Raw genomic sequence first — 57,671 nt, 5'->3', positions numbered from 1 at the left:
GGTTTGTCGAACGGGTGCAAGCCGGTCTGCAGCGGATCCTCGAAAGCGCCGACAACACTCAGAAAATCGCCGTGTTCACTTCCGGCGGCACCATCACGGCCCTGCTCCACCTCATTACACAAATGCCAGCAAAGCAGGCGTTTGAACTGAACTGGCAAATCGTCAACACCTCGCTCAACCTGCTGAAGTTTCGTGGTCGCGAGGTAGCTCTGTCTTCTTTCAACAGTCATGCGCACCTGCAACTGTTGAAGACCCCGGAACTCATCACGTTTCGCTGAGTCCGGACTATTGTGACCCTGGCTGTAATCACCCAGCTCTAATTACCCAAGAAAGGATCGAACCATGACCTCCGTAGCTGATGCCGTACAAGCAATGAAAGCCAAGTTCAACCCAGCCGCTGCTGCCGGTCTGGACCTGGTATTCGGTTTTCGCATCGACGACACCAAGAACTTCTCGCTGATCGTCAAAGACAGCACCTGCGAGCTCCAGGAAGGCGAAAACCCGGACGCCCAGGTGACTCTGGTCATGGACGGCGAAACCCTGGAAGGCATCGTCAGCGGCGAAACCGACGGCATGCAAGCCTTCATGGGCGGCAAACTGCGCGCTGAAGGCGACATGATGCTGGCCATGAAACTGTCCGAGCTGTTCCCGGCCTAAGCGCGCCGCTCCCGACCTCGGGGGCACGCCTGGCTGCAAACGAATCCCGCCCCTTGAGGCGGGATTCGTCGTTTTTCGGCCTCGGAAGACGGCTACTTGTGGATTTGCCGTCTATATTCCTTCTGGCCGCATGCGTCAGACATCGGCTGTTTGCCCTCGCTTTTTTTGTGAAGAGCCTTTGCGCGGAGCACTGCCCATGAGCCCACCTGACGACCACGACGGATTAAATCGCCGACGTGTATTGCAAGGCCTTTCGGCAGGTGCCGTCGGTACCTGGATCAGTCCGCTATTCGCAGGGAGTAAAACCATGCCCGACGCCCCAGCCGACCTTATCCTGTACAACGGACGCCTGCACACCGTCGACCGCAAAAAACCTCAGGCCAGTGCCGTCGCGATCAAGGACGGACGCTTCGTGGTGGTCGGCAGCGATGCCCAGGCCATGGCCCTGCAGGGCCCCGGCACGCAAATCATTGACCTGCACGGTCGCACGGTGATTCCCGGCCTTAACGACTCGCACCTGCACCTGATCCGTGGTGGCCTCAACTACAACCTCGAACTGCGCTGGGAAGGCGTCCCCTCACTGGTCGACGCGCTGCGCATGCTCAAGGATCAGGCAGACCGCACACCCACACCGCAATGGGTGCGGGTGGTCGGTGGCTGGAATGAATTCCAGTTTGCCGAGAAGCGCCTGCCGACCCTCGACGAACTGAACAAGGCTGCGCCGGATACCCCGGTGTTCGTCCTGCACCTCTACGACCGTGCCCTGCTCAACCGTGCGGCGTTGAAAGTGGTCGGTTATACCCGCGACACGCCGAACCCGCCGGGTGGCGAAATCCAGCGCGATGCCAATGGCGACCCGACGGGCATGCTGATCGCCCGCCCTAACGCGATGATTCTCTACTCGACCCTGGCCAAAGGGCCGAAACTGCCGCTGGAATATCAGGTCAACTCGACCCGCCAATTCATGCGTGAACTCAATCGCCTCGGCGTCACCAGCGCCATCGATGCCGGCGGCGGATATCAGAATTATCCGGACGACTATCAAGTCATCCAGCAACTGGCCAAAGACCAACAGCTCACGGTGCGCATTGCCTACAACCTGTTCACCCAGAAACCCAAGGAAGAGCTGACCGACTTCAAGAACTGGACCAGCACCTCCCACTACGGTCAGGGCGATGACTTTCTACGGCACAACGGTGCAGGGGAAATGCTGGTGTTCTCGGCGGCAGACTTCGAGGACTTCCTCGAGCCACGCCCCGACCTGCCGCAAACCATGGAGCAGGAACTGGAACCGGTGGTCCGCCATCTGGTGGAACAGCGCTGGCCGTTCCGCTTGCACGCCACGTACAACGAATCCATCAGCCGCATGCTCGACGTGTTCGAGAAGGTTAACCGCGACATTCCGTTCGATGGTTTGCCGTGGTTCTTCGACCACGCCGAAACCATCACCCCACAGAACATCGAACGGGTGAAAGCCCTCGGCGGCGGCATCGCGATACAGGATCGCATGGCATTTCAGGGCGAATACTTCGTCGACCGTTACGGCGCCAAGGCTGCCGAAGCCACACCGCCCATCGCTCGTATGCTGGCCGAAGGCATTCCGGTCGGCGCCGGCACCGATGCCACGCGCGTCTCCAGTTACAACCCCTGGACCTCGATGTACTGGCTGGTCAGCGGTCGCACCGTCGGTGGTCTGGCGCTGTACCCGCAAGGCTTGAGCCGCGATACCGCGCTGGAACTCTTCACCCACGGCAGCGCCTGGTTTTCCTCTGAGCAAGGCAAAAAAGGCCAGATCAAGGTCGGACAACTGGCGGACCTGATTGCGTTGTCGGCGGACTACTTCCACATCGAGGATGAAGCCGTCAAATGGATCGAATCGGTGCTGACCATCGTCGACGGCAAGATCGTCTACGGCAGCGTCGAGTTTGAAAAACTCGGGCCGCCTCCGATCCCGGTGGTGCCTGAGTGGTCGCCAGTCGCCAAAGTACCCGGCCATTGGAAACCCCTCGCGCCGCTGACGGCGCAGGTTCACCAATGTGTCGGGGCTTGCGCGGTGCATGCCCATAGCCATGAACGGGCGCGGTTGTCGTCGGCGCCGGTCAGTGACTTTCAGGGATTCTGGGGAGCGTTTGGTTGTTCGTGTTTTGCATTTTGAAGGCAGAATCGAGTTGGTGTTCGGCCCTGTAGGAGCCCGGCTTGCCGGCGAAGGCGCACTTAAGGACGCCTTCGCCGGCAAGCCTGGCGCCTACGAAAAGCAGTTCACTCGCCACCGGTAGCGAGTGCTCTTACAATGCCTGCACTTTCCCCTCCGGCTGCCCCATGGACATCGACCTCGCCCGCACCTTTCTGGAAATCGTCCGCCACGGCAGCCTTGCCGCCGCCGCCGAAAAACTCCACGTCACCCAGACCGCGATCACGGCGCGCGTGCAGAAACTCGAGAGTCAACTGGGCAGCACCCTGTTCGTGCGTAATCGCGCCGGTGCCCGTCTGACGCCTAACGGTGAAGCCTTCGTGGTCTACGCCAATCAACTGGTCGAAACCTGGGAAGCGGCGCGACGGGATTTGCCGTTGCCCGAGGGCTACCGCGACGTGTTGCACATCGGTGGCGAGGTCAGTCTGTGCAACCCGCTGATGCTCAGTTGGGCCGGCGAGTTGCGCGAGAAGATTCCCAGCCACGCACTACGGATGGAAATCCGTGACGGTGAAAACCTGCTGCGCCAACTGGAGCTGGGGGTTCTGGATGCGGCGCTGGTCTACCAGCCCGAGTATTGGCCGCGCCTGCAAGTCGAGCAGGTGCTGGAAGAAAAACTCGTCCTCGTCCGGCTGGCCGCAAGTCCCGATCCCTACGTGTACATCGACTGGGGCCCGGACTTCCGCCGCCAGCACGATGCGGCCCTGCCGGAAAAAGCCAGAGCTGCGTTGAGCTTCAACCTCGGCCCACTGGGCTTGCAGTACATTCTGGAAAACGGCGGCAGTGGCTACTTCCGCACCCGGGTGGTCCAGAGTTATCTGCAAAGCGGTGTGCTGGAGCAAGTACCCAAAGCCCCGGAATTCAGCTACCCGACCTATCTGGTTTACTCCCGCGACCGCGATTCGGCGACTCTGCAACGAGCCTTCGACTTGCTGCGCGAAGTGATCAAATCCGACGATGACTGGTCGCAACGCTGGAACCCGCTGACCTGAGTCCGGTTTGCACCGGATCATGGCGTTTGTGTCCTCTTGCTTCGGCCCGCCTGAAACGCCGGGATCGTCTAATCTGCTGGAGATAACAATAACCACAGGTGAATGCAGTGAGGCAGACCACCGAAGCATTCCGCGCTCGCTACCGCGCAGACATTCATCCGCTTTACAACCCACGGCTACACGGCGCCTTTGTGCTGCTGTTCGGGTTGCTGGCCATTGGTGGATTCTGGAGCACCGTGCATCAAGTTCAGCCACTGCAATGGCTGGCAATGCCGCTGACCCTGCTGTTCTTCAACTTTGGCGTTTACAGCGTGCATCGGCACCTTGGGCATCACAAAAAAAGTTTCGCGCGAATGTTCTACGCCCGCCACGCGGGCGACCACCACAGTTTTTTCGCCCCCGGCCACATGACCTACGACAACGCCAGGGACTGGCGGGTAATTCTGTTTCCGGCCTGGCTGATCGTATTGCACACGGTTGTCATTACCCTGCCCATCTGGTGGCTGCTTAAGCAGTTCGATGCCAACGTCGCCGGAATGTTCGGCGGCTGCCTGGTCCTCGGCTACCTGACCTATGAAGTATTCCATGCCTGCGAGCACCTGCCACCGGAGAACCCCGTCACCCGTTTGCCGTGGATCCGCCAGATGCGCCGCCTGCATGAACTGCATCACCGTCGTGAGCTGATGCAGGAACGCAATTTCAACATCGTTTTTCCGCTGATGGACTACCTGTTCGGCACCCTCTATTGGGAATCGGAGCCGACCGACCTGCACCTGACGAGAACGCCCATGACGCGCATGCAGCATCAGATCGACATCGCTGGAAACCCGATTGACGTGCTCGCCTACGCCAGCACCGTGACCCGTTGGCCGGAGTGGCATCCATCGTCGCTCAAGGTTGATGGCCAGAACGGTCCGCTGCATGCCGGGGCGCGGTTTGAGGAAGACATCAAGGCCGGCGGGCGTGAGGGACACTTGATCTGGGAGGTTAACGAATACCTGCCAGGACGCCGCTGGAGTGCCTGGGCCCGTGGCGATCACGGGTTGTCTTTAGTGGTGACTTACGAGTGCGAAGCCTTGGGCGACAGCACACGTTTTGTCCGCACCCTGGAGTATCAGTTCAGCGGCCTGGTGATGCGCATTGCCAATCGACTGCTGCTAAAGCGGCGCATCGATCGTGAGTCGGCAGCGTCAATACTGGCGTTGCGCGAGATGGCGCAAAAACAGTTGGCCCCGGCAGGAGTCAGCGCGTGAGTCGAACCGTCAAGTTTCGCCATGTGGTGTTGCTGGTGATCGTTGCCATCGGTGCCTTTCTGCTGCTGATGCCGACCAAGGTTCAACCGGTGGCCTGGGCCCCGCCGCCGGCGCCCTCCCTCACCAGCGGAATCTACGCCGACAATCAGCGCCTTAAAGGTGTGGAGCGCGTCGGCGCCGGGGATATCGACGGGCCGGAAGCGTTGCTGCTGGAGGAAGACGTCCTCATCACGGGTTTGCATGACGGCCGACTGCTACGCACCAGCCTCGACGGCAAGGTCACCAAGGTCTTGGCCGATACTGGCGGCAGACCCTTGGGCCTGGCCCGTCACCCCAACGGTCTGCTGGTGATTGCAGATGGGGTCAAGGGCTTGCTGTCACTGGACGCTCAGGGCCGATTGATTCCATTGACCACTGCGGCCAATGGTGTGCCTTTCGGTTTCACCGACGACGTGGTCATCGACAAGTCCGGGCACTATGCCTATTTCAGTGATGCCTCCAGCCGCTTTGGCTATGGCAGGGACGGCGAAGCGATCATCGAGCACGGCGGTGACGGCCGCTTGCTGCGTTATGACTTCCAGACCGGCAAGACGGCGGTCTTGCTGGATAAACTGGAGTTCGCCAACGGCGTGACTCTGGGACCGGACGATGCCTATGTGCTGGTTAACGAAACGGGTGCCTATCGCATCAGTCGTTACTGGTTGAGCGGGCCGAAAACCGGCACCCACGATCTGTTCATCGACAACCTGCCAGGGTTGCCGGACAACCTCGCGTTCAATGGCCGCGACCGCTTCTGGGTGGCGCTTTATGCACCACGCAACGCACTGCTCGATGCCACCGCGCCGCATCCATTCGTGCGCAAGATGATCGTGCGAGCAATGACTGTCCTGCCTCAACCGGTGGAGAAACGCGCCTTCGCGTTGGGCCTGGATCTGGACGGCAAAGTGATCGCCAACTTGCAGGACGGTAGCCGCGACAATTACTCGCCGATCACTACCGTTCGCGAGTATGGGGATTGGTTGTATTTCGGGTCGTTGAAGGCGAAAAACATGGCGCGGTTGCCGTTGAGTACCGCGCTCCAGCAGTAACGCAAATCAAACCGGACCCATGGCGGTGGAGTCATCCTCGTCCATCGGGATGGCACCTTCGTTATTCGGCAGTTCGTCGATGCCCGGCTCATCTTCGGGATTGATGGTGGTGCGTCCTGGGCTCAACGGTTCGGGATGTGTCGGGATGGGGTCGTAGCCACCCTGTTCTTCGCTCGGGAATTTTTCATCGGTCATGGGGCACCTCGCATGGAGCCGTAAATTCGGACTCTGAACATTCGAGGTGCCGGTATTTATCGCCGTTCCAATTTTTCAGTCACCGATCGTCGGTGACCAGACAGGGCGCGTCAGGACGGCGTCTGGAGCCGATCAACGATCTTTTGCTTAACCTGCACGCGCTTCTCCTTGAGTTTCTTCAGTGCGTCATCGCTGGGCGCATCGGATTTGGCGGTTTCAGCCTTGACCACCTCGGCGTCCGCCTGTGAATACTTGTTGATCAGTGAATCCAGTAACGGATCCTTGGTGCGTTTTTGCTGGATATCTTCCTTTGAAAGTTTGAGATCCTGATAAAGGTCGTGTGGCACCGGCATGGAACACCTCCGTTTGTTGATCGGAGGCAAACGCGATCAATGGCGTTCACCAACTATCAGAATGGCCTTGGTTAGCGGGTTCTGTCGACCGCCTATCAGACCAGCGGTGCCCGTTCGTCGCCCTGCCGCAAACGCAACAAAACCTTTGCCCACTCGTCGGCCTCCACAGATTAACGATCACTCGATCGCCCATGAAAACCTGTGTGGAGAATAACCAATGGACGGACTTACCCTGTGCCACCTCACGTTGGCCGTTGCCTTGAGTACCAGCATGGGCACGGCTTTCGCTGCCACTTCCAATGACTTCGTCGACAGCGCGGCCGCGAGCAGTATCGCGGAAATCGAAACGAGCCGATTGGCCCTTGAAAAAAGTTCATCGGCGGACATCAAGAAATTCGCCAACATGATGATCACCGACCATTCCAAGGCCAACGATGAACTGACGGCGCTGGCGAAAAAAAATGACATCGAGGTGCCGGACAACACCATGTTGGTCAAGCAGGCGAAAGAGAAAATCCTCGACATGCGCGATGAATCTTTCGATGCGGCGTACGCCAACAATCAGGTGAAGGCTCACGAAGACACCATCGAGCTATTCAAGAAAGAAGCCAATACGGTGACAGACGACAAAGTCAAAGGCGCCACGGCGCTGAAAGGTTTCGCGCAAAAAATGCTGCCGGCGCTGGAGAAGCATCTGGATATGGCGAAAAAGCTCCAGGCTGCTCACCCCAGCAAATAACACGCCCAAAAAAAGGCCGCATCGTTTGATGCGGCCTTTTTCAATGGCTTGACTAGCCGCCATCGGTGTCGATATCGGCATCGGTGTCATCCCCAGATTTTGGCCGGTCGGGACTCGGCTTGAAACCCGGACTGAACTCATTATCGTTATCCGTGTGGATATTCTTCTGGTCAACCGCTTTGTCTGCGCTTTCCGGTTTGGCGGTTTTTGCGTCTTCTTCAAGACCACTGTCATCGTTCATAAGTACCTCGTTCGTCACTGCACGTGCGCGGCTGAAACAGTCGGGCGTTGTAGATTCGAAGCCTCCCCGGGGACAGGGTTCCATCGCAAGGGTAATTCAAGGTCAAAAGCTGCAACCCTTTGACTATGCTCAAGTGACGGACACTGACTGATCATCTCACCCTGGAGCCCGTCGATGAAGCGTGACATCCGTTTGCTGATCGTCGACAACAACGTCGCCACGCGCTACGCCCTACGCCGGCGCCTGGAGCGCCACGGCTATGAAGTGCTCGAAGCCGGCACGGGTAGCGAAGGCCTGGAGCTGATCGAAAGCGTAGCGATCGACGCGCTGATCCTCGACGTCAATCTGCCGGACATGAGCGGTTTTGACATCGTGCGCAAACTGCGCGCCGAACCCGCCACCGCCCTGCTGCCGGTGATTCACGTATCGGCGGCCTCGATCCAGACCGGCGACATCATCACCGGCCTGGACGCGGGTGCCGATGCCTACCTGATCCACCCGGTGGATGCGGATGTGCTGCTCGCCACTTTGCGCACCTTGCTGCGGGTGCGCGAAACCGAAAATGCCCTGCGTGAAAGCGAGGCGCGGTTTCGAGAAATCTTTGTCAATGTGTCGGCGCCCATCGCGGTGCTGGATGCCGAGTTGAAGGTGCACGAATGCAACCATGCCTTCACGCAGCTGATTCAGGACAACCGCCACCCGGACGCCCTGCGCGATTGCTTTGCCGAAGACCAAGACGCCGTCATCGAGGAACTGCGCCTGCGTCTGGCCTATGGCGAACGCTGGAAAGGCACGCTGAGCATGCGGGTCCACGGCGAGGCTCGCGAAACCGAATGGCAAATTTCGCCGTATCGCACACCGGAACTGAGCCTGGTGTTTGTCGAGGATGTCACTGAACACCGTCACCGCGAACGCTCGCACCTGGCCCGGCTTGACGACGCCACCACCCAATTGGCCAAAGAGGTTGCCGAGCGGGCGCGAACCGAAGCTCAGCTGCTGCAAGTGCAGAAAATGGATGCACTGGGCAAGCTGACCGGGGGCATCGCTCACGACTTCAATAACTTGCTGACCGGCATCATCACCAGCCTGGAATTGATTCTGAAACGGATCGCCGCCTCACGCACCGACAAGGTTCAGTTTTACGCCGAAGCCGCCTTGAACTCGGCCATGAGTGCCGCGTCCCTGACCCATCGTCTGCTCGCCTTCGCGCGCCAACAGCCACTCGATACCCGGCCCGTGGACATCAACGAGCACGTGCGTTCCCTTGAGGAACTGCTGGTGCGCACCATCGGCGAGCGCATTGCCCTGAAACTCCAATTGACCTCTAAACCCGCCATCGCCCTGGTCGACCCCATTCAGCTCGAAAGCGCGATGCTCAATCTGGTGATCAACGCTCGCGATGCCTTGCCCCAGGGCGGCAACATTTGGGTCAGCACCTATGCCGCCTATTCCCATGGCGATCCCAATCTGGCCGATGGTGCGTATGTCGCGTTTTCTGTGCGCGATGACGGTACCGGTATCGAACACAGCGTGATCGACAAGGTGTTCGACCCGTTTTTCACCACCAAGCCGCTGGGCAAGGGCACCGGGCTGGGGTTGTCGACCCTCTACGGTTTCGCCCGGCAATCGGGTGGCGATGCACACATCCGCAGCGTGGCCCGGCGCGGCACCGAAGTCACCATCATGCTGCCGGCCAGTTCCGACCTCACGGCCGGCGACACCGAGCCCGCCACCGTCGATCATCAGGGTGCCGGCGAACATGTGTTGATCGTCGAGGACACGCCGTCGGTGCGCATGTTTGTGGCCGAAGTGTTGATGGATGCCGGTTACCGTTGCACGCAGGTGGACGACATCGAAGGAGCCCTCGAGCGCCTGCAAAACGACGAGTCCATCGACCTGTTGCTGACCGACGTCGGTTTGCCACGCATGAGCGGCCGCGAGTTGGCCGATGTGGCACGGGGCTGGCGCGAAAAGCTGCCGATCCTGTTCATGACCGGTTATGCCGAAACCGCGATCAACCGTCAGGTGTTCCTCGGCGATGGCATGGAAATGCTGATCAAGCCGTTCCAGATCAATGAACTGCTGGACAAGGTGCGACGCACGCTGGACGGTACGTGAACCGATCATCAACCGAGGGTTCTGGCCAAAAACGGTGCGGTTCGGCTCTTCTTGCTTTTGGCGACTTTCTGCGGCGTGCCTGCAGTAACAATCTTCCCGCCCTGATCCCCCGCCCCCGGGCCAATGTCGATCACCCAGTCACTCTGCGCAACCACGCGCATTTCATGTTCGACGACGATCACCGTATGCCCCGCCGTCACCAGCGTATTCAACTGTTCGAGCAAGCGATCGACATCCCTTGGGTGCAATCCGGTGGTGGGCTCGTCGAGCACATACAGCGTTGCCCCACGCTGGTTGCGTTGCAGCTCGGTGGCCAGTTTGATCCGCTGGGCTTCGCCGCCTGACAGCTCGGTCGCCGGCTGGCCTAGGCGCAGGTAACCCAGGCCGATGTCGCGCAGCACCTCCAGCGAGCGGCGAACACCCGGCTGTTCGGCGAATACCGTGACCGCTTCATCCACCGTCAACTGCAACACCTGGGCGATGTTCAACCCTTGCCAGACGATCGCCAGCGTCTCGGGGTTGTAGCGCGCGCCGTGGCAGGTCGAACATGGCGCATAGACGCTGGGCATGAACAGCAACTCGACGCTGACAAAGCCCTCACCTTCGCACGTCGAGCAACGGCCCTTGGCAACATTGAAGGAGAACTGACCGGCGTCGTAACCCTCGGCCTGCGCCTCGGGTGTGGCCGCGTACAGTTTGCGCACGTTGTCGAACAGCCCGGTGTAAGTTGCCAGGTTTGAGCGCGGTGTGCGGCCGATGGGTTTCTGATCGACTTGCACCAGACGCTTGATCGATTCCAGCCCCCCCGTGACCTGACCGCCGCTGACTTGCGGTGCGTCGTCCTCAAGGCTCAACTCTTCAGGTTCGCTGGCACTGGCGCCACGCCCCAGATGCGCACCCACCAGCTCCAGCAACGCCTGGCTGACCAGGCTCGATTTACCGGAACCGGAGACGCCGGTTACCGCGGTAAAACAGCCCAGCGGAAACTCGACGCTGAGGTTGTTCAGGTTGTTGCGGGTGATGCCTTCCAGCCGCAGCCAATCGGTCGCCTGGCGGCTGGCTCGAGGCTGAGTGGCCTGCTCGGCGAACAGATAAGCACGTGTCTGCGAGTTCGTCACATCAGCCAAGCCTGGCGGTGGTCCGCTGTACAGGATCCGGCCGCCATGCTCGCCAGCTGCCGGCCCCACATCGATCAACCAGTCGGCGCGGCGCATGGTTTCCAGGTCATGCTCGACCACGAACAAGGTGTTGCCAGCGGCTTTCAAGCGTTGCAGGGCTTCGAACAGTGCCTCGCCATCCGCCGGGTGCAGACCGGCCGACGGTTCATCCAGCACATAGATCACCCCAAACAATTGCGAACCCAATTGCGTCGCCAGGCGCAGACGCTGCAATTCACCGGACGACAGCGTCGGCGTGCTGCGGTCCAGCGCCAGGTAACCGAGCCCCAGATCAGTCAACGTACTGACCCGTACCAACAAGTCCTGAGCGATCCGTTGCGCGGCCAGGCGTTTCTCCACTGACAGATTCGGTATGTGGCGCACATCCGGCGCATTGGCATGACCACTGGCGCCGTGGGCCACTCGCTGCTCACGGGCCTCGCGTGTCTGACGGTGAGTCAACACCTCGCCCGCCTCGTCGGCCTGTTCAAGGTAGCTGTGAGCGGCCACCGGCTTCAGCACTTGCGCCACTTGCAGCAACGGCATCTGCGACAGCTCGCCGATGTCGTAACCGGCAAACGTCACTGACAACGCCTCGCGCTTGAGCCGTTTGCCGTCGCACAACGGGCAAGGGCTGCCGAGCATGAATGGCGACACGCGCTTCTTCATCAGCGCACTTTGCGAATGACTGAACGTGTGCAGGATGTAGCGCCGGGCGCCGGTGAACGTGCCCTGGTAACTCGGTTCCATTTTGCGTTTGAGCGCGACGTTGGTTTCTTCGGGGGTGAGCCCGGCGTACACCGGAACCGTCGGTGTTTCTTCGGTGAAGAGAATCCAGTCGCGCTGCTTTTTCGGCAGATCGCGCCAGGGTTTGTCGACGTCGTAACCCAGGGTCACCAGGATGTCGCGCAGGTTCTGTCCCTGCCAGGCGGTGGGCCAGGAGGCGACCGCGCGCTGGCGAATGGTCAGGCTCGGGTCCGGGACCATCAGGGCTTCGGTGACTTCATACACCCGCCCCAACCCATGACATTCCAGACACGCGCCCTGGGGCGTGTTGGGCGAAAAGTCTTCGGCATACAGCATCGGCTGCCCCGGCGGATAACTGCCGGCCCGGGAGTAAAGCATGCGGATCAGGCTCGACAACGTCGTCACGCTGCCAACCGACGACCGCGTGCTCGGCGTACCCCGTTGTTGTTGCAGGGCCACCGCCGGCGGCAGGCCTTCGATGGAGTCGACGTCCGGCACCCCGACCTGATCGATCAGGCGCCGCGCATAAGGCGCCACGGATTCGAAGTAGCGGCGTTGCGCTTCGGCGTAGAGGGTCGAGAACGCCAGCGACGACTTCCCCGAACCGGACACGCCGGTGAACACCACCAGGGCATCCCGGGGAATGTCGACATCGACGTTCTTGAGATTGTGTTCCCGGGCGCCGCGCACCCTGACCATGCCTGAGGGAGGGTTGGAAGTCATGGACCTGCCTTGGTTAGATAGCGGAAAGAACTCTGACGTTTGATCGTTCCCACGCTCTGGTGGGAACGATCAACGATCAAATCGGGTCAGCCGTTGAGCACCGTGCGGACCATCTGTGTGAGCGCTTCGGGACCATATGGTTTGCTCAGCAGCCAGGTGTCGGGGCTGAGTTGGTGATTGCGCGAAATAATGTCACGGGTGTGGCCCGAGGTGAACAGCACGGCCACCGGCGGCATCTGCACCTTGGCCCAGGCGGCCAGGTCCGAGCTTTTGATCAGGCCGGGCATGACCACGTCGGTGAAAACCAGGTCCACCGCAGCGCCCTCCAGCAACATCTGCATGGCGGCGTCACCGTTGGCAGCCGTCAGGACTTGATAACCTTCTTCGCTCAGCAATTCCACCGCGGCGCTGCGCACCGCCTCGTTGTCCTCGACCACCAGAATGGTTTCGTGTCCGCCTCGTTGTTGCGGGTCTTGAAGTGTCGTTTCGCTCTGCATCGGACGCAGGCTGCGAGGGAAATACAGCTGCACCCGAGTGCCCTGCCCGACCACGCTGGAAATCTCGATATGCCCGCCACTCTGCTTGACGAAACCGAACACCATGCTCAGTCCCAGCCCCGTGCCCTGGCCGTCGGCCTTGGTGGTAAAAAACGGTTCGAAAGCCTGTGCGAGTATCTGCGGCGACATGCCGACACCCGTGTCAGCCACCGCTACGCTGACATAGTCACCGACGACGATGCCCTTGCCTGCACAAAACTTGCTATCAAGGCCAATGTTCTCGGCGCTCAGGTCAATGGTCCCCTCGCCTTTCATGGCGTCCCGGGCATTGATCGCCAGATTGAGGATGGCGTTTTCCAGTTGATTGCAGTCCACGTAGATGTGCCAAAGGGCTTGCGCAGCAGTGACGTTGATCTGGATGGTTTCCCCCAGCGCTCGCTGCAACAATTCCCCAAGTCCGTCAAAGACCTGCCGCAGATCGCAGACTTCTGGCGACAAGGGTTGACGACGGGCGAACGCGAGCAATTGCGAACACAGTTTGGCGCCGCGCTCGACCGCGGCAATCGACGCACTGACCCGGCGCTGCACGTTGGCGTTGTCCGGCTCATGCCGCGCCAGCAAGTGCAGGTTGCCGGCGATCACCTGCAAGAGGTTGTTGAAGTCATGGGCCACGCCGCCGGTGAGGCCGCCGATGGCTTCGAGTTTCTGGGATTGACGCAGTTGTTCTTCAGCGGCCAGCCGCGCTTCGACTTCGTCGGCAACGCGTTGCTCCAGGTTGCGGGTGAACTTGAGCAAGGATTCTTCGGCGGTCTTGCGTTCGTGGATGTCGATCAACACCCCGGGAAAACGGAACGGTTCGCCCTGTTTATTGAACTCGCAGCCACCACTCGCTTGCACCCACAGATAACTGCCACCAGGGCGCTGGACCCGATACTCGGCGTTAAAGGGTTCGCCGGTTTCCACTGATTGATTGATCTGTTCCTGCACCCAGCTGCGGTCATCGGGATGGATCTGTGCTTCGGCGATATCCGTTGGCAGGTCGGTCAGGTTTTGCTCGGGCGGGTAAGAAAAGGTGCGGGCGAAACGCTCATCGCCGGAGAGCACATTACCCTTGATGTCCCAGACGAACGAGCCGAGCAAAGCCCCGGCATTGAGCGCCAGGCGAACCCGTTCGTTGTCGGCGTGATAGGCGTCCTCGGCGGCCTGACGACGGCGTTCGGAGATCACATGCTCGGTGGTCTCGACCACCATCGCCATGACCCCGGCCGGTTTCCCGCTATCATCAGCCACCGGGCTGTAATAGAGGTCCAGCCAGACGTCTTCGGGTATGCCGTCCCTCAAAAGCACAAACTCTTTATTGCGATAGGACAATGTGCCGCCGGCCAGGCAAGTGTCGACCACATGCCGATTGAATTCGGCGACTTCCGGCCAGCCCAGTTCCACCGGGGAGCCCAACAGGTAAGGATGTCGGCCACCGGCAAACGTCGAGTACGCATCGTTATAGATCATGTAACCCGCACGACCCCACAGCATCACCATCGGAAGTGGGGACGCGAGCATCAACTGCACCGCGCTGCACAGGCTTGCGGGCCAGGTGTCCATGCTCCCCAGCTCGGTCACGCGCCAGTCGAACGCGCGGATACGCCCGGCCATTTCTCCGTTCCAGCCGGCACACCCGTGGCTATCGTCTAGAAACTGCATCGACTGATTCTATATCCCTGTAGATGAGCTGGCTTGAGGGATCGCAACGGCATGAGGACGGTGCGTGCCCGTTTGTTTCGAGCTTCACCGGTGCCAATGGTTTCATTAGAGGTATAGCTGATTTTGTATCTGCGAAGTCCTCACACCTCGATCAGGTGCTTGAGCGGGTGGTAGCCGGTTTTCAACGTGGCGGCGACGTCGAGAATCGCTTTCTCAATGCCATTCAAATGCATGCAAGTCAGTTCGATCGCGGCGCTCTGATTGCCCGCTTCGATGAATTCGATCAGCCGCAAATGTTCATCGTCCCGGCAGGCTTCGTGACTGTCGTCATCCAGCGCGGCGGCGTACAGCGAGGCGCGGGATATCAGCTTGCGGAACCAGTCCAGCAGCACCGGGTTATTCAGGCTTTGCGCGAGTTTGATGTGGAACTCGCCGAGCAGATGAATCAGCCGCTCATGGTCGCCACTGCGGTGCGCTTCATCCTCCAGCAGCAAGTGATCACGCAAGTCCTGGGTCACGGCGGAATCACGCCGGCGGCAGAGTTCGGTGACGATGCCGATTTCGATCAGACGCCTGGTTTCGAACAACGAACGGATTTCTTCATCACTCGGCAACGACACCGACGCGCCTTTGTTGGGTTCGGTGGTGACCAGCCCGTCGGCCTCCAACTGTTTGAGTGCAGCACGAACCGACGTCCGGCTGACATTAAAAAGTTCGGCCAATGACGCTTCGCCAAGCTTCATGCCGGGACGCAATGAACGTTTGCTGATTGCCTCGTAAACCCCTTGGTAGACGCGGTCAACCGTGGTCTCGAGTTTTTTCTCGGTCATCTGAACACTCCTTTAGCGCGAAACAACCGACCCCGGCGATGAGCAGCCATTGAAAAAGGGGGTTGCACGAGCAGATTAATCCGGGTATTTCTAAATTGCATCCAGATATTGCATACAATAAAAAGAGGAATGCACCATTATGGGTCGTCAAGTCGCAATCGAAGTGCGTAATGTGTCCAAGCGGTATTCCGACGATCCCGCGTTAGCGCCAGCCCTCGACAACGTGTCGGTGGACATCGCCGACAACGAATTCTTCACCCTGCTCGGCCCTTCCGGCTGCGGCAAAACTACCTTGTTACGCACCATCGCCGGTTTCGAACAGGTCAGCGAGGGCGAGATTCGTCTGGCCGGCGAACCGGTCAATGACTTGCCGCCGTTCAAGCGCCGGGTCAACACAGTGTTCCAGAGCTACGCGCTGTTTCCGCACATGAGTGTCGCGCAGAATATCGCCTTCGGCCTCGAGATGCAGGGTCTTGATCGCAAGCTCATCGCGCAACGGGTCGATGAGATGCTGGCACTGGTACAAATGCAACACCTGGCCACGCGCACACCGGCCGAGTTGTCCGGTGGCCAGCAGCAGCGCGTGGCGCTGGCTCGGGCCCTGGCGCCGAAACCCAAAGTGCTGTTGCTGGATGAACCGCTGTCGGCGCTGGACCTCAAGCTGCGCAAGGAAATGCAGGTCGAACTGAAGCGCGTGCAGAAGGAAGCCGGGATCACGTTCATCTTCGTGACCCACGATCAGGAAGAAGCCCTGACGCTCTCCGATCGCATTGCCGTGATGTCCGCCGGCAAGATCCTGCAGATCGGTACGCCCAACGACATTTACGAACGCCCGCAGCATCAGTTTGTCGCCCAGTTCATCGGCGACATCAACTTTCTCCCCGGCCATCTCAAGCGCGGTCAGCAGAACGAAAAGCTCTTCGTGCCCAATGGCATGCCGGTGGAAATCCCCTGCCCGGCCCAAGGCTTCGACGGCGCGGCCGTGCAATTGGCCTTCCGCCCGGAGCGTTCGCAACTGGTCGACCCTACGCAACCGCATCACCTGCGCGGCGTGATTGAAGCGGTGTTGTATGTCGGCACCGCGACCCTTTACCAATGCCGCTTGAACAACGACATCAAAGTCATGCTAAGCGAGAACAACGAAGGCCTGAACCGCGGCCGGGAGGTCGGTGATCGCGTCGCGGTCAACCTGCCGCCCCACGCCTGTCTGTTGATGGAGGCCTGAGATGAGCGTCAGCAGCACTTCTCCCGCCCTTAACCGTGCGCTGTTGCTCAGCCCGGTGGTTTTGACTTTGCTGGCGCTGATTGCCATTCCGCTCGGCATCATGGGCTACATCAGCCTGCTGCCCCGCAACGTTTACGGTGGCGTCGACTGGCAGGCCGACTGGCAATTGCAAAGCTACGTGCAGCTGTTTTTTCAGGAAGGTTTCGACGGCGAACTGGAGCTGAACTGGGTCTACGCCCAGGCATTGTTGCGTTCGGTGTTCCAGGCCGGTGGCACGACGTTGTTGTGCTTCCTTTTCGGTTTCCCGGTGGCGTTGTGGATGTCAAGCCTGACACCGCGTCGACGCAACCTCATGGTCTTGCTGATCACCATTCCGTTCTGGACCAACCTGCTGATCCGCAACTACGCGTGGCTGATCATCCTGCGCGAGCACGGCTGGGTTGCTCAGAGCCTCAACGCGCTGTTCCCGCAGGCGGGCGGCATCACCCTGCTCTACAACGACTTCGCCGTCAGCGTCGGGCTGGTCTACAGCTTCTTGCCGTTCATGATTCTGCCGATCTACTCGACCCTGGAAAAACTCGACTGGCGTCTGGTGGAAGCCGCTTACGACCTTGGCGCCAACCGCTGGCACGCGTTGCGGCGGATCATTCTGCCGCTGTCGATGCCCGGCGTGATTGCCGGTGCGCTGCTGGTGTTCGTGCCGAGCCTCGGCGCCTTCATCACCCCGGCGATTCTCGGCGGAGGCAAGACGCTGATGATCGGCAACCTGATCCAGCAACAGTTCGGCACCGCGCGCAACTGGCCGCTGGGCAGTTCGTTGTCGTTCCTGCTGCTGGGGATTCTGCTGCTGTCCCTGGTGCTTTACGCCCTCTATAGCCGCAAGGCCGCCAAGAACCTGCGTCGGGGAGCCACCGCATGATCGCCCTGCACCTGAAAAAACTGCCACTGACCCGTGAATTCAGCCTGTTGATCCTGGCCTACCTGTACGTGCCGATCTTTGTGCTGATCGCCTACAGCTTCAACGCCAACCGCTCGGCAACGGTGTGGACCGAGTTCTCCTTCGCCTGGTACGGACGGATTCTGGCGAACCCGTCGATCCAGACCGCCGCGTTGAATTCGATCATCGTCGCCAGCATCGCCACGGTCTGCGCCACGGCCATTGCGTTGCTCGCAGCGCTGGCGACCTATCGGCCGTTTTACGGACAGAAGATGGTCGAGGGCGGGATCAACCTGCCACTGATCCTGCCGGAGATCGTCACCGCCGTGGCCACCCTGCTGCTGTTCATGGCGCTGGGGATCAAGCTCGGTTTGCTGACGGTGATTGTCGCGCACATCGGCTTCTGCATTCCCTTCGCGTACCTGCCGATCCGCGCGCGGCTCAATGACCTGGACAAGAGCTTGCTGGAGGCGGCGAACGATTTGTACGCCAACCCGTGGCAGGTGTTTCGCCGGGTCACCTTGCCACTGCTGTGGCCGGCGGTATTGTCCGGGTCGGTGTTGGCGTTCGTGGTCAGCCTCGACGATTTCATCATGACCTTCTTCGTCGCCGGCCCCGGTTCGACAACGTTACCGGTGTACATCTTCTCGGCGATCAAGTCCGGTGTCACGCCGGAGATCAACGCGATCTCGACCCTGATGCTGGTGATTTCCATCGTGCTGGTGGTGCTGGCCTTCTGGCTGGGACAGCGCGGCAAAAACCAATGAGTCTGGAGCCTGCTGTTATGAATAGAAAGCCTATGAAACTGAAAAGCATGCGTTACGGCGTCGCCGGTCTGGCCCTCAGTTGCTTCACCGTTTTCACCGCACAGGCCGCCGAGCCCAAGCAATTGTTCTTCTACAACTGGACCGACTACTACCCGGTGGAACTGCTGGCCAAGTTCGAAAAGGAGACCGGGATCAAGGTCACCATGGACGGCTACGACAGCAATGAAACCTTGCTGGCCAAGTTACAGGCCGGTGGCGCGGCGTACGACGTGATCGTGCCGTCGCAGTCGATCATGCGCACGTTGATCAACCAGGACCTGCTGCTGGAAATCGACGCGGCGTCCCTGCCCAACTTCCAGTACGTCAAACCGGCGTTCCGCGACCCGAGTTTCGACCCGGGCCGCAAATTCTCCGCACCGTACCTGTGGGGCACCACCGGGTTTTCCTATGACAGTGCGCGGGTGCCCGGCGGCAGGCTGGACGATTCGTGGAAAGAATTCTTCGAACCGCGCAAGGAACTCAAAGGCCAACTCGCCGCCCTCGACACCTCCAGCAGTGTGATCAACGCGGCCAGTCATTACCTGAACGTCGACGAATGCAGCGAAAACCCGCAGGACGCCAAGCGCATTCTGGAACTGCTGCAAAAACAGAAACCGCACTTGAAGATGTACAGCTCGGACAACACCGTCGACCGCATGGCTTCCGGTGAGGTGATCATGATGCAGAACTGGAACGGCTCTACCGCCCGGGCCACGTTGCAAAAAAGCACCATCAAGTACGTGTACCCGCGCGAAGGCCTGGCCATGTTCCAGGACAACTTCGCCGTGCCGAAAAGCGCCCCGCACCCTGGCAACGCGAAGACCTTCATCGACTGGATGATGAAACCGGAAAACGCTGCCGCCGTGTCCAACGCCATCGCCTACGCCAACGGCATCCAGAGCGACAAGTTGATCGACGCCAAATGGCGGGTCATGGACGCCATCAACATGCCCGACGAGTTCGCCTCGCGCCTGCGCCCGGAAAAAGAGTGCAGCAACAAGGCGCGCGAGCTGCAGGACCGGATCTGGTCGAAGCTCAAGGGTTGATTGCCTGGCTTGAAACCGCGTCGCGGCCATCGCGAGCAAGCTCGCTCCCACAGTGGTTTTGTGTTGAACATGGAATGTGTGGACAACCCAATACCCTGTGGGAGCGAGCTTGCTCGCGATGAGGCCCGCCAATACACCACCAAATTTTGAGGTTTGCCATGACCCAACCCCGCTGGCTGCGCAACGTGCGGCCCTACGGTCGCGCTGCCGAAGACCTGCTTCTGGACAACGGCCTGTTCAAAGATCGACGCCCGGCGTCCAGCGCACCGTTGGCCGCCACCGACATCGACGGCCTAAACCAGCTCCTCACCCCTGCCCTGGTTGAAAGCCACGTCCACCTCGACAAAACCCTCTGGGGTCAACCCTGGCGCCCGAACAGCGCCGGGCCGACGCTCAAGGATTACATCGCCAACGAGCGCCGTGTGCTGCGTGAAGTCCAGGCGCCGATTGCCCAACGCGCCGGCGTCCTGCTGGAAAACTGCATCGCCCGTGGCTCGCTGACGATGCGTTGTCACGTCGACATCGACCCGGAATTCGGCCTGCGCCACGTCGAGGCCATTCAGCAACTGCGCGAAAGTTACCGCGACCTGATCGACCTGCAACTGGTGGTCTTCCCGCAAACCGGCCTGATCAGCCGCCCCGGCACCGCCGAACTGATGCGCGAAGCCATGGTCCTGGGCGTGGAAAATGTCGGCGGCCTCGACCCGTGCGGCATCGATAACGACCCGATCGCGCAGCTCGACTTCGTCTTTAAGCTGGCCAGCGAATTCGAGCGTGGCGTCGACATTCACCTGCACGACAAGGGAGAACTGGGCCTGTGGCAGATCGCACTGATCGCCGACTACACCGAACGTTTCGGGCGTCAGGGTCGGGTGATGATCAGCCACGCCTACTGCCTTGGGATGTTGCCGTGGAGCCAGGTTAAACCGGTGGCCGAGCGTCTGGCGGCGCTGAACATCTCGTTGATGAGCTCGGCGCCGGCCGATTGTGCGGTGCCGCCGTTCCTCGCCCTGCGCGAGGCCGGGGTGAATGTCTGTCTGGGTTCGGACGGCATTCGCGATGCCTGGTCGCCCATGGGTAACGGCGACATGCTGGAACGGGCGATGCTGCTGGCCTTTCGTTTCGACTTGAACAAGGACGATGAACTGGCGGCGGCGTTCGAAGCGGCGACGGTAAATGGCGCTCGGGCGTTGGGTTGTGAAGGGTATGGGGTGGAGATCGGCCAGCCGGCGGACTTTTTGCTGATGCCGGTGCAGACGCTGGGCGAGGCCGTGGTGTCGCGGCCGGTGCGGCAGGTTTATCGCGGCGGCGAGCTGATCGCTTCCGGCGGCCAACTGCTGGACAGTCGCTTGTGAAACGGATTGCTTTGAAAGCCAGCTGCGTGGTCGGGTTCGACGGTACACAGCATGTGCTGTGGCGCGACGGCGAAGTGGTGTTCGAAGGTTCGCACATCGTGTTTGTCGGACGTGATTATCCGGGCCCGGTGGATCAGTGGATTGATTACGGCAACGCGTTGATCGGTCCGGGCTTTATCGATCTGGATGCGCTCGGAGATCTTGATTCGACGGTGCTGACGCTGGACAACGGCGATGAACGCGACATGGGTCGGATGTGGTCCGAGGACTATCTGGCGAGCGGTCCGCGGGAGAGTTACACCGCGGATGAAGAAGTCTTCAAGTACCGCTATGCCTTCACTCAGTTGATCCGCAACGGCATCACCACCGCCATGCCGATCACCTCGATGTACTACCGCGAGTGGGCCGAGACTTACGACGAGTTTTCTGCGGTGGCCGGTGTCGCTGCCGAGTTGGGGCTGCGAACTTACCTCGGTCCCTGCTACATGAGCGGCATGAGTTACTGGCGCGCCGATGGAACCCTCGGGCATCACTGGGATGAAGCGCGAGGAATGACCGGGCTCGACGCGGCTGTTCAGTTTTTCCATGATTTCGACGGTGCTCACGAGGGTTTGATTCGCGGCGCGCTACTGCCGGACCGCATCCAGACCTGCACCCCGGCCCTGCTGCAACGCACCGCTGCGTTGAGTCGGGAACTGAACGCGCCGATGCGTTTGCATTGCTGCCAAGGGCTCGGTGAAGTGGCGATGGTCGAGCAACTGCGCGGCGTATCGCCCCTGACCTGGTTGCAGCAACTGGACCTGTTGACCCCGCGCAGTCTGTTGCCCCACGGCATCTACACCTCTGGTGATGACGATCTGCAACGCGTTGTGGATGGCGGCGCGAGTCTGGTGCATTGCCCAGTGGTGTTTGCCCGTGACGGCGAGGCGCTGAACTCTTTCGGTCGCTATCGGGCCAAGGGCATCAATTTCGCCTTGGGCACCGACACCTGGCCGGCGGACCTGCTGGAGAACATGCGCCAGGGTCTGAACATCGCGCGATTGATGGAGGGCGGCAACTCGCTCACCTCCACGCTGGACCTGTACAACGCCGCCACCCTCGGTGGCGCCAAAGCCTTGGGTCGAGATGATCTCGGCCGTTTGGCGCCGGGCGCCAAGGCTGACATCACGGTGTTCAACCTTCGCGGTCTGCACCTGGGGCCACTGTTCGAACCACTGAAAAACCTGGTGCTGGCCGGGCGCGGTGACGATTGCATCGCCAGCTACATCGACGGCCGCTGCGTCATGCAAAACGGTCAGGTTCAAGGCGTCGACTACCCCGCCCTGCAACGCCAGGCCCAACAACAATTCGAAAAACTGATGCGCAGCCACAGCGACCGGGCCTTCGGCCAACCGGACTGGAAAGGCCTGTTCAAACCGGCCATCCCGTTCGCTGACGACTACAGCGCACACGCGCCGCTGAGCGCGATTGATCCACTTCTTTAGAGAGTTCTGCCCATGCAAAGCTTCGACTTCAGCCAATTGAGTCCGCGAGACAAGTACAAGATTCTGATCGGCAGCGTGGTGCCACGGCCGATTGCCCTGGTCACCACCATCGACGGTGAAGGTCGGATCAACGCCGCGCCCTTCAGCTTCTTCAACGCCCTCTCGGCCGACCCGCCGATCCTCGCGCTAGGCGTGGAAAACTACGGAGACCAAAGCCCCAAGGACACCACTCGCAATATCCAGCTCAACCAGGAATTCACCGTAAACATCGTCAGCGATGCCCTGGTGGAAGCCATGAACGTCTGCGCCGTGCCGTTCGCTCCCGGCTTCGACGAACTGACCGCCGCCGGCCTTACCGCGATTCCCGGCACCACGGTCAAATGCCCACGAATCGGCGAAGCACCGGTGGCTCTGGAGTGCAGGCGGATGATGGCGCTGTCCATCGGGCAGTCGCGGGAGATTATTTTTGGAGAAGTGCTGATGGCGCATGTGCGGGATGAATTGATCGACCCGAAAACCCTGTATATCGATCAGCTGGGGCTGGATGCGATTGGGCGGATGGGTGGGCATGGGTATGCGCGTACTCGGGATTATTTTGACTTACCGACACGGTCGTTGCAGGCGTGGACGGATGCGCCGGGGGGTGGGGAGCGGTTTTGGCCTTTGGGTAAATGAGGGCGTGATCGTTCCCACGGTCAACGAAAATCCCGGCTGCGCACACTGATGCCGTCGAGCAATGGACTCAGGTCGCTCAACCGTCCGGCAATCAAATGCCGCACCTCGCCTTCCTTTTCCCAGCGCCCATCAACCTTGAGCAACTGCGAGCCGACCAATACCTGGCGCTGCCGGTCGGCCAGGTCGCGCCAGACCACCACGTTGACATTGCCGAACTCATCTTCAAGGGTGACAAAGGTCACGCCACTGGCGGTACCTGGACGTTGCCGACCGGTCACCAGCCCGGCGACGCTGACCGGTCTTCCATGCTCGACATCCAGCAGTTCTTTCGAGCTGCGGCAGCGGCGGGCTTGCAATTCACCGCGCAGCAACGCCAGCGGATGCGGACCGAGGGTGGTGCCGACACTGTTGTAATCGGCTAGCAGGTCCTCGCCCACGGTGGGTTTGGGCAACGACACCGCGCCCTCCTCCTGACTCGGCAGACTGGCAAACAAGCCGAGCTGCTTCTGTACACCCGCCACTTCCCAGCGCGCCCGATGACGGTCGCCCGCCAGTCCACGCAGCGCACCGGCATCGGCCAGTTGCTCCTGGGCGCGGGCATCGAGTCGTGCCCGCTCGCCGAGGTCGGCGATGTCGATAAACGCCCCCTTCGACCTCGCCGTTTCGATGCGCCGGGCATCGTCCTCGCGAAAGCCCTTGATCATCCGCAACCCCATGCGAATCGCCGGCTGGGCACCGGTGATCGGTTCCAGGCTCCAATCCCAGTCACTGGCACGCACGTCCACCGGGCGAATCTGCAAATGATGCCGGCGCGCGTCCTGCAGAATCTGGTCCGGGCTGTAAAACCCCATGGGCCAGCTGTTGATCAGCGCACAGGCGAAGGCCGCCGGCTCGTGGCATTTCAACCAGCAACTGGCGTAAGTCAGCAAGGCGAAACTGGCGGCGTGTGACTCGGGAAAACCGTAGCTGCCGAAGCCTTTGATTTGCTCGAAAATCTGCGCGGCAAATTCTGCCGTGTAGCCGTTTTTCTTCATCCCGGCGGCCAAGCGATCCTTGTGCGGTTCGAGCCCACCGTGGCGTTTCCAGGCGGCCATGGAGCGGCGCAACTGATCGGCCTCGCCTGGGCTGTAGTCGGCGGCGACAATCGCAATCTGCATCACCTGTTCCTGGAACAGCGGCACGCCCAGCGTACGCTTGAGCACGACTTCCAGTGCCGGGGACGGATAGACCTCGGGTTCTTCCTTGTTTCGGCGTCGCAGGTACGGATGCACCATCCCGCCCTGAATCGGCCCCGGACGGACGATCGCCACCTCGATCACCAGGTCATAGAAGGTCCGGGGTTTGAGCCTCGGCAGCATCGACATCTGCGCCCGGGACTCGATCTGAAACACGCCGATGGTGTCGGCACGACCGATCATGTCGTAGGTTTGCGAGTCTTCGGACGGGATCGTCGCCAGGCTCAGGTCCCGATGGCGATGGCGACGCAACAGATCGAAACAACGACGGATCGCACTGAGCATGCCGAGGGCCAGGATATCCACCTTGAGCAGCCCGACCGCATCCAGATCATCCTTGTCCCACTGGATGATGGTGCGCTCGGCCATGGCGGCGTTTTCCACCGGGACCAGGCTGTCCAGAGGCTGCTCGGAAATCACGAAACCGCCGGGGTGCTGGGACAGGTGTCGGGGGAAACCGATCAGTTGCCCCGTCAGGCTCAGCACCCGGCGCAGTACCGGGCTCTCGGGATCGAACCCGCCTTCAAGCAGGCGTTCCACGGGCGGTGTTGCATCACTCCAGTGGCCACAGCAATCGGCCAGGGCGTTGATCTGATCCGGCGGCAACCCCAAGGCCTTGGCCACATCACGCACCGCGCCGGCCGCATGATACGTGCTGACCACTGCCGTCAGCGCCGCGCGGGCTCGGCCATAACGCTGGAACACGTACTGCAAGACTTCTTCGCGACGCTCATGCTCGAAATCGACGTCGATGTCCGGCGGCTCGTTGCGTTCCCTGGAGAGGAAGCGCTCGAACAACAGCGTGGTGCGATCCGGATCGATTTCCGTGATGCCCAAGGCAAAACACACCGCCGAGTTGGCCGCCGAACCACGGCCCTGACACAGGATTTTTTGCTCACGGGCGAATCGCACAATGTCGTGAACCGTCAGGAAATAGCTTTCGTAGCCCAGCTCGGCGATCAGCTCCAGTTCCTTGTCGATCTGCGTCAGCACCTTGGTCTGCGGGCCTTTTGACCAGCGCCACGCGATGCCCTCTTCGGTCAGATGCCGCAGCCAGGACGTGGCTGTCTGGCCTTGCGGTACCAACTCCCGGGGATATTGATAACGCAACTGACCGAGGTCGAAGGTGCAGCGTCGGGCGATGTTCAGCGTTTCGTCGAGCAATGCTTGCGGATAGATCGATTGCAGCGCATCGAGACTGCGCACATGCCGCTCGCCATTGGGATGAAGACGCAACCCGGCCTCCGCCACCGGCACGTGATGACGGATCGCGGTCATGGTGTCCTGCAAGGCGCGTCGGCCGCGAGCGTGCATGTGCACATCGCCGCTGGCCACTGCCGGGATTCGCAGTTCGCCCGCCAGGGTCAGCAGCGCAGCCAGCCGTCGGGTATCGTCCTGGCCGCGATGTAGCTGGACGGCCAGCCACAGGCGTTCGGCGAAGGTCTGCTTCAGCCAGTGACCCTGTTCAACGTCATCGACAGCGTCCGGCACCCACAACGCCAACAGCCCCGGCAGGGGTTCGCTGAAGTCTTCCCGCAGCACTTGATACTGGCCTTTCTGCGCTCGGCGTCGGGCTCGGGTAATCAGTCGGCACAGGGTTTGGTAACCCTCGAGGTTTTCCACCAGCAGCACCAGTTTCGGGCCGTTCTCGATCCGCACTTCGCTGCCAATGATCAGCGGCAGCGCCACGGATTTGGCCGCTTGCCAGGCGCGGACGATACCGGCCAGGGTGCATTCATCGGTGATTGCCAAGGCCTGATAGCCCTGTTTTTTCGCCCGCTGAAAGAGTTCGAGGGTACTGGAAGCACCGCGCTGGAAACTGAAGTTCGACAGGCAGTGCAGTTCGGCGTAATCGATGCTCATGCGAACCACCCCTGCAGCCACAACCGGCCGTCCTCACCGACCGCACGATAGGCCCAGCCCTGCTGGCCAGAGCGGGTTTCGATCAGGAAGTAATCGCGGCGCACATCGTCACCGTCCCACCACCCGGACTCGATGCGTTCCGGCCCCATTAGGATGCGCGTCGAACCTTGGTGCACCGCCAGCGGTTCAGTCAGCAGCCAGCCCGGTCGTTGCACGGCAGGCAGCCCGCCACAACGCTGACTGTCGACACTGGCCTGCCACGCGCATTCCGGCCGGTGATCGGCCTGGAACCGCAATCCCTGCACCGCGTCATCCCCCAACCGCGCGCGCAAGCGTTCGCGCAGTTGCTCCCAGGGCAAGGACTGCTGCGGGCGGTCGTCGAACAGCTCCTGATACTGGGGAACGAAGGCCGGCAAGTCTTCGGCGCGCAGACGAAAACCGCGCACCGGGGCCTCGACCTGGACATGCTCCAACCGGCCTCGGGCCAGTTCAAAGAGCATCGCTGGATCACGTTCGGCGCTGAGCAGGCCGACCTTGATGAGGGTGTCCGGCAACCCGGCATGCTCCAGGTGCAGGTCGAAACGCTGCACGCCGCTGTCCCGCCCGCAAAGAAACGTCGACAGGTCACCGGTCAATCGGCGTAACGGAAACAGCAGCGCCTGATGGGACTGCACATCGAAGTTGAGCTCGATGCGCACATCGAAGCGGTCCGGCGGCAGGTAGAACGTCAGCGCCAGCCGCCGTAACCCAAGCAAGGTGTCCAGATGCTTGAGCACCTGGGCCTCGAAACGCCGGGCCAGACTATGGCGAGGCAACGCCTGAACCTGACTCAAGGTTCGCAGCCCCATGCGCGACAACGCTGTGGCGACGCTGGTCTCCAGCCCGATCCGGTCGATGGGCAACTGCCCAAGATGATGGTGCAAGGCTTGATCGTCGGGCACCACCAGACCGTCATACGCGTTGGCCAGTACCCGCGCGGCCACCGGGTTGGGCGCGGCAACAATCCGATGGCGAAACCCCAGTTCGCCGAGCTCGGTCCGTAACCGCGCCTCGAATTGCGGCCAGGCGCCGAACAATCCCAGGCTGGACTCGATTTCAAACACCACCGCACGCGGGTAATGCACGCTGACCTGAGCGCTGAAGCGGTAGGCCCATGCAGCCAGAAACTGCTGCCAGTGTTCGATCTCGGCGGCGTCGTATTCGGCCGTGGCAAATCCTTTGCTTAGCGCCTGCGCGGCGGTCATCGACTGGCCGGGACGCAATCCCAGCGCTCGCGCCGAACCGTTGACCGCCTGCAACACCCGACGCTGGGCCGGGCCGGTCAGCAGCGCCAGCGGCGCATCGGGATCGGAGCGCTGACGCAGTACCGCGTCCAACGCCAATTGCGGGAAAAGAATGCAGACCCAGCGCATGGCAACCTCAATGCCCCACGGGAAAGGCAATTGGCGCCGAGCGCGCCAACCCGCCCCGGCACTTGAGCACTCGCAATTGCGCAGGCTTGGCGTCGATGGCAATGCGCAAAGCGGCTGGCGAAGGGTTGATGGCTTCATTGATCGAGCGATAGGCGAACGCCAGGGTCTGGCCGGTTTCCGCGGCCACCTGCAAGCGGCGCAACGCTCGATCATCAGCCTTGTGCGGCCAGCACAGCACCGCACCGCAACTGCCCGAACGCAGGCATTGTTCGGCCGCCCACAGCGCATCGCGCTCGCTCGCCTGGATGATCGACAACTGGCGCAGATCGACCCCGGCGTTCTGCCAGGCCTGGGGGTACGGCACGTAAGGCGGCGCCACCAACACGATGCGCTCGCCAGCGGCCGACAACCGCGCCAGCGCCGGCCACACCAGTTGCAATTCACCGACGCCCTGCCCGGCCAAAAGGATTTCGGTCAGCGCCGCTTCCGGCCAACCGCCAGTAGGCAACGCCGCATCCAGCGCGGCATGCCCGGTGGGTTGGGGGCTGACGGCCGGTGGCGCAGGTCGGCCCTTCCAGACCTGGCCGCCATTGAACAGCGTATCCAGCGCAACGACGGCGCCCATCACCCTTGCCTCACCAGACCGCAGAACACCCCTTCGATGGCCAGGTCCTGATCGGCGTCGACGATGATCGGCTTATAGGCCGGGTTGCGCGGCAGCAATCGGACAACGTCGCCGACTCGCTCGAAACGTTTGATGGTGACTTCGCCGTCGAGTCGCGCGACGACGATCTGGCCGTTGACCGCCTCGGGATTGCGGTGCACGCCGACCAGATCGCCGTCGAGAATGCCGTCCTCGATCATCGAGTCGCCCTGGACCCGCAGCATGTAATCCGGCACCCGCGAGAAGATCGACGGGTCGAGCAGCAAGCGGCTGTGAACCTCGGCATCGGCACCGATCGGCGCACCCGCCGCCACCCGACCGAGTACCGGAATGTCCAGCAACTCGGGCCGCGCCGGTTGCCCGAGCAAACGAATGCCCCGGGCCTGATGCGCATTGACCTCGATGAAACCGGCCTCGGTCAGCGCCAGCACATGCTTGCGCGCCACGCTGCGGGAGGCGAAACCGAACGCCTCGCTGATTTCAGCGAGGCTCGGGGACTGACCGTGCTCGGCGATTCGATCGCGGATAAAAGTCAGGATGGCGGTACGGCGGGGAGTTAAAGTCGTCATGGAGTACATTTGTACTCTTTTGCCTTTTTCCTGACAAGGACCGCCAGTCAGCTCAAGCCACGAGACGCCAGAAAACCTGCGATGTAATCGATGAAAGCCACCACTTTGGCGGTCGCCCGTCGATGGCTCGGGTACACCGCCAGAATGTGCGCGCCGAAGCTGTCCGGATCGATGTCGTAGTCGGCCATCACCCGCACCAGTCGACCGTCGGCCAGATACGGCGCGGCACTCCACAGCGGCGTGTGCAGCAACCCGCGCCCCGCCAGCGCGTTGGCCAGCAGCAGGTCGTAATTGTCGCTGCGCAAACGCGGCGCCTGCGGTTGCGGCAGGCTCAAACGCTGGCCGTCGCGCTCGGCCCACCAGAATTCGCGGCTGAGCAACGGATGGCGATACAGCAACCATTCATGGTCATCGAGGGTTTGCGCAGTCACCGGCAGCCCCTTGCGCGCCAGATAAGCCGGGCTGCCGCACAACGCCAGACGGTTACTGCCGACGACGCGGGCGATCAACCCCGGCAAGTCGTCATGACCTTCGCGCAACGCCAGGTCGTAGCCACTTTCCAGCAGATTGACGAACTCATCGCACAGGTCCACTTGTAGATTGATCTGCGGGTATTGCTCCAGAAAACCGCCACACACCTGGTCGAGAAAGGCCTGCCCATAGGCCAGCGGCGCAGTGATTTTCAGACTGCCGCGCAAGCCATGCTGCATTTGCTCGATTTCCTCGCCGGCCTCCTCCAACCGTTGCAATACCTGACGCGCGGTTTCCAGGTAGAGCCGCCCCACTTCCGTCAGCAGAATCCGTCGGGTACTGCGCTCGAACAGCCGGGCGCCGAGCTCGGCTTCCAGGTGATTGACCGCTTTGGTCAGGGCCGAAGGCGTCTTGCCCAGTTGCTCGGCGGCGCGGCTGAAACTGCCCAATTGCGCCGTAACCACGAACATTTTCAATGCACCCAGCTTGTCCATTCTTTTTCCATTCAGGCAAAAACGTTTTTCGTAAGTGAGGCGTTCTGCTTGCCGTGACAAGCCACTAATCTGGCCATCAGACGCAATAACAAGGAAACATTCAATGAAAAGATTCATCCCGAATCTATTGATGGTGGCAGTGAGTTTTGCCTCGTTGGAAGCCATGGCTGCGACTGATCTGGTGTTGCTGAACGGCAAGATTTTCACCGCCGACCGCAGCCAACCCAAGGTTCAGGCGTTGGCGGTGCAGGACGGCAAAGTGTTGCAGGTCGGCAGCGATGCGCAGATCAAGGCCTTGATCGAGTCGGGAACCAAAGTCATCGATCTGGGCGGCAAGACCCTGATGCCCGGCCTGATCGACAGCCATTCCCACGCGATTTTCGGCGGTCTGGAAATGGCCTCGGCCAACATGGAAGACGAGGTGGTCGACCTCTTTGAGCTGGAAAAACGCCTGCGCGCATGGCGTGACGATGGCAAAGCGAAACATGGTGATGTGCTGAGCGTGGCCGGCATGAGTTCCGCTTACTGGGCTCAGGCCGAGGCCTTCGGCAAGACCTTCAACACAGGGGAATGGGCCGAAGTGCCCGTGGTGTTCACCGGCAGCGACCACCACACTGCGTGGGCCAACGACGTCATGCTCAAGCGCGCCGGCATTGATGCGGCGCTGCTGAAAAACCTGCCGGACGCCGAAAAAGACACCGTCGGCAAGCGCGTCGATGGCAGTCCCAACGGGTTCCTGGTCGACGCCGGTTGGGATCGCGTCGCGTCAAAAATGCCGGTGCCGAGCGCCGCCGACATGCTGAAGGCCGCGCAAACCGCGGTGCGTTACAACAACAGTCTCGGCATCACCGCCTGGATGGACCCCGCTGCCAACGCCGCACCCGGCGAACCCGTGTTTGCGCTCAAGCCCACGGAGAAAACCGTCGGCGTGCTGCCAGTGTACAAAGCGCTAGCCGAAACGGGTGGCCTGAGCGCCCATGTCGCCGCGCTGCTGGTGGCCAATCCGAAAAGCGTCCCGGCCGATCTCGACACGCTGGACAAGGTCCGCCAGCAATTCCAGGGCATCCCCAACCTGACCTTGCCCGGTATCAAGATCTTCGCCGACGGCGTGATCGAGTACCCGGCGCAGAGTGCGGCAATGATCGATCCGTACAACAACTCCCGCAAACAGGGCGAACTGCTGATCGATCCGAAGCATTTCGGCGAACTGGTCAGCGCAATCGATCAACGCGGTTGGCTGGTGCACATCCACGCCATCGGCGACCGGGCGGTGCGTGAATCACTGAACGGCATTGCCCAGGCGCGCAAGGATCGTCAAAGCGGCGTGACGCACTCGATCACTCACTTGCAAATGGTCAATCCAAAAGAGTTTGCGCGGTTCAAACCGCTCAATGTGATTGCCTCGATGCAACTGCTGTGGGCCTCGGCCGACGAATACACGCTGGACATGATCAAGCCTTACGTCAGCGCGCTCGCCTTCCGTTATCAGTACCCGGCACATTCGCTGCTCAAGCAGGGCGCGACCATTGCTGGCGCCAGTGACTGGGCGGTGTCTTCTCCGAATCCATGGAACGCCATGGCCCAGGCCATCACCCGCGAAGGTCCGCTGGGTGTGCTGAATGCCGATGAACGCATCGACCGCGAAACGATGTTTTACGCCTACACCCTGAACGCCGCCCGCACCATCGGGTTAGAGAAGCAAATCGGTTCGTTGAGCCCCGGCAAGCAAGCCGACTTCATCGTGCTGGACCGTGACGTGTTCAGCGTCGACAACAAAGCCCTGCACGACACCCAAGTACTACAAACCTGGTTCGCCGGGCGCGAAGTTTACGCACCGACTCTCTAAGAACAATCACCTGAAACCACTGCCCGCCCCGCGCTCATCGCCGGGGTTCGGCAAGCCTTGCCCAAAAAAAGCCCATAACAATCACAATAACGGGACGCACCCCATGAAAGCTTTCACCCTGTTCGCCCTCGGCTCCTTGAGTTTGCTGCCCTTGAGCAGCCAGGCCCTCCCCTTGAATGAGGATTTCGCGGTGCTGGTCGACCTGACCCTGGCCAGCGACTACCGCACCCGCGGCATCTCGCAAACCCAGAACGACCCCGCCGTACAAGCCGGCGTGACCCTGGCCCACAGCACAGGCTTATACCTGGGCGCATGGAGTTCGAACGTCGACTTCGGCGGCGGCCTGAAAACCCGGCAGGAAATCGACTACTACGCCGGTTGGCTCTGGCAAGCCACCGACGCCGTCAGCCTGGACGTCGGCTATCTCAAATACGCCTACCCAAAGGAAAGTCAGTTCAACCAGGGCGAGACCTACGCAATCCTCAACGTTTACGGCGTGAAGCTGGCGGCCTATTACTCCGCAGATGCGCCTGGCATCGACAGCAAACAGAGTTCGCTCTACAGCTACGTTGGCTATGAAACCGAGTTGCCTTACGACACAGGCCTGAAACTGCGATACGGCAACATGGATTTCAAGGATCCGCACCTGTACTCGATGTCGGGCCATGCCGAAGACTCGTACCGCGAATGGGAAGTCAAACTGTCCCACGACCTGGCCGGTGTGATGCTGGGCTTGAGTTACATCGACACCGATCTGTCGAAAAGCCAGTGCGCCAGCAACTGGGGCTTCGACGATGTCTGCAGCGCCACGGTGGTGGCGAGTATCAGCAAATCCTTCTGACAGCCATTGACCCTGTGGAGCGAGCGGTGCGGCGATCCGACTTGCCCGCGAAGGCGGTGTGTCAGGTAAATCGCTTTCGCGGGCAAGCCTCGCTCCTACAGGGTCTAAGTCAGTCCGGAGAGATAGGACCAGGGGTAGATTCCGCGCTCGTGGCCGTCGCTGAAGATCAGTTGCAGGCCGTAGCCCTGGGAATTGAGTTCGACGACACGGATACGCTCATCTACGTTCACCGTCAGCCCCTGCAGACGAAACGCCCGGCATTGCGAGCACGGGCATTGGCGGCGCAATTCAGCGTGGTCCAGCAACTGTTCGCGGCCGTCCGGCCAGTTCAACCGCAGCTGTTGTTTGCTCTGGGAATTGCCAATCGCCACCGGGTTCATTGCAGCTGACTCAAAGCAATGCGCACGGCTTTGCGCACTTCCGGATCACCGTCGTCCTGCGCGGCCTGCAAGGGTGCGATGGCGCCTCGATCATTCAACTCTCCGAGCGCCAGGGCGGCTTCCTTGCGCAGGTTGCTGATGCGATGGCCGAGGGTTTCGATCAACGCATCGAGGGCCGGGACGTAACGCAAACGGCCGAGGCTGCGGGTGGCGCGCAGGCGCACTTGCCAGTAATCGTCACTCAAGGCTTCGACCAAGGCCGGGCCGGCGTCGACGTGCCCGACCTTGCCCAGCGTGGTCGCGGCTTCTTCGCGGACTTGCCAGGCTGCATCCTGCAAGGCGTGGCGCAGCGCCGGCAGCACGTGGGCGTCGGAGGCCAGGCCAAGGGCACCGGTGGCGGCGCGGCGGACTTCGGTGTCCGGGTCGTGACTGGCCAATCGAGCAAGCGCCGGCAAGGCATCGAGCTGCTTGAGCCAGCCGAGTACGCCGACGGCTTCGCGGCGGACACTGGCGTCTTCGTCGGTCAATGCCCCTAACGCGGCAGCGGTGGCATCGGCAAAGCGCAACTCGCGCAAGGCACGGAAAGCGGCGATGCGCACGTTAATGTCGGCATGCCCGGTCCACGGCAGAATCACCCTGCCCGCCGCCTCGGTCTTGAGCAGGCTGAGGCTTTGCGCGGCGGCAGCTTGCACGGCTTGGGACGGATCGGTCAGCGCCCGGCACAGCGCTTCGACCACAGGTGTGTCCTCCCAGGCTTCGAGCAATCGAGCGGCCTCGGCGCGGACTTCTTCGGTCGGGTCTTCAGCCAGTCGATTGACCAGCCAAAGCAGACCGTCCGGTTCTTCAAGATCGGCCAGTTCGATCAGCGCTATCCGGCGCACGACGGGGTCGTCATCGGTCAGGCGCGGTTGCAGGGCGAGAATGTCGTCGTTATCGGTTACATCGAATAGAGAGGTCATAGGGCAAATCGCGGCAGTTTGTTTTCAAGGGGAAGTCCGAGAGGGTTCAGGCGCGGTAACTGCCGACCGTCTTCGTGACGCAGCAACTCGAGGCAATGACGCTTCAAGCGGGAGAACTCGTGGCTGGTGACCAGTTCGGTGGTGCGTGGCCGTGGGAAATCGAGGCGCAGGTCTTCGATGATCCGGCCCGGGCGCGAACTCATGACCAGCAGCCGATCGGCGAGGAACAGCGCTTCATCGATGTCATGGGTGACGAACACCACGGTGGTGCGAATTCGTGTCCAGATGTCCAGCAGCAGCTCCTGCATGTTCAACCGGGTCAGGGCATCGAGGGCGCCGAAGGGTTCGTCCATCAGCAACAGGCGCGGGCGGTTGATCAGCACCCGGGCGATTTCTACCCGTTGCTGCATGCCACCGGAGAGTTGGTCAGGCCAGCGTTCGGCAAACCCTTCGAGGCCCACCAGTGCAAGGATTTCGTCGGCAGCTTTGTGGCGTTCGGCTTTGCCGATGCCGCGCATTTTCAGGCCGAAAGCAACGTTGTCGCGCACGGTGCGCCAAGGGAACAGCGTGTGGTGCTGGAACACCATGCCGCGTTGCGGCGATGGGCCCAAGACCTGCGCACCGTCGACTTTCAGCGTGCCGGTTCGCGGCTGCAGATGGCCGGCCAGCGCGCCGAGCAAGGTCGATTTTCCGCAGCCGGACGGTCCGAGAATGCACACGAATTGCCCCGGTTCGATCTGGCAATCCAGGCCTTGCACGGCTTCGAAGGCTTGCTTGTCTTCGCCGAGGACGATGGACAATTGTCGGATGTCGATCCGCCCTTCAGGGGTTTGCATGATGCTCATCAGGCTTTTCCTCGTGGTCGATGCCAGGGCGTGAACAACCCGCCCAGCCGTTTGATCAGCCAACTGCTGCCCATCCCCAGCAGGCCAATCAGCAACATGCCGACCACGATGTCGGCGTAGTTCTGGATGGTGTAGGACTCCCAGGTGTAATAGCCGATGCCGTACTGGCCGGAGATCATTTCGGCGGTCACCAGGCAGAACCACGAGGTGCCCATGCCGATTGCAAGACCGGTAATGATGCTCGGCGCAGCGCCCGGCAGGATCACCTCCAGCAGAATCGCCCGGCGCCCTGCCCCGAGGCTTTTCGCCGAGGCGATCAGCCGTGGGTCGACGCCTTCAACGCCGTGCACGGTGTTGAGCAAAATCGGGAACAGTGCGCCGGTGAAGGTGATGAAGACCATCGACAGCTCTGACGATGGGAACATCAGGATCGCCAGTGGAATCCAGGCGACTGCGGGGATTGGGCGCAGGACTTCCAGCGGTGGCAGCAGCAGATCTTCGGCCCATTTCGAGCGACCGATGGCCAGGCCCAAAGCGATGCCGATGATCAGCGCCGCGAGGTAACCGGCGAAGACCCGGCTGAGGCTGCTGCTCAGGTGTTGCGCGAGCTTGCCGGAGTCGCCGAGGCCGAGGGCGGCTTGGATGACCGCCAGCGGCGTCGGGACGTTGGCGAAGGTGACCAGGCCGAGGTTCCAGTGGTGACTGGCGGCGAGTTGCCAGAATAGGAGGCAGAGCAGTAAGGAGGCTGCTCGGGGGATCCAGCGGGTTGGCGATTTGGGCATGTCGGGTTCCAGTTGTAGATGGTTGCAGTGGTCTAATTTCCCCAGACACCCCGATAGGTGGAAAATACATCTACCGAGGAGTTTTTCATGACCGACAAACGCAGAACATTCGACGAGAGCTTCAAGCTACAAGTCGTGAAGATGATCAAGGACCAAGGCGTGACCGTTCCGCAGGTCTGCCTGGATCTCAATCTTGGTGAGACGGCTGTGCGCCGATGGGTGCGTCAGTACGATGCGGAGATACTGGGAGAGACCGGCATCGGTAAGCCATTGACCGCCGAGCAACAACGTATTCGCCAGCTGGAGCAGGAAAACCGCCAGCTCAAGATGGACAATGACATCTTAAAAAAGGCTACAGCCTTCTTTGCCCGCGAGCTGAAGTGACTTATCGGCTGGTCAAACAGTTGCAACAGAAGGCTTACTCCGTAGCGCATGTCTGTCGTGTACTCAACGTCAGTCGATCCGGTTTCTATGAGGCTCGCAAGCGTGTTGCTGCGCCGGCATCTATTTGTCCGGTTACGGTTCAGCTCAGGGCTTCGTTTGAGGAAAGTGGAGGCTGCTTCGGCAGCCGCCCGTTACGCAATGCGTTGCGTGGCAAGGGCATGGTGGTGGGTCTTTATAAAATCCGCCGATTGATGCGTGCCAACGGTCTGCGCTCGGCCTGGAAGCGCAAGTTTGTCCATACCACCGACAGCAACCATGACCTGCCCATTGCCGAAAATGTGCTCAACCGTCAGTTTGACCCCGTGGCGCCGAACAAGGCTTGGGTGGCTGACATTACCTACATCCGGACCCGCAGCGGCTGGTTATACCTGGCGGTGGTGTTGGACTTGTACTCCCGTAAAATCGTCGGCTGGTCCATGGCCCCGAACATGCCGGCGGAGTTGGTGTGTAGCGCAATGCAGTTGGCCATCGCGCAACGTCAACCGCCACCGGGCCTGATCGCTCACTCAGACCGTGGCAGCCAATACGCCAGCGCGAGCTATCGAGCGTTGCTGGCGCGAAATGACATGCAGCAAAGCATGAGCCGCAAAGGTAACTGTTGGGATAACGCGGTAATGGAACGCTTCTTCCTCAGCTTGAAAATGGAGCGAGTGTGGCGACGTGACTACGCAAACCACGGCGAAGCAATCCGCGACATTACTGAGTACATCGTTGGGTTTTACAACAACAAACGGCTGCACTCGAAACTAGGCTATTTGCCACCAACCGTTTACGAACGGGTGATGGCATCAAAACCACCTATCGAGGTGTCCGGAATTAGTTGACCACTACAGGTGCAGGACGGGAGAACCACCCCTCACCCCAACCCTCTCCCCAGTGGGGAGAGGGGGAAAGGGAGCCGATCTCCATGCTTTTCAAAGCCTGAGCTCGACTCGAGGTCGCAGGTCGCAGTACATCGCCCAAACACCTCGGTCAGTCCCCTCGCCCCTCTGGGGAGAGGGTTAGGGTGAGGGGTGGTTCTTGAGTCCACCTCACAACTCAGCGGCTGGCGACGGCCTGGGTGGTGGCGTCGGTGAAGTCGAAGACTTTTCCGCCCTGGGCCGTGGCGAACTGTTGAGCCTGCCCCTTCAGCAGAAACGCACTCAGCCCCCCCTTCGCATCACTGGCAAACCACGCCTGATCCGCCAGCAACTTGATCCCGCTGTCACTCGCCTGGGCATACACCGCGCGGATGTTTTTGCCTTCCTGCTTCAGGCTGGCCAACGCGGTGAACGCCGACTCCGCCGAGGCGTACTGCCGAACCTTCGGTTCACCTCGCACCCAAATCTCCGCCACATGACTGAAGTCGGTAATGGCTTTGCCGCTCAGCGCATCCACCGCCTTGAGCGGCGTCTGCCCGTAGTTGGCCAGTTGCGCCGTGTAATCCAGATTCGAGGCCTTGAACGCGGCGCGGATGTATTGGTCGTCGATGAAGGTATTGAGGTCCAACCCACGATCGGCTTTCTTCAACAGCTTGAGCGTATCAATGGCGGTCCCGACGGCCTGACGGTATTCCGGCTTCCAGCTCAGGTCGCGGGTTTGCACACCCAGCGGACCGTGGAACAGGTGATTGACCTCGGCATCGACGCCAGTGACCTTGGCAATCAACTCGCTGTATTTCTCAGGTTCTGCTGCGAGCAACTGATTGGCTTCGATGCTCGCCCGCAGGTAAGCCACGACGATTTCCGGGTACTTCTTCGCATAGGCCTGATCCACCAGCGCACCGTGGAAGGTCGGCGCATTGGCCTGGGCGCCGTCATAGATCTTGCGAGCGAAACCACGGCTGGGGAACAGTTCGGCGAACGGCACGAAGTCGGCGTGGGCATCGATCTTCCCGGCCTGCAACGCAGAGCCGGCGACTTCCGGCGGCTGAGCGATGATGTTCACGTCTTTCAGCGGATCCCAGCCTTGGGCAGCCACGGCCCGCAGCAACATGCCATGGGCCGTCGAGGCAAACGGCACGGAAATGGTTTTGCCCTTGAGCTCCGCCAGCGACTGCACGCTCGATGCGCTCGGCACCACGATGCCGTTGCCACTGCCCTTGATGCTGCCCGAGAGCACGCTGATAAACAGGCTGTGCTTGCCCGCGGTTTCGAACGCCACGCCGTTGAACGAACCGGGGAAATCGGCCATGGCGCCGAAGTCGAGTTTGCCGGCGACCATCTCGTTGGTCAGGGGCGCGCCGCTGGTGAAGTTCTTCCACTCCACCTCGTACTTGGCGTCTTTGTAGGGGCCATCGTGGGGCAGGTATTTGTCCAGCAAACCGAGCTCGCGAATCAACAGACCGCCGGCGGCGCAGTTGATGGTGGTGTCCTGGGTGCCGATGGCAATGCGGATGGTCTCGGCGGAAGCAGACAAGGTGAATGAAGCCAGTACCAGACCGGCTAATGCTGTACGCAATAACATATGTATTTCCCCTCGAATCATTTATTGGATGTTCGTCTCCGCCACGATCAGGGCGTGGTGGGAAACGAGGGGTGTTCTGAATCAAGCGTCCGGTGTTGCCGGGTAGCTTTTTGGTTGTTTGGGCTGGCCTCTTCGCGAGCAAGCTCGCTCCCACATTGGATTGTGTTTCAACGTAGGAGATAAGGAATCTCGACCCTCACCGCCCCGGTCGGGCAGTCCTTTTCGCACGGCATGCAGTACCAGCATTCGTCGAAGGCCATGTAGGCCTTCTGCGTGGCCGGGTTGATCGCCAGCAGGTCCATCGGGCACACATCGACGCACACGGTGCAGCCTTTGTGGGCGATGCAGAGGTCCTCGTCGACCGTGACGGGGGCATTGGAACGGAAGAAGATTTCCTGGGGTTGATAGGCCATTTCGCGGTCTCTCTTTTTGTGATGCTCAGGCCGCAAAGGCACCGACACGCAGCCGGTCGTAAGCCTGCATTTCATCGGCGTCCAGCGGGATGATGTAGGGCTCGACGGCTTTCTTGAAACTGGTCATCAGGCCGTTTTCATCCTTCTTCAAGTGGCAATGACAGAACCAGTCGCTGTCGTTGCGTTGCGGGTGGTCGACCCGATAGTGATAAAGCCCCCAGCGACTTTCGGCACGGAACAGCGAAGCGCGGGCCGCCATTTCGGCGCAGTCGCGGATCATGCTGACTTCCATGGCGCGCATCAGTTCGTGGGCGTTGTGGGCCTTGATCTGATCGAGATCGCGCTGGATATCGCTGAAGCGTTGCAGGCCGATCTGCATCTTCTTGGTCACTTTCGGCGGTTGCAGGTAGTCGTTGACGAAGCGCCGCAGCTTGTACTCGACCTGGGCTGGCGGCAGGCCGTGTTCGCGGTCCAGCGGTGCGTAGACCCGGGCTTTTTCTGTTTCGATCTGCTGGGCATCGACCGCAGAAAACTCGCGACCGGCGACAAAATCCGCCGCGTTGGTGCCGGCAAACCAGCCGTAGGTGAACGCGCCAAGCATGTAGTTGTGCGGCACCGCGGCCATGTCACCCGCCGAGTACAAACCCTTGACCGAGGTTTCCGCTTTCTCGTTGACCCACACGCCAGAGGCCGAGTGGCCGCTACAAAAGCCGATTTCCGAGATGTGCATCTCGACCATTTGCGTGCGGTAGTCGGTGCCGCGATTAGCGTGAAACTGGCCGCGACTCGGTCGTTCGTTGCTGTGCAGGATCTCTTCGATGTTCTGGATGGTTTCCTCGGCCAGGTGATCGAGTTTGAGGAATACCGGGCCGTTGCCGCTTTCGAGTTCCTGGTGGAACTCCCACATCATCTGGCCGCTCCAGTAATCGCACTCGATGAAGCGCTCGCCCTTGTTGTTCGCGGTGTAGCCGCCCAACGGACCCGTGACGTAGGCGCAGGCCGGGCCGTTGTAATCCTTGATCAGCGGGTTGATCTGGAAGCATTCGAGGTTCGCCAGTTCGGCCCCGGCGTGATAGGCCATGGCGTAACCGTCGCCGGCATTGGTGGGGTTTTCGTAGGTGCCCATCAGGTAACCCGAGGACGGCAATCCCAAACGTCCGGCGGCGCCGCAGCAGAGGATCACGGCTTTGGCCTTGATCACGTGGAAGTCAGCGGTGCGGCAGTCAAAGCCCATCACACCGTTGACCGCGCCCTCTTCATCCGTGAGCAAGCGGGTGCAAACGAGCCGGTTGGTGATGCTGACCCGTGCCCGTTTCAACTGGCGATACAGGACTTTTTTGATGTCATGCCCTTCCGGCATCGGCAGCACGTAGGCGCCCATGTGGTGGACCTTTTTCACTGCGTAGTCGCCGGTCTCGTCCTTCTCGAACTTCACGCCCCAGCGGTCCAGTTGTGAGAGGGTTTCGAAACTGTGAGTCGCGTAGGCATACACCGCCGCCTGATTGACGATGCCGTCGTTGGCGATGGTGATTTCCTTGGTGTACTGCTCGGGCGTCGAGTGACCGGGAATGATCGCGTTGTTCAGGCCGTCCATGCCCATGCTGATCGCGCCGCTGCGTTTAACGTTGGCCTTGTCGATCAGCAGCACGCGCAAATCACGATTGCGTTCCTTGGCCTTGATCGCCGCCATCGGTCCTGCGGTGCCGCCGCCGATCACGACGATGTCGTATTCCTGTTCGAGCGTGTTTCTAATCATTGAGCTGCTAGTCATGCCTGCGCCCCTTTTTGCCGGTCGATCCGCAGGCGGTACTGGAAGGCATCGCCGCGGTAGTAAAGGTGTTCGAAGTCCACGGGTTGGCCGCTGGCGTCGTGGGTCAGGCGCTCGATGCGCATGATCGGCGAGCCCGGTTCGACGTTCAGCGCCTGGGTCAGGTCGCTGTCGGCCAGCACCGCGTCGATGGCCAGGTCTGCATGACCGAGGGTCAGGCCGCAGTCGTTTTCCAGGATCAGGAAAATGTCGCGAGTGACCAGATCGGCCTTCTCCAGACGCTCGCCGATGGCCTTGGGCAGGTAGGTGATCTCCAGGGAAATCGGCTCACGGTTGATCAGCCGCACCCGTTTGATCTGCGCCACCGTCTCGCCTTCGGCGACTTGCAAGCGCTCGGCAACGAGTTTGTCGGCCGGTATGAATTTGAAACTGCGCAGGCGGTTGATCACCTCGTAGCCGCGACCGGTCATGGACTCGGCGAGCCCTTGCAGGGTGCTGACGTTCTGGAAGGTTTTCGGCTTGGCGACGAAGGTGCCTTTGCCGTGGATCTTGAAGATCAGCCCTTCTTTCTGCAGATCCCCCAGGGCTTGGCGCACGGTGATGCGGCTGACTTTGAAGAGTGCGCCGAGCTCGCTTTCCGAGGGCATCTGGCTGTCTTGCGGGTATTCGCCGTCGAGGATGCGGGCGCGAAGCACATCCCGCAGTTGGGTGTGCAGCGGAACGCTACTGAGGGAAAGAACGTTATCGGTCATGGAGATCACTTGTTATAACGAGTTATGACGTGATCTTATAGTTCTAATGGCGGGGTTGAGAAATACTGTTTGAGCATAAGGTTAGATGCGGGAATCAGCGCTTGAGGATCTGGTCCATTACCCAATCGGTTTTCAATGCCTGTTCGGCTACCGCCGGATGCTGCGCTTCACCCCGAATGTGCGCGTTCATGCCCAGCACGTGATGCCACTGGATGTGCGGGTGATTGTCGATGTGCAGGCTGAGGTTTTCATCGGCTTCAAGCTGAACCGGATGTTCATCGAATACGGAAAAGGTAATCCGGCCTTTGCTACCGATCAGTTCGACGCGATCTTCGCGGCGATCTGCAACAAAATTCCAGCAGCCCATGCCCAAGGCCCCGCCAGCAAAGCGCCAACTGGCGCTGACGGCGTCTTCAGCGGCATACAAACCGGCTTGCCGAGCGGTAAATCCGGCGACTTCGACGATGTCACCGAGCAGGTACTGGAACAGGTCGAAGCCATGGCTGGCCAGGTCGGCGAAATAACCACCGCCAGCAATTGCCGGGTCAGTTCGCCAGTTATCGGTGCCATCCTGATCCGCCGCCGATGGCGCTTTCGTGAGCGTCCAGGTCAAGTGCCGGACTTCGCCGATCCGCCCCTCTTCCAGCCACTGCCGCACCTGCTGGAAGCGCGGCAGCGAGCGACGGTAGTAAGAAACAAACAGGTGCAGCCCGGCGTCGGCAAAGACCTTTTGCATTTCACGGCTTTGCCCGGCATTCAGCGACATGGGTTTTTCGACGCAGCAATGTTTGCCGGCGGCGGCCACCCGCAAGACGTAAGCGTGATGACTGTCAGGTGGTGTGGCGATGTACACCGCGTCCACCTCGGGATCGTTGATCAGCGCTTCGACGTCGGTGTAGAACCGAGCGATGCCGTGGCGCGCGGCGTAATCCGTCACCGCTTCCAGACGCCGGCCCATCACCGCCACCAGCGCCGAGCCAGGCACCTTGTAGAAAGCCGGCCCGCTCTTGCGTTCAGCGACGCTGCCACAACCGATCATGCCCCAGCGCACCACGTTCATACTCACTCCTTGATGGTTAGCCGACGCGCAGTGCGCGCAGGTCCAGATGACCGTCCTTGAGCGGCGGGCACCAGTAGTAGCCGCCAGTGATCGGTCGGCTGATGCGGTACAAACCGTCGGTGATGCCGTCTTCCAGACCGCTCATGCGGCGCAGTTGGGCTTCGAAGGCGTCGAGGGAGAAACCGAAGGCCAGGAACATCAGGCCGGCGCGGTCGCCTTCGATCCAGGGCATGGAACGGCGCACCACGAATGCCTCGGGGGCGAAGCTTTCCTGGGCGGTGCGTTTGACGTGCGCAGAGATCGGCGCGTCGTCGATTTCTTCGTTGTCGCTCAAACGACGGCCCATGATGTTGTCCTTCTCATGGGAAGGCATCGCGTGGAAGCCTTTCAGATCATGCTGCCACTGCTGGATCGCGGCGAAGCTGCCGCCGACGATTCCGTCAGCGCCGTCACTTATCAGCGCGGCGGCGACGGCCGCTTCGTCGTGAGGGTTTTCGGTGCCGTCTTCATAACCGGTCAGGTCATGGCCGATGAGGTGGCAGAAGGTTTCGTTCATCTGCACCAGGCGCAAGGCGGGTGCCAGCGCGGCTTCGATGGCGTTGCTGCGATTGAGCAATTCGCCACGGTCGACACCGTGCAACCAGCACCACAGGGCGTGCTGGGTCGACGGGTTGTCAACGCCGACACCGGTCAACGCTGGAAAGGTGCGCAGGCCTTCGATTTGCCCCTTGAGGGCCTTGACCAGGGATTCACCGAACCCGACCACTGCCGACTTTCCGTCCACCAGCCCCTGCAGATTTTCCAGCGCGGCCGGCAATGCAGCGGCGGATTCGAGTGCGAAGAACATATGACGGGCTTGAGGCGGTACTGGGGTGGCGAGAATGCCCGGCTGGTAGTAACTCATATGAACTCCTTTGGAAAGAGCGCGAAGTTTAACCGCAGCATCAGCCGTTGTGTGTTTTCGGGTCAAAAGATCATGTGTTTCTGGAATGTATAAAAACCTCGAGCCCGTCTAATCTGAGTAGAGCACGACCACAAACACGCCTCTAGCCTCTTGATACAGGGGAAATGGGATGACCGGAAAAACAGCGCGGCAATGCTCGTCATGGCTCCTACCCTCCCTGCTCGCCATCAACCTTGCGCTAACAGCGGGATGTGCAGGCAAAGCTGCCACGTCCCGCTATTCGGCCCCAAGCATAGGCTCAAGCTGCTATGCAAAAGCGCTGCCCACTGCCGGCGAGGGGGGCCTGGCTTGGGGCTCCACCTTGAGCATGGCGCGCAAAAAATCCCTGGATAATTGCATACGCTATGCCGGCCGATCCGGTGGCACGCCGAATACCTGCAAAGTGGTGTTGGCGGAGTGCAGAAATTAATAGAGCGCCAGCGAAGCATTGCCATACCCACGTTGAGAGAAATTCCCCATAAATGGGCGGTATTACCCGCATCCTATTTCAACTTTTTTGATGGAGAACTGGCCACAGAATCAGGCTACCCCGCGGGCGGGGATTTATAGGCTGTTCAATTTTTTTGGCATAGAGAATGCTGTGCGTTCACTAGCGCACTAATTGAGAGTTTGAAGCGGTGCCACTGGAAAAACAGCTGCGCCGAAGATCAGGCGCGCATTGCCAGCCCTTCCGAGGAGTCACTTTCATGCGCATCGAGCCGCTAATCCTCACGCTGGTACTTATTCTTTTCATTTTTGCGATAGGGGCAGCCTGGACTCTTATCGGCTTGTTCAGCAGTTAAGAGTCAGTGGGAAGCATTCATCACGTTTGGGTGACAGGTGGCGGGTGTGTCGAAAACCGAATAACAGAAACAGGGTGAGCAGGCCGAGGACGGTGGTTCACCCATTTTCAGCTTAACAAACGGCCAGGTTCTTAAAAAAAGGGAGGGCATCCATGCCCTCCCTTCCGCTTTCCACGCGTCTGCAACAGTACTGATCAGGACCTCAAGTGGCGAGAATGAAGTCTGCGGCAGTGACGGTTGTTGCATCGGCCACACCGACCAGGCGGATGGAGTCAGGTCCTGCGTAGCTGAGCAAGGTATCCGCACCGACATCGGTGATGATGACGCTGCCGGCAAAGGTCGCAGCAGTGACGCCGAACGCGGAAATATCGAGCCGGTCCTGGCCTCCCACCGCGTCGGCATCGAAGCCGATGATCTGATCAGTCCCGAAGCCCGCTGCGAACATGAAGATATCGTTGCCACTGCTGGCAACCATCATGTCGTTGCCGGCACCGCCAGTGACCGTATCGTTGCCAGTACCGCCATCGATAAAGTCATTGCCAGTGCCACCGTTCAGGGTATCCGTGCCAATGCCACCGAACAGTTGGTCGTTGCCGCCGCCACCATTGAGGGTGTCATTACCCACCCCGCCGGTGATGACGTTGTTCAACCCGTTACCGTTACCGACGAAGTTGCCGACTCCGGTGTAGGTCAGGTTCTCGACATTACCGCCCAGCGTGTAGCTGGCCAGCGAAGTCTGCACGGTGTCCGTACCGCCACCCGCCACCTCGACCACCACGTCTAAGGCTGCATCGACGACGTAGGTATCGTTGCCGGCGCCCCCCAGCATCCGGTCAGCACCTGCACCGCCATTGAGGAGGTCGTTACCCACCCCGCCGGTGATGGTGTTGGCCTGCGCGTTACCGGTACCGGTGAAGTCACCGGCTCCCGTATAGGTCAGGTTCTCGACGTTGGCACCGAGCTGGTAGCTCGTCAGGCTGGTTTGTACCAGATCGGTACCACCACCCAGCGCCTCGGTGACAAGGTCACCGACGTTGTCGACCACAAACGTGTCGTTGCCGGCACCACCGTTCATGGCATCTGCGCCGAGCCCACCATTGAGGGTGTCGTTGCCGTCCTCGCCATTGAGGACGTCGTTGTCGCCTCCGCCGTTGAGGATGTCGTTGCCAGTGCCGCCAAACAACTGGTCGATACCGGCCAGGCCATTCAGCGTATCGTTCCCGCCCAGGCCAAGCAGCACATCGTTACCTACGGTGCCGGTGAGGGTGTTGTCCAAAGCGTTGCCCTGCAGCACCACGCCCAGTGCCGCAACCGCCACCGTCGCCGCCGAGGTCACCGACTCCAGCGTGCCGAAGCCATCGGTGTAGCGCACGATCACTCGCAGTTGCAGATTGACCTGCGCCGCACCAGGGGTGAAGGTCGCAGCGGTCGCGCCGTTGATGTCGGTGAAGGACGCGCCGACACCTTGCTGCCACTGGAAGCTGAAGGTGCCCAGCCCATCCGGATCGGCAATCCCAGCCGTCAGCGCGGTCAGCACCTGCCCTTGATCCGGTGTCGTATCGCTGATCAGCAACGCGCCTGTCGGTGCATCGTTGACGTTGGCCACCGGCCCCAGGATGTTGGATGAAACGCTTTCGGCCGCACCGAAGTCATCCACATAACCGATCACCACGCGCACTTCCTGGCCGACCTGATCCTGGCCAAGCGCGAACGTGCTACCGGTAGCGCCGTTGATGTTGACGAAACCAAGCCCGTTGCTCGCCTGCCATTGGTAGGTGAACTGCGGATTGCTCAGGCCATCAATGTCGATGATGCTCGCCGGGTCAGCGGTCAACACCTGGTTCTGCACTGCAAGCCCGGTTACGGTCGGCCCTTCAGTCGGTGCATCGTTGACGTTGTCCACCGGACCCAGGATGTTGGACGAAACGCTTTCGGCCACACCGAAGTTATCCACGTAACCCATCACCACGCGCACTTCCTGGCCAACCTGAGTCTGGCCAAGCGCGAACGTGCTACCGGTAGCGCCGGCGATGTTGACGAAGCCCAGCCCGTCGTTCGCCTGCCACTGGTAGGTGAACTGCGGATTGCTCAGGCCATCGAGGTCGATGATGCTCGACGGGTCAGCGGTCAACAGCTGGTTCTGTACTGCAAGCCCCGTTACGGTCGGCCCTTCAGTCGGTTCGCTGTTCCCAGCAGAGTCGACGATTTCCAGCGTACCCTTGGCATCCTGGTACACCGCCCGGACGCGGATGTTCAGACCCGCCACATCGTCCGTCACCCGGTAGGTGGTGCCGCTCGCTCGCGATGCCTCGCCAGCGGCGACGAAGGTGATGTCGTCATAGATGCCCGAGCCGGCAATGGTTTCGACCTGCCAGTAGTAAGCCACCCCACCGGTCACCGCACCGGTCGGGTTGACCACACTCTGACTGTCCGCGTCGTGTACCGCCCGATCGCTGACGCGCAGCAGCTGGCCGGCGACAGGCGTATCGTCACGCACACCGGTGGCAGCATCGAGGATTGCCAGATGGCCCGATGGGTCGTTGTTTTGCGCGGTCCCCACTCCAGACAACTGCGCAACGTCAGCGAACTGCAGTCGCTCGATGCCCGTCAAGCGATCGACGCCATCACGCCCCGCCACCGAGTCGGTCACAATGACCGTGTCGCCATCGATCTCGATGCCGTATTCCCCCAAATTACCGGAGAACAGCGCGGTGTCGAAGCTGTCATTGCCGGTCAGAATCTCCCGCACGATGACCAACTGGCCCGGGTTGTAAGTTCCGTTCAGCATAAACGGCACCAGTGGCTCCATGCTGTTGAACGTGGCGATTTCCGCGCCAGTGCCGTCAGCGTTCGCCCGTACGCTGATGCGTACGTTCAGCCACTTGTCACCGTCGATGATGTCGTCACCACCGCGACCTTCGATCAGGTCGCTGCCGCCACCGCCCAGGATGATGTTGCCGCCGTCGAAGAACGTCGCTCCGGCGGGCAGCAGATCAGCGAGGCCGTCGATCAGGTCAATGTTGGTCAACACACTGCCGGTTGCACCCGCAGTGGGTAGCGACGTGGCATCTTCGTTGTCACCGCGCAGGAAGTCACCGTGGGACGAACCCGACAGACCTTCCATGATGTCGAAACGCACCTGCGCCGAAGCACCCGAACCCGGCAGCGGCGGAACATCGAAAAAGCGGTCGGTGAAATCGATGGTCACGCCTTGGGCGAGCCCCTTGAAGGTTGCCCAGTCATAGCCGGAGCCACCGATATAACGGTCACCGAAGCCGAGACTGCCGACCATGATGTCGTCGCCACCCTCGCCGTTGAACTTATCGTTCTCGCTACCGCCGATGAACACATCGTGGCCGATTATAGGGTCGTTGCCGAGCGGGTCGAAGTTGTCGCCAGGTGCACCGTCCGAGGTGCCCTTCTCGATCCAGTCGTCGCCTTCGTTACCCATGTCCTGTTCGTTGGCTTTGCTACCCAGGATGAAGTCGTTGCCGTGGCCACCAATGGCCTCGGAAGCGTCTTCACCGGTCACGATGAAGTCATTGCCGAACCCGCCGATGATCAGGTTGACGCCGTTGCCACCGTGCAGCACGTCGTTGCCGTCGCCACCCTGGATGTTATCGTCGCCGCCGCGGTCGCTGATGATGTCGTCGCCGGCGCCACCGCGCAGTTGGTCGTTGCCGTCACCGCCTTCGATGCGATCGTTGCCGCCGTCCCCCCAGACCGTGTCATCACCTTCACTCGAAACGAGGATGTCTGCGCCGTTGGTACCGCCTAGCACGATGTGCTCTTCACCCGAGTACCGGATGTAGTTGGCGTCCGGCCCCGCCGTCAGCGGGTTGTCGCGGAACACCACCTGCTCGCCGTTCTCGCCAAGCGGATCGGCGTTGCCCAGGCCTTCGTTGAACTGCTTGCTCTGGTCCCTTTCCAGATAGAACGCAGGGTCCGAGAACACCAGGCCCGGCAAGTGCGTGACCGAGGTGTTGGCCATGATCAGCTTGGCGAACGAGTTGCTTTCCAGTTCGGCATTCATCGACAGGCCAGCGGTACGCTCCAGATAGTAGAAGCGGTCACCGTCCTGCAGTTTTTCCAACTGGTTCTCGAACACGAAGTTGAAGGTCGAGCCGAGCATGCCGCCGAACGGAGTTTTCTCTTCGGCCAGGCCGCCGATCCAGAGGTCGATGGCATCGACACCCGTGACAGTCACACCCTTCAGATCGTCGCCAGTACCCAGCAGCCCATCCTTGCCGGCCCGCGTCACGTTGGCCCAAGTGCCAGTGCCGTTGAGGAAATCCAGGCGGTCAGCCGGCGCACCCGTACCACCGAATACCAGCGCCAGGGCTGCAGCGCGTTTGCCTTCCAGCGTGGTCGCCGCCGTGATCGTGTCATGAGTGCCATAGGCCGCGATGAAGTTGATCAACGACTCTGGATGTTTGAGGTGCTGCACCAGGTCGACCCAGCTGGTGTACGGCTTGAGTTGGGTATCACCGGTTTGGCTGTAGATGTCGCGGCGGACCGCATTGAGCGAAGGAATCCCCACGTCGCGGCCACGGGCGATATTGATCGCCGGCAGGTCAAGCGGCAGGCCGAGCAGGTTGTTGCGCAGCGCCTCGGTGACGAACTCGTCGATTTCGTTACCGGCTTGCCGAGTCATCCCACGCACGATCGCACTGGTCGCATCCTCGGGCGTTACGCCACTGGCGACGTACGCCAACGGGTTGAGGAACGCCGCGATCAAGCCAAGTTGCTGATCGGGATCAGCGCTGTTCGGATCGCCAACCACGTTGAAATCGACATCGAAGCGATCGACGGTCTCGGTCAGCATCGAGTGGCCAAACCGGTACACGGTGTGGGCGAACTCGGCGACGATCGAGGCATCGAGGTCAACGTCATAGACCTGGGTCGGTGCGAAGAACAGGTCGACGTTAGGCTGGATGGTCCGGGCAAACTCCTCGAACACCAGGTGCTGATACTGCATCTCGGTGCCGAACTTGGCAGCCTGGAACAGGCGCTCGCCATTCCACACCAGCGCATCGATCTCGGCCTGGTTGGCGGGCAACCCGCTCACTGGAGTGAGCAGCCACTCGTTGAGAAAGGCCAGGTCAGCCGAATCGAGCACGGTGTCCTTGGTCTGCGCGACCAGCCGATTGTGCTCGGAGTGGAAAATCGCATGCACCGCGGTCAGGCCAATGTTCTCGTTGACCCGGCCGTCGCCAGCGATGTAATGCGCATCGAGCAACTCGTTGTCGTAGGCCAGGTTGGCCCCGGTGTGCGGATTGGCCGGCACTGCGTTGCCAATATCGGAATCCGCGTCAGGCACGAGCACGCCACTGCTGAACACCGGCGCTGCATTGTGGGCAATGTCGGCGAGGAACTGGTGACCGGTGCGCACCGCATTGGTCAGGCTAATGGGGGAAAGCGGATTGCCTTCGACCAGAACGTCATCAGCCGTGCCGCCCAGACCGTCAACCCCCTTCATCACGACCATCGGGAAGCCGTTCGGCCCCTTGATGAAATTGCCATAGGCGTCGGTCGCCAACAGCGGCGAGTTATCGACGTCGGCATCAGTCAGGCGGATACCCAGGATGTCGTTGGCCTGCGCCTTGACCACCTTCCAGGTCGCCATACCACCGATTTCGCTGTCGTCTGCAGTCCCAAACTTGCCGTCCTCCCCCAGGTCACGGTTAGTGATCAGTCTGCCGGTCGCGATGGGGCCGTTGTCGGTCAGCTCATAACCGCGCAGGAAAACCTGGTGCGACGGGTGCGAGCTGTAGGTCTGGTTTTGGTCCACGAATGGCGAGGTGGTGTTGGTGTGCTCACGGATGTCGTCGGCCGTGCCGAGAACGCCATCCGCCCCTGGCAGGTTGGTCGCGCGGGTCAGCACCATGAAGTTAGTGTTGCCGCCTGGCACATACAGCGGATCATCCGGTTGCAGCGGGATGAAGATGGTGCCCGAACCGCCTTTGGTCAGCAGGTCCAGACCATGATCGAAGAACTGCCCGAAGAAAGTCATCCAGGCATTGAACGGCGCGGACAACCCCGCATCCGCCGTGGTGTTCTCGAACAGGTACACATCCTGGTCGTCGGCAGTACCGAACTGACCATCCATGCCGGGGCTGGCGACTATCCGTGTGCCATCCTTGAGCACGTCGTCGTTACCCACCTCGCCGAAGTTGAGCACACCGTCCGCACCCGGGTCGTAAGCCGTGGCATAGGCCGCCGGGTTGTTCGACGTCTGGTCGACGATCAGGTTGCTGATGGTGCGCGGCTGCGAGTCAAACACGGCGCCGCTGGTCTGCTGATACGACGATCCCGGAATGGCCGGCGAGCCGGGGCCGAAGAAGCCGGCAGGTGCACCTTCCGCCGGATTGAAGACTGGATCGGTCAAGCGCGGAAAGACGTTGTCGGCGGCGCCAAACTCGGTGTTGTTGATGCCGTTGAGGTTCATCAGGTTGTTGTTCGAGCCATCGACCGCACGCAGGCCCAACGGCGCGCGGATATTCGGGATCAGCGAAAGGATGTCCTGACCGGCCGCGTCAGCCTCGGCAATCTTGATCTGATCAAGAATGAAGTTGAGGTCGGAGCGGACCATGTTGAGGCCCTCGCCGCCCGCGGTAGCATTGACAACGGGTGTCTGCGCCGTCGGCACAACCGGCGCGCCGGGTTCCACCACGGCAGTCGGCTGCGAGAACAGCACTTCAGTCGTGCCATGACCATCCTGATAGATCGCCTTGACCCTCAGTGACAGCCCGGCAAGATCAGGCGAGACCTTGAAGGCGGTGCCGTCTGCGCTCTGGAATGCCAGGTTACCGGCAGGCAGCAGAATGATGTCTTCGAAAATGCCGGTGCCCGGGTCGGCTTCGAACTGCCAAAAGTAGGACACCGAGGCGTTGTTGATAAAACCCTGCAGATTACCCACCGCGATGTTGTTGGCATCGCGCACCCCGGCCACGTTCACCGTCAGCGTATCGCCCACTGTGATTGCGCCGCCGTTTGCATCCGTGACGGTTGGTGTGCCGAGCGGTTGTGCATTCAGCCCCGGCACCAGCACTTGCTGGGTATCGGCGAACTGCAGGCGTTCGATATGCAGCAAGGTATCGGTGCCGTCGCGACCCACTTCGGTATCGGTCACCGTCCAGACATCGTCCGCCACATTGGCCGTGCCGCGGGTGTCACGCGTCACCACATACTCGGACTGAAGCCCGGAGAAAATGGCGGTGTCAAAGGCCGCCCCGCCCGTCGAGCTGCCGGGCAGGATTTCCCGCACGGCCTTGAGCTGACCCGGGTTATAAGTGCCGTCGATCATGAACGGGATCATATCGACCATGCTGTCGAAGGTGGCGATCTCGGGGCCGGTATGATTGATGTCACCGGCGTCATAGACCGCAATCCTGACGTTGAGCCATTTGTCGCCATCGATCAGATCATCCCCACCGCGGCCCTCGATCAGGTCACTGCCATTGCCACCCAGGATAATGTTGCCCGTGGCAAAGCCGGTGGTCGGCAAACCGGCGTCGGCCAGAAACTGCTCCAGCCCGCGGATCAACGCCACATTGGTCAGCGCACTGCCCGTGGTGCCACCGTGGTCGACGATAGTGACCGCATTAACATTATCGCCCTTGAGCACATCGCCGAATTGCGAACCAGACAAGCCTTCGACCTCGGCAAAACGGTCGAGGATCGAGGCCGGCGACGCGCCGACCGGGTTGAACGGCCCGTTGTTCTGGTTTGGTGCGTTGCCGTGTGGCTGCGCCAGCGCGGCCATGGTCAGGTCAACGGTCACGCCGACCCGGTCATTTTTGTGGGTTACCCAGTCGAAACCGGACATGCCGTCCATATTGTCCTGGGCATCGCTGCCGACAAAGATGTCATCGCCACCCTCGCCGATCATTTCGTCGAAGCCACCACCACCGACAAAGATGTCGTTGCCGATCACATCGTCATTGAGCAACGGCGAGGCGTTGTCGCCAGGCGCGCCGTCCTGGGTGCCTTTCTCGATCCAGTCATCGCCTTCGTTGCCGGTGGCTGGCAGGTTGGTCTTGGCGCCGAGGATGAAATCGTCACCCTGACCGCCGAAGGTGGTGCTAACGTCCTCGGTGGTGATGATGAAGTCCTGGCCATCGCCCCCCAGGATCAGGTTACCTCCAGCCAGCATGCTGCCAGCCACGATCACATCGTTACCGGCATTACCTTCCAGACGGTTGTCGCCGAACGAGTCGGTGATGATGTCATCGCCCGCGCCGCCCAGTACCGCATCGTTCCCGGCGCCGCCTTCGAGGCGATCGTTGCCGCCGTCGCCGTAAAGGGTGTCATCGCCATCACCGGAGACAATGATGTCATTGCCGGCGGTGCCACCGAGGACGACATGGTCTTCACCGGTGTATTGCAGATAATTACTGTCCGCGCCAACAGTGTTGGGGTTGTCGCGGATCACCAGCGGCACGATTTCCACGCCGTTGATCATGAGGCCGCCCGTCGGATCGGCGCCGCCGTTTGCGCCAAGGCCGGTGAACTGATTGGCCTGATTCACTTCCAGGGTGTACGTCGGCGTCAGGAACACCGTGTTCGACAGGTGAGTGACATCGGTGTTGAGCATGATCAGCTTGGCAAAGGAGTTGTTCTCCAGCTCGGTGCCGAAGTTCAGGCCCGCGACGCGCGACAGATAGTAGAAGCGGTCGCCGTTCTGCAACGCCTCCATCTGGGTCTCAAACACGAAGTTGAACGACGAGCCGAGCATCCCGCCGAACGGCATCTTCTGCTCGGCGAGGCCACCGACCCAGAAGTCGATGTCGTCGACGCCCGTGATCGTTACACCCGTCAGGTCGTCTGCGGTACCCAGTACCCCATCCCTGCCGGCCTTCGTTACGTTGGCCCAGGCACCGCTACCGTTGAGGAAGTCCAGGCGGTCAGCCGGCGAACCGGCACCACCGAACACCAGCGCCAGGGCAGCATCGCGTTTGCCTGCCAGCGTAGTCGCGGCCGTAATGGTGTCATGCGTGCCATAGGCCGCGATGAAGTTGACCAACGACTCGGGGTGCTTGAGGTTGTCCGCCCAGTCAGCCCAACTGATGTACGGCTTGAGTTGGCTGTCACCGGTTGATTCGTAAAACTCACGCCGCGCCTCATTCAACGTGGGGATGCCAGTGTCGCGACCACGCGCCAGGTTCAGGGCCGGCAAATCGAGGGGCAGACCGAGCAGATTGTTGCGCAACGCTTCGGTGACGAACTCGTCGATCTCGTTGCCGAGCTGGCGGGTCACGCCGCGAATGATCGCTCCTGCCGCTTCGTCCGCGGTAGCCCCGCTGCCGGCGAACGCCAACGGGTTGAGGAAGGCCGCGATCAGACCGAGTTGCGAGTCCGGGTTGTTCGGGTCAGTGAGGAGCGGATTGAACTCGGGGTCGAAGCGATCGACAGTCTCGGTCAACATCGAGTGACCAAAGCGGTACACCACGTGGGCGAACTCGGCGAGGATGGCCGGGTTAATCGAGGTGTCATACCCGTTGGGGGCAAGGAATTCGTCGATCTGCGGCTGAACGGTCCGCGCGAACTCCTCGAACACCAGGTGCTGGTACTGCATCTCGGTGCCGAACTTGGCGGCCTGGAACAGCCGTTCGCCGTCCCACACCAATGCCGCGATTTCGGCGAGTGTGGTCGGTATCGCGGCAACGTCGTCGACCAGCCACTCATTGAGGAACGCCAGATCGCCAGCGGCCAGGATGGTGTCCTTGGATTGCTGGACCAGGCGGTTGTGCTCGGAGTGGAACACATGGTGCACGGCGGTCAGACCGATGTTCTCGTTCGCCCGGCCATCGCCGGCAATGTAGTGAGCGTCGAGCAGTTCGTTGTCGTAGGTCAGGTTTTTGCCACCCGCGCCAACGGGCTGCGCATTGCCGATATCGGCGTCAGCATCCGCCTGCAGAACCCCGCCGACGACTACCGGCGCAGCATTGTGGGCGATGTCGTCGAGGAAGCCATGCCCGGTGCTCACGGCGCTGGCCAGACTGATCGGAGCATCCCGGTTGCCTTCGACCAGTTGCGTGACGTCATCAGCCGTCCCGGCGATACCGTCAGCGCCGTTACTGATGCGCATCACCACCTGCGGCATACCGCTCGAGCCCCGCATGAAGTTGCCATACGCATCGGTTGCCAGCAGCGGCACGTTGTGCACATCGGCGTCGGTCAGGTTGATGCCGAGAATGTCACGGGCCTGGGCCTTGACCACTGCCCAGGTCGCCATGCCACCATTTTCGGCGCCGCCATCATCGGCAGTGCCGAACTTGCCATCGGCGCCCAGATCGCGGTTGGTAATCAAGCGCCCCGTTGCAACAGGGTCACCTGCCGCGTTGAGGACGTACTCGCGCAGGAACACCTGATGCGACGGGTGCGAGCTGTAAGTCTGGCTCTGGTCTACGAACGGCGAGGTGGTGTTGGGCTGGCCATCATCGGTAGTGCCGACAATTCCGTCCGCGCCGGCCGTACGCACAGCACGTGACAGCACCATGAAGTTGGTCGGGCTGCCCGGCACGAACAACGGATCGTCCGGCTGCAACGGAATAAACACAATGTCGGTACTGCTCTTGCTGAGCAGGTCGAGGCCGTGGTCGAAGAACTGGCCAAAGAAGGTCATCCACGAGTTGAAGCCGGCGGTGAGACCGACGTCCGGCGACTCATTGGGGATGAAGAACACTTCCTTGTCGTCGGCCGTGCCGAACACACCATCGAAACCTGGGCTGATCACCGGGTCGGCACCGCCGTTCGCCGCAACCGCGGCCGGGTTGCTGGCGGTCTGATCATTGATCAGATTACTGATAATCCGTGGCTGCGGGTCGATCACCGACCCGGTCCCGGCATAGGCCGCTCGATAAGAGGCATCCAGCAGGCGCAGGAAAGAATTGTCCGCGGCGCCAAATTCAGTTTGCCCGGCGACCAGGTTGTTGTAGCTGCCATCGACGGTACGCAGGCCGAATGGCACCTGACTGTTGGGTAGCAAATCACTGAGGCTGGCGCCGTCGGCATGCGCTTCTGCGATGAAGATTTGCTTGAGGATGAATTCCAGGTCCGACTTGTTGAAATTGGCCATTTAGATTGCCCTCGATCTCTTTGGGGGAAGGACACGGGACGATAAAAATCCTCCCGCGCCCAGCCAGGTGCTGGCTTGCGCAGTGTGTTGGTTCATTTTTTTGGCGAGAGCTGGCACGGGATGGCAGAGCCGTTAAACGGCCACCCCGGGATGCGCGCCTGGAATTCGCGAAAGAATGGCTCGCTCAGCGATTAGGCAGAGCGAACCCGAGCCCTGGGTGGGCCATGGAAACTTGAAGAAAAGGCGAACTTCCTGAACAGCCCCTTCACTCCGCAGAAGAACGAAATCATCGACATGGTGTGCTCCCTCGGGAAAATCACCGCGCCTTGCGTTGCCAAAAAGTTGACAGGCTCCAGGCGGGTGGTTCCCTCAATTGAGTGAGACTAAAGTTGCAGAGTAAAAAATTGTCAATTTTACGACGTATAAAACAGACGACTGGTAACTGACCTATTAACTAGCTGTTTTTATGAGACTTATAGAATTTTCTTAGCGGCATTAGAGCGAAATGTTATTTCAGTTTGTTTCGACGACACCTACGCTGCTGCCATGAGAGCGACGCAGTGATTTGCAGGTGATGCGCCCCTAGAGCGACCAACCTGCGTATCAACCAGCTACCTGCGGAACTGCATCTGTTAGTTGTTGCGCCGCAAGGGCAAACGGCTTTTTGAAGAGGGGTCACCCAAAATGCACAAACAGTCGAGCACCCGATCAGAGCTGGCCGATGCGCTTTTTCGACTTCGCCGCAGTTTTTACTCGCTGGCAGGGTTCAGCGGCGTAATCAACGTCATGATGTTGACGCCAGCTATTTATATGCTGCAGGTCTATGATCGGGCCTTGGTCAGTCGCAACGTCACAACGTTGACGATGTTGACCATTCTGGTGATAGGCCTGTTCTTGCTGATGGCCACGCTGGAAATGTTCCGCACCCGCGTACTGATCCGGGTCGGCAACTGCCTCGACATGGACCTCAATCGACGCATTTTCACCGCAGCATTCGAGCGCAACCTGAGCCGCGCCGGAGGTAATCCGGCCCAGGCCCTGCAGGATCTCGCGCAAGTGCGTCAATTTCTCACCGGCAATGGCCTGTTCGCTTTCTTTGATGCGCCATGGACGCCGATCTACCTGCTGGTCGCCTATCTGATCCACCCGCTGCTCGGACTGATCACGCTGATCGGCTCGCTGATTCTGGTGGGCCTGGCTTATCTCACCGAGAAGGCGACGCAAAAGCCGCTGGCCGAAGCCAATCAGGCCGCCCTCTCCTCCGCCAGCTACGCCAACAACAACCTGCGCAACGCCGAGGTCATCGAGGCCATGGGCATGCTGCCGTCGATCGGCAAGCGCTGGTACCAAAGCCATTTGCGCATTCTGGAAATGCAGACCCTGGCCTCCGACCGTGCCGCCCTGATCAGCAGCACCGGGCGCTTCGTGCGTATCACTTTGCAGTCGCTGATCCTCGGCGCCGGCGCGCTGCTGGCGATCGAAGGCAAGATCACCCCCGGGATGATGATTGCTTGCTCGATCCTCACCGGCCGCGCGCTGGGCCCGGTGGAACAAGTCATCGCGTCGTGGAAGCAGCTGCTTGGGTGCCGCTCGGCGTGGGGCCGGTTGAACGAGATGCTGAACGACTATCCGCGCCGACCACCGAGCATGTCACTGCAGCGGCCGCTGGGCATGCTGGCGGTGGAAAATGTGTATGCCGGTGCCCCCGGCACCGGCAACACGATTCTGCGCGGGGTGAGCTTCAACCTTTCCCCCGGCGAAAGCCTTGGCATTATCGGTCCATCCGCCTCGGGAAAATCCACCCTTGCCCGCCTGTTGGTCGGCGTCTGGCCGGCACAGGCTGGCAAGGTGCGCCTGGATGGCGCGGACATATTCACCTGGAACAAGGGCGAACTTGGCCCCTGGCTCGGTTACCTGCCACAGGACGTGGAGCTGTTCGAGGGCACCATCGCCGACAACATTGCGCGCTTTGGCGAAGTGGACAGCGACGCGGTCATCCGCGCCGCCCGGACGACTGGAGTGCACGAGATGATCCTGCGTTTAGCGCAGGGTTATGAGACCCGTCTGGGCACCGATGGCAGCCCGCTTTCCGGAGGCCAGAAACAACGCATCGCCCTGGCCCGCGCGCTGTATGGAGAACCCAATCTGATTGTGCTGGACGAGCCGAACGCCAACCTCGACGACGTCGGTGAAAAGGCCTTGGTCGATGCGCTGGCCCAACTCAAAAACCGCGGTGCCACCGTCATTCTGATTTCCCACCGTCCCAATGTGCTCTGCGCCGTCGATAAGGTGCTGATGCTGCGAGACGGCGGCGTGCAGATGCTCGGCACTCGGGACGAAGTATTCGCAGCGCTGCGCAAGGCCAGTGTGATGCCTGCAGGCGCGTCAACTCCGCTGGCCTCCGTCAAAGCACGGGAGTAACCGATCATGCAAATGAGCCAACACACCGACATGATTCTCGCCGATCCCAGGAACGAGGTGGATCTGGACGTCGGCAAACCCATGCGCTGGGGCATGTGGCTGGTGCTCGCCGGCTTCGGCGGCTTCCTTCTGTGGTCCTGGCTGGCGCCGCTGGATGCCGGCGTGGTCGCG

The 57,671-nt window shown here is 60.9% G+C and carries 43 protein-coding genes (2 of these 43 only partly in view); 21 read left to right on the top strand and 22 right to left on the bottom strand.

Going from position 1 to position 57,671, the window contains the following annotated elements; genetic code table 11:
* From ACYZT7_RS13655 to ACYZT7_RS13630, 6 genes are all read left to right on the top strand, one after another.
* A protein-coding gene (locus tag ACYZT7_RS13655; protein ID WP_461964498.1) for a histidine phosphatase family protein crosses the window boundary here: on the top strand, positions 1 to 278 show its 3' end. The gene continues 433 nt to the left of window position 1, outside the view; 278 of the gene's 711 nt are visible here — the last part of the coding sequence; the start codon falls outside the window, past its left edge; the stop codon is at positions 276 to 278.
* 64 nt (positions 279 to 342) lie between these two features.
* Positions 343 to 657, top strand: a complete 315-nt coding sequence (locus ACYZT7_RS13650; protein ID WP_008154977.1) for an SCP2 sterol-binding domain-containing protein — start codon at positions 343 to 345, stop codon at positions 655 to 657.
* 307 nt (positions 658 to 964) lie between these two features.
* On the top strand, positions 965 to 2,812 hold the full coding sequence (locus ACYZT7_RS13645) for an amidohydrolase (RefSeq protein ID WP_462041416.1): 1,848 nt from the start codon (positions 965 to 967) through the stop codon (positions 2,810 to 2,812).
* Positions 2,813 to 2,976: 164 nt separating this feature from the next.
* Positions 2,977 to 3,840, top strand: coding sequence for a LysR family transcriptional regulator (locus ACYZT7_RS13640; protein ID WP_462041415.1), 864 nt, complete (start codon positions 2,977 to 2,979; stop codon positions 3,838 to 3,840).
* 107 nt (positions 3,841 to 3,947) lie between these two features.
* The gene (locus ACYZT7_RS13635; RefSeq protein ID WP_462041414.1) at positions 3,948 to 5,093 is read left to right on the top strand and encodes an SRPBCC family protein; all 1,146 of its coding nucleotides are present in this window, start codon (positions 3,948 to 3,950) and stop codon (positions 5,091 to 5,093) included.
* The gene (locus ACYZT7_RS13630) at positions 5,090 to 6,181 is read left to right on the top strand and encodes an SMP-30/gluconolactonase/LRE family protein (protein WP_462041413.1); all 1,092 of its coding nucleotides are present in this window, start codon (positions 5,090 to 5,092) and stop codon (positions 6,179 to 6,181) included. The genes ACYZT7_RS13635 and ACYZT7_RS13630 overlap by 4 nt, the downstream gene beginning before the upstream one ends.
* Before the next feature lie 6 nt (positions 6,182 to 6,187).
* Here the strand turns inward: ACYZT7_RS13630 and ACYZT7_RS13625 are convergent, their stop codons facing one another.
* Both ACYZT7_RS13625 and ACYZT7_RS13620 read right to left on the bottom strand, forming a co-directional pair.
* Positions 6,188 to 6,376, bottom strand: coding sequence for a hypothetical protein (locus tag ACYZT7_RS13625; protein ID WP_462041412.1), 189 nt, complete (start codon positions 6,374 to 6,376; stop codon positions 6,188 to 6,190).
* A 110-nt stretch (positions 6,377 to 6,486) separates the two neighbouring features.
* Entirely contained in the window at positions 6,487 to 6,729 is a 243-nt protein-coding gene (locus ACYZT7_RS13620; RefSeq protein ID WP_076030754.1) for a DUF465 domain-containing protein, read from the bottom strand.
* 217 nt (positions 6,730 to 6,946) lie between these two features.
* Between ACYZT7_RS13620 and ACYZT7_RS13615 the strand changes: the two genes are divergently transcribed.
* Positions 6,947 to 7,468: a DUF4142 domain-containing protein gene (locus ACYZT7_RS13615; RefSeq protein WP_462041411.1), complete on the top strand. Its 522-nt coding sequence runs from the start codon at positions 6,947 to 6,949 to the stop codon at positions 7,466 to 7,468.
* Between the two features lie 52 nt (positions 7,469 to 7,520).
* On the opposite strand, the gene ACYZT7_RS13610 is transcribed toward ACYZT7_RS13615, so the two are convergent.
* Positions 7,521 to 7,709 carry a hypothetical protein gene (locus ACYZT7_RS13610; RefSeq protein ID WP_462041899.1) on the bottom strand — a complete coding sequence of 63 codons (189 nt, stop codon included), beginning with the start codon at positions 7,707 to 7,709 and terminating at the stop codon, positions 7,521 to 7,523.
* A 174-nt stretch (positions 7,710 to 7,883) separates the two neighbouring features.
* Here ACYZT7_RS13610 and ACYZT7_RS13605 point away from each other — a divergent pair, with 174 nt between their 5' ends.
* A complete protein-coding gene (locus tag ACYZT7_RS13605; RefSeq protein ID WP_462041410.1) occupies positions 7,884 to 9,827 on the top strand; it encodes a response regulator in 1,944 nt (647 codons plus the stop codon).
* A gap of 8 nt (positions 9,828 to 9,835) precedes the next feature.
* Here ACYZT7_RS13605 and ACYZT7_RS13600 read toward each other — a convergent pair whose 3' ends face one another.
* The 3 genes from ACYZT7_RS13600 to ACYZT7_RS13590 form a co-directional block, all read right to left on the bottom strand.
* The gene (locus ACYZT7_RS13600) at positions 9,836 to 12,454 is read right to left on the bottom strand and encodes an excinuclease ABC subunit UvrA (RefSeq protein WP_462041409.1); all 2,619 of its coding nucleotides are present in this window, start codon (positions 12,452 to 12,454) and stop codon (positions 9,836 to 9,838) included.
* An 86-nt stretch (positions 12,455 to 12,540) separates the two neighbouring features.
* The gene (locus ACYZT7_RS13595) at positions 12,541 to 14,652 is read right to left on the bottom strand and encodes a hybrid sensor histidine kinase/response regulator (RefSeq protein ID WP_462041408.1); all 2,112 of its coding nucleotides are present in this window, start codon (positions 14,650 to 14,652) and stop codon (positions 12,541 to 12,543) included.
* A gap of 140 nt (positions 14,653 to 14,792) precedes the next feature.
* Positions 14,793 to 15,482 (bottom strand): GntR family transcriptional regulator, encoded by a 690-nt coding sequence (locus tag ACYZT7_RS13590; RefSeq protein ID WP_461964511.1) that lies wholly within the window; start codon positions 15,480 to 15,482, stop codon positions 14,793 to 14,795.
* Positions 15,483 to 15,621: 139 nt separating this feature from the next.
* Here ACYZT7_RS13590 and ACYZT7_RS13585 point away from each other — a divergent pair, with 139 nt between their 5' ends.
* The 7 genes from ACYZT7_RS13585 to ACYZT7_RS13555 all read left to right on the top strand — a co-directional run bounded on the left by ACYZT7_RS13585 (position 15,622) and on the right by ACYZT7_RS13555 (position 23,010).
* On the top strand, positions 15,622 to 16,707 hold the full coding sequence (locus ACYZT7_RS13585) for an ABC transporter ATP-binding protein (protein ID WP_462041407.1): 1,086 nt from the start codon (positions 15,622 to 15,624) through the stop codon (positions 16,705 to 16,707).
* Position 16,708: 1 nt separating this feature from the next.
* On the top strand, positions 16,709 to 17,626 hold the full coding sequence (locus ACYZT7_RS13580) for an ABC transporter permease (protein ID WP_449643531.1): 918 nt from the start codon (positions 16,709 to 16,711) through the stop codon (positions 17,624 to 17,626).
* Positions 17,623 to 18,411: an ABC transporter permease gene (locus tag ACYZT7_RS13575; protein ID WP_461964514.1), complete on the top strand. Its 789-nt coding sequence runs from the start codon at positions 17,623 to 17,625 to the stop codon at positions 18,409 to 18,411. Before ACYZT7_RS13580 ends, ACYZT7_RS13575 begins: the two co-directional genes overlap by 4 nt.
* A gap of 32 nt (positions 18,412 to 18,443) precedes the next feature.
* Positions 18,444 to 19,496, top strand: coding sequence for an extracellular solute-binding protein (locus ACYZT7_RS13570; protein WP_462041788.1), 1,053 nt, complete (start codon positions 18,444 to 18,446; stop codon positions 19,494 to 19,496).
* A gap of 158 nt (positions 19,497 to 19,654) precedes the next feature.
* Positions 19,655 to 20,851 (top strand): amidohydrolase family protein, encoded by a 1,197-nt coding sequence (locus ACYZT7_RS13565; protein ID WP_462041406.1) that lies wholly within the window; start codon positions 19,655 to 19,657, stop codon positions 20,849 to 20,851.
* On the top strand, positions 20,848 to 22,335 hold the full coding sequence (locus tag ACYZT7_RS13560) for an amidohydrolase family protein (protein ID WP_462041405.1): 1,488 nt from the start codon (positions 20,848 to 20,850) through the stop codon (positions 22,333 to 22,335). The genes ACYZT7_RS13565 and ACYZT7_RS13560 overlap by 4 nt, the downstream gene beginning before the upstream one ends.
* Before the next feature lie 12 nt (positions 22,336 to 22,347).
* Entirely contained in the window at positions 22,348 to 23,010 is a 663-nt protein-coding gene (locus tag ACYZT7_RS13555; protein ID WP_282375993.1) for a flavin reductase family protein, read from the top strand.
* 20 nt (positions 23,011 to 23,030) lie between these two features.
* Here ACYZT7_RS13555 and ACYZT7_RS13550 read toward each other — a convergent pair whose 3' ends face one another.
* From ACYZT7_RS13550 to ACYZT7_RS13530, 5 genes are read right to left on the bottom strand one after another with little or no spacing between them, the layout of a single operon-like run.
* Positions 23,031 to 26,129, bottom strand: a complete 3,099-nt coding sequence (locus ACYZT7_RS13550; RefSeq protein WP_462041404.1) for an error-prone DNA polymerase — start codon at positions 26,127 to 26,129, stop codon at positions 23,031 to 23,033.
* Entirely contained in the window at positions 26,105 to 27,520 is a 1,416-nt protein-coding gene (locus ACYZT7_RS13545; protein WP_462041403.1) for a Y-family DNA polymerase, read from the bottom strand. The genes ACYZT7_RS13550 and ACYZT7_RS13545 overlap by 25 nt, the downstream gene beginning before the upstream one ends.
* Before the next feature lie 7 nt (positions 27,521 to 27,527).
* Complete coding sequence (gene imuA, locus ACYZT7_RS13540; protein WP_462041402.1) at positions 27,528 to 28,145, bottom strand: translesion DNA synthesis-associated protein ImuA; 618 nt, start codon at positions 28,143 to 28,145, stop codon at positions 27,528 to 27,530.
* Positions 28,145 to 28,762, bottom strand: a complete 618-nt coding sequence (gene lexA, locus ACYZT7_RS13535) for a transcriptional repressor LexA (RefSeq protein WP_282375996.1) — start codon at positions 28,760 to 28,762, stop codon at positions 28,145 to 28,147. The genes imuA and lexA overlap by 1 nt, the downstream gene beginning before the upstream one ends.
* A 38-nt stretch (positions 28,763 to 28,800) precedes the next feature.
* Positions 28,801 to 29,718 (bottom strand): LysR family transcriptional regulator, encoded by a 918-nt coding sequence (locus ACYZT7_RS13530; RefSeq protein ID WP_462041401.1) that lies wholly within the window; start codon positions 29,716 to 29,718, stop codon positions 28,801 to 28,803.
* Positions 29,719 to 29,821: 103 nt separating this feature from the next.
* Between ACYZT7_RS13530 and ACYZT7_RS13525 the strand changes: the two genes are divergently transcribed.
* Together ACYZT7_RS13525 and ACYZT7_RS13520 are read left to right on the top strand one after the other, a co-directional pair.
* Positions 29,822 to 31,564, top strand: coding sequence for an amidohydrolase (locus ACYZT7_RS13525; protein ID WP_462041400.1), 1,743 nt, complete (start codon positions 29,822 to 29,824; stop codon positions 31,562 to 31,564).
* A 103-nt stretch (positions 31,565 to 31,667) separates the two neighbouring features.
* On the top strand, positions 31,668 to 32,405 hold the full coding sequence (locus tag ACYZT7_RS13520; protein WP_462041399.1) for a TorF family putative porin: 738 nt from the start codon (positions 31,668 to 31,670) through the stop codon (positions 32,403 to 32,405).
* Positions 32,406 to 32,509: 104 nt separating this feature from the next.
* On the opposite strand, the gene ACYZT7_RS13515 is transcribed toward ACYZT7_RS13520, so the two are convergent.
* Genes ACYZT7_RS13515 through ACYZT7_RS13500 form a run of 4 tightly spaced genes read right to left on the bottom strand, consistent with a single transcriptional unit; the run spans position 32,510 to position 35,371 of the window.
* Positions 32,510 to 32,785: a DUF971 domain-containing protein gene (locus ACYZT7_RS13515; protein WP_462041398.1), complete on the bottom strand. Its 276-nt coding sequence runs from the start codon at positions 32,783 to 32,785 to the stop codon at positions 32,510 to 32,512.
* Entirely contained in the window at positions 32,782 to 33,744 is a 963-nt protein-coding gene (locus tag ACYZT7_RS13510) for a HEAT repeat domain-containing protein (protein ID WP_462041397.1), read from the bottom strand. Before ACYZT7_RS13510 ends, ACYZT7_RS13515 begins: the two co-directional genes overlap by 4 nt.
* A complete protein-coding gene (locus ACYZT7_RS13505) occupies positions 33,741 to 34,589 on the bottom strand; it encodes an ABC transporter ATP-binding protein (RefSeq protein WP_462041396.1) in 849 nt (282 codons plus the stop codon). The genes ACYZT7_RS13510 and ACYZT7_RS13505 overlap by 4 nt, the downstream gene beginning before the upstream one ends.
* Positions 34,589 to 35,371: an ABC transporter permease gene (locus ACYZT7_RS13500; RefSeq protein WP_462041395.1), complete on the bottom strand. Its 783-nt coding sequence runs from the start codon at positions 35,369 to 35,371 to the stop codon at positions 34,589 to 34,591. Before ACYZT7_RS13500 ends, ACYZT7_RS13505 begins: the two co-directional genes overlap by 1 nt.
* Before the next feature lie 87 nt (positions 35,372 to 35,458).
* Here ACYZT7_RS13500 and ACYZT7_RS13495 point away from each other — a divergent pair.
* Positions 35,459 to 36,639, top strand: a protein-coding gene (locus tag ACYZT7_RS13495) for an IS3 family transposase (RefSeq protein WP_462037539.1) whose coding sequence is annotated in 2 segments (ribosomal slippage) — positions 35,459 to 35,723 and positions 35,723 to 36,639 — 1,182 coding nt in all. Because the reading frame shifts where the segments join, the coding sequence is not laid out codon by codon here.
* A 214-nt stretch (positions 36,640 to 36,853) separates the two neighbouring features.
* On the opposite strand, the gene ACYZT7_RS13490 is transcribed toward ACYZT7_RS13495, so the two are convergent.
* The 6 genes from ACYZT7_RS13490 to ACYZT7_RS13465 form a co-directional block, all read right to left on the bottom strand.
* Complete coding sequence (locus ACYZT7_RS13490; RefSeq protein WP_462041394.1) at positions 36,854 to 38,260, bottom strand: ABC transporter substrate-binding protein; 1,407 nt, start codon at positions 38,258 to 38,260, stop codon at positions 36,854 to 36,856.
* Positions 38,261 to 38,427: 167 nt separating this feature from the next.
* Positions 38,428 to 38,673, bottom strand: a complete 246-nt coding sequence (locus ACYZT7_RS13485; RefSeq protein ID WP_462041393.1) for a 4Fe-4S dicluster domain-containing protein — start codon at positions 38,671 to 38,673, stop codon at positions 38,428 to 38,430.
* Positions 38,674 to 38,698: 25 nt separating this feature from the next.
* Positions 38,699 to 40,429, bottom strand: coding sequence for a fumarate reductase/succinate dehydrogenase flavoprotein subunit (locus tag ACYZT7_RS13480; RefSeq protein ID WP_462041787.1), 1,731 nt, complete (start codon positions 40,427 to 40,429; stop codon positions 38,699 to 38,701).
* A gap of 11 nt (positions 40,430 to 40,440) precedes the next feature.
* On the bottom strand, positions 40,441 to 41,193 hold the full coding sequence (locus ACYZT7_RS13475) for a GntR family transcriptional regulator (protein WP_462041392.1): 753 nt from the start codon (positions 41,191 to 41,193) through the stop codon (positions 40,441 to 40,443).
* A 94-nt stretch (positions 41,194 to 41,287) separates the two neighbouring features.
* Entirely contained in the window at positions 41,288 to 42,253 is a 966-nt protein-coding gene (locus ACYZT7_RS13470) for a Gfo/Idh/MocA family protein (RefSeq protein WP_462041391.1), read from the bottom strand.
* 16 nt (positions 42,254 to 42,269) lie between these two features.
* Positions 42,270 to 43,157, bottom strand: a complete 888-nt coding sequence (locus ACYZT7_RS13465) for a Dyp-type peroxidase (protein ID WP_462041390.1) — start codon at positions 43,155 to 43,157, stop codon at positions 42,270 to 42,272.
* A gap of 169 nt (positions 43,158 to 43,326) precedes the next feature.
* On the opposite strand from ACYZT7_RS13465, the gene ACYZT7_RS13460 reads away from it, so the two are divergent.
* Entirely contained in the window at positions 43,327 to 43,626 is a 300-nt protein-coding gene (locus ACYZT7_RS13460) for a hypothetical protein (RefSeq protein ID WP_462041389.1), read from the top strand.
* A 575-nt stretch (positions 43,627 to 44,201) separates the two neighbouring features.
* Here the strand turns inward: ACYZT7_RS13460 and ACYZT7_RS13455 are convergent.
* A complete protein-coding gene (locus tag ACYZT7_RS13455) occupies positions 44,202 to 55,079 on the bottom strand; it encodes a peroxidase family protein (protein WP_462041388.1) in 10,878 nt (3,625 codons plus the stop codon).
* Positions 55,080 to 55,763: 684 nt separating this feature from the next.
* Here ACYZT7_RS13455 and ACYZT7_RS13450 point away from each other — a divergent pair.
* The gene (locus ACYZT7_RS13450) at positions 55,764 to 57,500 is read left to right on the top strand and encodes a type I secretion system permease/ATPase (protein ID WP_462041387.1); all 1,737 of its coding nucleotides are present in this window, start codon (positions 55,764 to 55,766) and stop codon (positions 57,498 to 57,500) included.
* A 6-nt stretch (positions 57,501 to 57,506) separates the two neighbouring features.
* Positions 57,507 to 57,671: the start of an HlyD family type I secretion periplasmic adaptor subunit gene (locus ACYZT7_RS13445; protein ID WP_462041386.1), read on the top strand. 1,176 nt of this gene lie beyond the right edge of the window; 165 of the gene's 1,341 nt are visible here — the first part of the coding sequence; it begins with the start codon at positions 57,507 to 57,509; its stop codon lies off the right edge, out of view.

The organism is Pseudomonas sp. RT4P38 (assembly GCF_054897765.1).
The sequence above is the reverse complement of the archived record's forward strand: the minus strand, read 5'-3'. Positions and strand labels throughout refer to the sequence as shown.

Excerpts from the sequence above, each read along its gene's own strand:
- ACYZT7_RS13595 (WP_462041408.1), bottom strand. The coding sequence starts at position 14,652 with ATGCAGTTTCTAGACGATAGCCACGGGTGTGCCGGCTGGAACGGAGAA.
- ACYZT7_RS13580 (WP_449643531.1), top strand. The coding sequence starts at position 16,709 with ATGAGCGTCAGCAGCACTTCTCCCGCCCTTAACCGTGCGCTGTTGCTC.
- ACYZT7_RS13645 (WP_462041416.1), top strand. The coding sequence starts at position 965 with ATGCCCGACGCCCCAGCCGACCTTATCCTGTACAACGGACGCCTGCAC.
- ACYZT7_RS13485 (WP_462041393.1), bottom strand. The coding sequence starts at position 38,673 with ATGGCCTATCAACCCCAGGAAATCTTCTTCCGTTCCAATGCCCCCGTC.
- ACYZT7_RS13515 (WP_462041398.1), bottom strand. The coding sequence starts at position 32,785 with ATGAACCCGGTGGCGATTGGCAATTCCCAGAGCAAACAACAGCTGCGG.
- ACYZT7_RS13500 (WP_462041395.1), bottom strand. The coding sequence starts at position 35,371 with ATGCCCAAATCGCCAACCCGCTGGATCCCCCGAGCAGCCTCCTTACTG.
- ACYZT7_RS13590 (WP_461964511.1), bottom strand. The coding sequence starts at position 15,482 with ATGACCGAGAAAAAACTCGAGACCACGGTTGACCGCGTCTACCAAGGG.
- ACYZT7_RS13570 (WP_462041788.1), top strand. The coding sequence starts at position 18,444 with ATGAAACTGAAAAGCATGCGTTACGGCGTCGCCGGTCTGGCCCTCAGT.
- ACYZT7_RS13525 (WP_462041400.1), top strand. The coding sequence starts at position 29,822 with ATGAAAAGATTCATCCCGAATCTATTGATGGTGGCAGTGAGTTTTGCC.
- imuA (WP_462041402.1), bottom strand. The coding sequence starts at position 28,145 with ATGGGCGCCGTCGTTGCGCTGGATACGCTGTTCAATGGCGGCCAGGTC.
- ACYZT7_RS13530 (WP_462041401.1), bottom strand. The coding sequence starts at position 29,718 with ATGGACAAGCTGGGTGCATTGAAAATGTTCGTGGTTACGGCGCAATTG.
- ACYZT7_RS13610 (WP_462041899.1), bottom strand. The coding sequence starts at position 7,709 with ATGAACGATGACAGTGGTCTTGAAGAAGACGCAAAAACCGCCAAACCG.
- ACYZT7_RS13510 (WP_462041397.1), bottom strand. The coding sequence starts at position 33,744 with ATGACCTCTCTATTCGATGTAACCGATAACGACGACATTCTCGCCCTG.
- ACYZT7_RS13490 (WP_462041394.1), bottom strand. The coding sequence starts at position 38,260 with ATGTTATTGCGTACAGCATTAGCCGGTCTGGTACTGGCTTCATTCACC.
- ACYZT7_RS13460 (WP_462041389.1), top strand. The coding sequence starts at position 43,327 with ATGACCGGAAAAACAGCGCGGCAATGCTCGTCATGGCTCCTACCCTCC.
- ACYZT7_RS13640 (WP_462041415.1), top strand. The coding sequence starts at position 2,977 with ATGGACATCGACCTCGCCCGCACCTTTCTGGAAATCGTCCGCCACGGC.
- ACYZT7_RS13575 (WP_461964514.1), top strand. The coding sequence starts at position 17,623 with ATGATCGCCCTGCACCTGAAAAAACTGCCACTGACCCGTGAATTCAGC.
- ACYZT7_RS13475 (WP_462041392.1), bottom strand. The coding sequence starts at position 41,193 with ATGACCGATAACGTTCTTTCCCTCAGTAGCGTTCCGCTGCACACCCAA.
- ACYZT7_RS13585 (WP_462041407.1), top strand. The coding sequence starts at position 15,622 with ATGGGTCGTCAAGTCGCAATCGAAGTGCGTAATGTGTCCAAGCGGTAT.
- ACYZT7_RS13625 (WP_462041412.1), bottom strand. The coding sequence starts at position 6,376 with ATGACCGATGAAAAATTCCCGAGCGAAGAACAGGGTGGCTACGACCCC.
- ACYZT7_RS13650 (WP_008154977.1), top strand. The coding sequence starts at position 343 with ATGACCTCCGTAGCTGATGCCGTACAAGCAATGAAAGCCAAGTTCAAC.
- lexA (WP_282375996.1), bottom strand. The coding sequence starts at position 28,762 with ATGTACTCCATGACGACTTTAACTCCCCGCCGTACCGCCATCCTGACT.
- ACYZT7_RS13545 (WP_462041403.1), bottom strand. The coding sequence starts at position 27,520 with ATGCGCTGGGTCTGCATTCTTTTCCCGCAATTGGCGTTGGACGCGGTA.
- ACYZT7_RS13470 (WP_462041391.1), bottom strand. The coding sequence starts at position 42,253 with ATGAACGTGGTGCGCTGGGGCATGATCGGTTGTGGCAGCGTCGCTGAA.
- ACYZT7_RS13600 (WP_462041409.1), bottom strand. The coding sequence starts at position 12,454 with ATGACTTCCAACCCTCCCTCAGGCATGGTCAGGGTGCGCGGCGCCCGG.
- ACYZT7_RS13450 (WP_462041387.1), top strand. The coding sequence starts at position 55,764 with ATGCACAAACAGTCGAGCACCCGATCAGAGCTGGCCGATGCGCTTTTT.
- ACYZT7_RS13520 (WP_462041399.1), top strand. The coding sequence starts at position 31,668 with ATGAAAGCTTTCACCCTGTTCGCCCTCGGCTCCTTGAGTTTGCTGCCC.
- ACYZT7_RS13480 (WP_462041787.1), bottom strand. The coding sequence starts at position 40,429 with ATGATTAGAAACACGCTCGAACAGGAATACGACATCGTCGTGATCGGC.
- ACYZT7_RS13615 (WP_462041411.1), top strand. The coding sequence starts at position 6,947 with ATGGACGGACTTACCCTGTGCCACCTCACGTTGGCCGTTGCCTTGAGT.
- ACYZT7_RS13455 (WP_462041388.1), bottom strand. The coding sequence starts at position 55,079 with ATGGCCAATTTCAACAAGTCGGACCTGGAATTCATCCTCAAGCAAATC.
- ACYZT7_RS13465 (WP_462041390.1), bottom strand. The coding sequence starts at position 43,157 with ATGAGTTACTACCAGCCGGGCATTCTCGCCACCCCAGTACCGCCTCAA.
- ACYZT7_RS13620 (WP_076030754.1), bottom strand. The coding sequence starts at position 6,729 with ATGCCGGTGCCACACGACCTTTATCAGGATCTCAAACTTTCAAAGGAA.
- ACYZT7_RS13555 (WP_282375993.1), top strand. The coding sequence starts at position 22,348 with ATGCAAAGCTTCGACTTCAGCCAATTGAGTCCGCGAGACAAGTACAAG.
- ACYZT7_RS13605 (WP_462041410.1), top strand. The coding sequence starts at position 7,884 with ATGAAGCGTGACATCCGTTTGCTGATCGTCGACAACAACGTCGCCACG.
- ACYZT7_RS13505 (WP_462041396.1), bottom strand. The coding sequence starts at position 34,589 with ATGAGCATCATGCAAACCCCTGAAGGGCGGATCGACATCCGACAATTG.
- ACYZT7_RS13565 (WP_462041406.1), top strand. The coding sequence starts at position 19,655 with ATGACCCAACCCCGCTGGCTGCGCAACGTGCGGCCCTACGGTCGCGCT.